The sequence below is a fragment of the Rheinheimera lutimaris genome (genome assembly GCF_013283795.1).
GTDB lineage: Bacteria > Pseudomonadota > Gammaproteobacteria > Enterobacterales > Alteromonadaceae > Alishewanella > Alishewanella lutimaris.
This window is the reverse complement of record NZ_JABSOD010000007.1, coordinates 115343-173013: the sequence shown is the minus strand read 5'-3', so window position 1 is coordinate 173013 and position 57671 is coordinate 115343. Positions and strand designations below refer to the sequence as shown.

The 57671-nt window shown below is 49.1% G+C and carries 53 protein-coding genes and 13 tRNA genes (2 of these 66 running past the window's edge); 26 read left to right on the top strand and 40 right to left on the bottom strand.

What is annotated here, in order from left to right:
- On the bottom strand, positions 1-39 hold the 5' portion of the coding sequence (locus HRH59_RS09410; RefSeq protein WP_173501009.1) for a hypothetical protein. Its footprint begins 153 nt before the window's first position; only the first 39 of its 192 coding nucleotides appear in the window; it begins with the start codon at positions 37-39; its stop codon lies beyond the left edge, outside the window.
- Positions 40-316: 277 nt separating this feature from the next.
- Between HRH59_RS09410 and HRH59_RS09405 the strand changes: the two genes are divergently transcribed.
- Positions 317-1003: a 2OG-Fe(II) oxygenase gene (locus tag HRH59_RS09405; protein ID WP_173501008.1), complete on the top strand. Its 687-nt coding sequence runs from the start codon at positions 317-319 to the stop codon at positions 1001-1003.
- A 73-nt stretch (positions 1004-1076) separates the two neighbouring features.
- On the opposite strand, the gene HRH59_RS09400 is transcribed toward HRH59_RS09405, so the two are convergent.
- From HRH59_RS09400 to HRH59_RS09265, 28 genes are all read right to left on the bottom strand, one after another.
- Complete coding sequence (locus HRH59_RS09400) at positions 1077-1319, bottom strand: hypothetical protein (protein ID WP_173501007.1); 243 nt, start codon at positions 1317-1319, stop codon at positions 1077-1079.
- Between the two features lie 488 nt (positions 1320-1807).
- Positions 1808-1897 (bottom strand) — tRNA-Ser (locus HRH59_RS09395).
- 115 nt (positions 1898-2012) lie between these two features.
- Positions 2013-3071 carry a quinolinate synthase NadA gene (gene nadA, locus HRH59_RS09390; RefSeq protein ID WP_173501006.1) on the bottom strand — a complete coding sequence of 353 codons (1059 nt, stop codon included), beginning with the start codon at positions 3069-3071 and terminating at the stop codon, positions 2013-2015.
- 233 nt (positions 3072-3304) lie between these two features.
- Positions 3305-3380 (bottom strand) — tRNA-Lys (locus tag HRH59_RS09385).
- A gap of 21 nt (positions 3381-3401) precedes the next feature.
- Positions 3402-3477: transfer RNA gene (locus HRH59_RS09380), tRNA-Lys, on the bottom strand.
- Between the two features lie 17 nt (positions 3478-3494).
- A tRNA-Lys gene (locus tag HRH59_RS09375) sits at positions 3495-3570 on the bottom strand.
- A gap of 17 nt (positions 3571-3587) precedes the next feature.
- Positions 3588-3663, bottom strand: a tRNA-Lys gene (locus tag HRH59_RS09370).
- A 17-nt stretch (positions 3664-3680) separates the two neighbouring features.
- Positions 3681-3756, bottom strand: a tRNA-Lys gene (locus HRH59_RS09365).
- Between the two features lie 17 nt (positions 3757-3773).
- Positions 3774-3849, bottom strand: a tRNA-Lys gene (locus HRH59_RS09360).
- 17 nt (positions 3850-3866) lie between these two features.
- Positions 3867-3942, bottom strand: a tRNA-Lys gene (locus HRH59_RS09355).
- 17 nt (positions 3943-3959) lie between these two features.
- Positions 3960-4035 (bottom strand) — tRNA-Lys (locus tag HRH59_RS09350).
- Between the two features lie 17 nt (positions 4036-4052).
- A tRNA-Lys gene (locus HRH59_RS09345) sits at positions 4053-4128 on the bottom strand.
- A gap of 17 nt (positions 4129-4145) precedes the next feature.
- Positions 4146-4221 (bottom strand) — tRNA-Lys (locus HRH59_RS09340).
- Between the two features lie 27 nt (positions 4222-4248).
- Positions 4249-4324: transfer RNA gene (locus tag HRH59_RS09335), tRNA-Lys, on the bottom strand.
- Positions 4325-4345: 21 nt separating this feature from the next.
- Positions 4346-4421 (bottom strand) — tRNA-Lys (locus tag HRH59_RS09330).
- A gap of 146 nt (positions 4422-4567) precedes the next feature.
- Positions 4568-5353, bottom strand: coding sequence for a tol-pal system protein YbgF (gene ybgF / locus HRH59_RS09325; protein WP_173501005.1), 786 nt, complete (start codon positions 5351-5353; stop codon positions 4568-4570).
- Positions 5354-5380: 27 nt separating this feature from the next.
- Entirely contained in the window at positions 5381-5908 is a 528-nt protein-coding gene (gene pal, locus HRH59_RS09320; RefSeq protein ID WP_173501004.1) for a peptidoglycan-associated lipoprotein Pal, read from the bottom strand.
- A gap of 42 nt (positions 5909-5950) precedes the next feature.
- Positions 5951-7297 carry a Tol-Pal system beta propeller repeat protein TolB gene (tolB, locus tag HRH59_RS09315; protein WP_173501003.1) on the bottom strand — a complete coding sequence of 449 codons (1347 nt, stop codon included), beginning with the start codon at positions 7295-7297 and terminating at the stop codon, positions 5951-5953.
- A gap of 2 nt (positions 7298-7299) precedes the next feature.
- Entirely contained in the window at positions 7300-8217 is a 918-nt protein-coding gene (gene tolA, locus HRH59_RS09310; protein WP_173501002.1) for a cell envelope integrity protein TolA, read from the bottom strand.
- 1 nt (position 8218) lies between these two features.
- Positions 8219-8650 carry a protein TolR gene (gene tolR / locus HRH59_RS09305; protein WP_173501001.1) on the bottom strand — a complete coding sequence of 144 codons (432 nt, stop codon included), beginning with the start codon at positions 8648-8650 and terminating at the stop codon, positions 8219-8221.
- Positions 8650-9339 (bottom strand): protein TolQ, encoded by a 690-nt coding sequence (tolQ, locus tag HRH59_RS09300; RefSeq protein ID WP_173501000.1) that lies wholly within the window; start codon positions 9337-9339, stop codon positions 8650-8652. The genes tolR and tolQ overlap by 1 nt, the downstream gene beginning before the upstream one ends.
- On the bottom strand, positions 9329-9739 hold the full coding sequence (gene ybgC, locus HRH59_RS09295) for a tol-pal system-associated acyl-CoA thioesterase (protein ID WP_173500999.1): 411 nt from the start codon (positions 9737-9739) through the stop codon (positions 9329-9331). The genes tolQ and ybgC overlap by 11 nt, the downstream gene beginning before the upstream one ends.
- A gap of 717 nt (positions 9740-10456) precedes the next feature.
- Positions 10457-11467 carry a Holliday junction branch migration DNA helicase RuvB gene (ruvB, locus tag HRH59_RS09290; RefSeq protein WP_173500998.1) on the bottom strand — a complete coding sequence of 337 codons (1011 nt, stop codon included), beginning with the start codon at positions 11465-11467 and terminating at the stop codon, positions 10457-10459.
- Positions 11468-11470: 3 nt separating this feature from the next.
- Entirely contained in the window at positions 11471-12091 is a 621-nt protein-coding gene (gene ruvA / locus HRH59_RS09285; RefSeq protein ID WP_173500997.1) for a Holliday junction branch migration protein RuvA, read from the bottom strand.
- A gap of 29 nt (positions 12092-12120) precedes the next feature.
- Positions 12121-12633: a crossover junction endodeoxyribonuclease RuvC gene (ruvC, locus tag HRH59_RS09280; protein WP_178089529.1), complete on the bottom strand. Its 513-nt coding sequence runs from the start codon at positions 12631-12633 to the stop codon at positions 12121-12123.
- A 25-nt stretch (positions 12634-12658) separates the two neighbouring features.
- Positions 12659-13402 carry a YebC/PmpR family DNA-binding transcriptional regulator gene (locus HRH59_RS09275; protein WP_173500995.1) on the bottom strand — a complete coding sequence of 248 codons (744 nt, stop codon included), beginning with the start codon at positions 13400-13402 and terminating at the stop codon, positions 12659-12661.
- A gap of 61 nt (positions 13403-13463) precedes the next feature.
- A complete protein-coding gene (gene aspS / locus HRH59_RS09270; RefSeq protein WP_173500994.1) occupies positions 13464-15242 on the bottom strand; it encodes an aspartate--tRNA ligase in 1779 nt (592 codons plus the stop codon).
- 83 nt (positions 15243-15325) lie between these two features.
- Positions 15326-18139 (bottom strand): transporter substrate-binding domain-containing protein, encoded by a 2814-nt coding sequence (locus HRH59_RS09265; protein ID WP_173500993.1) that lies wholly within the window; start codon positions 18137-18139, stop codon positions 15326-15328.
- A gap of 66 nt (positions 18140-18205) precedes the next feature.
- Between HRH59_RS09265 and HRH59_RS09260 the strand changes: the two genes are divergently transcribed.
- The 8 genes from HRH59_RS09260 to HRH59_RS09225 all read left to right on the top strand — a co-directional run bounded on the left by HRH59_RS09260 (position 18206) and on the right by HRH59_RS09225 (position 24663).
- Positions 18206-19042 carry a DUF72 domain-containing protein gene (locus tag HRH59_RS09260; RefSeq protein ID WP_173500992.1) on the top strand — a complete coding sequence of 279 codons (837 nt, stop codon included), beginning with the start codon at positions 18206-18208 and terminating at the stop codon, positions 19040-19042.
- A 59-nt stretch (positions 19043-19101) separates the two neighbouring features.
- On the top strand, positions 19102-19827 hold the full coding sequence (gene cmoA, locus HRH59_RS09255) for a carboxy-S-adenosyl-L-methionine synthase CmoA (RefSeq protein WP_173500991.1): 726 nt from the start codon (positions 19102-19104) through the stop codon (positions 19825-19827).
- 24 nt (positions 19828-19851) lie between these two features.
- Positions 19852-20817, top strand: a complete 966-nt coding sequence (gene cmoB, locus HRH59_RS09250; RefSeq protein WP_173500990.1) for a tRNA 5-methoxyuridine(34)/uridine 5-oxyacetic acid(34) synthase CmoB — start codon at positions 19852-19854, stop codon at positions 20815-20817.
- A 23-nt stretch (positions 20818-20840) separates the two neighbouring features.
- On the top strand, positions 20841-21737 hold the full coding sequence (locus HRH59_RS09245) for a LysR family transcriptional regulator (protein ID WP_173500989.1): 897 nt from the start codon (positions 20841-20843) through the stop codon (positions 21735-21737).
- Between the two features lie 7 nt (positions 21738-21744).
- A complete protein-coding gene (locus HRH59_RS09240) occupies positions 21745-22152 on the top strand; it encodes a hypothetical protein (protein WP_173500988.1) in 408 nt (135 codons plus the stop codon).
- A gap of 78 nt (positions 22153-22230) precedes the next feature.
- Entirely contained in the window at positions 22231-23274 is a 1044-nt protein-coding gene (gene purM / locus HRH59_RS09235; protein ID WP_173500987.1) for a phosphoribosylformylglycinamidine cyclo-ligase, read from the top strand.
- An 8-nt stretch (positions 23275-23282) separates the two neighbouring features.
- Complete coding sequence (purN, locus tag HRH59_RS09230) at positions 23283-23930, top strand: phosphoribosylglycinamide formyltransferase (protein ID WP_173500986.1); 648 nt, start codon at positions 23283-23285, stop codon at positions 23928-23930.
- Complete coding sequence (locus tag HRH59_RS09225; RefSeq protein ID WP_173500985.1) at positions 23914-24663, top strand: DUF3108 domain-containing protein; 750 nt, start codon at positions 23914-23916, stop codon at positions 24661-24663. Before purN ends, HRH59_RS09225 begins: the two co-directional genes overlap by 17 nt.
- Here the strand turns inward: HRH59_RS09225 and HRH59_RS09220 are convergent.
- Positions 24642-24809 carry a class II glutamine amidotransferase gene (locus tag HRH59_RS09220; RefSeq protein ID WP_218573486.1) on the bottom strand — a complete coding sequence of 56 codons (168 nt, stop codon included), beginning with the start codon at positions 24807-24809 and terminating at the stop codon, positions 24642-24644. The two genes, HRH59_RS09225 and HRH59_RS09220, sit on opposite strands and share 22 nt — an antisense overlap.
- Positions 24810-25020: 211 nt before the next feature.
- Between HRH59_RS09220 and fadE the strand changes: the two genes are divergently transcribed.
- Positions 25021-27498 carry an acyl-CoA dehydrogenase FadE gene (gene fadE / locus HRH59_RS09215; protein WP_173500984.1) on the top strand — a complete coding sequence of 826 codons (2478 nt, stop codon included), beginning with the start codon at positions 25021-25023 and terminating at the stop codon, positions 27496-27498.
- Between the two features lie 78 nt (positions 27499-27576).
- Here fadE and HRH59_RS09210 read toward each other — a convergent pair whose 3' ends face one another.
- Positions 27577-30153 (bottom strand): ExeM/NucH family extracellular endonuclease, encoded by a 2577-nt coding sequence (locus tag HRH59_RS09210; protein ID WP_173500983.1) that lies wholly within the window; start codon positions 30151-30153, stop codon positions 27577-27579.
- A gap of 248 nt (positions 30154-30401) precedes the next feature.
- Between HRH59_RS09210 and ppnP the strand changes: the two genes are divergently transcribed.
- The 3 genes from ppnP to HRH59_RS09195 all read left to right on the top strand — a co-directional run bounded on the left by ppnP (position 30402) and on the right by HRH59_RS09195 (position 34491).
- On the top strand, positions 30402-30683 hold the full coding sequence (gene ppnP, locus HRH59_RS09205) for a pyrimidine/purine nucleoside phosphorylase (RefSeq protein WP_173500982.1): 282 nt from the start codon (positions 30402-30404) through the stop codon (positions 30681-30683).
- Between the two features lie 21 nt (positions 30684-30704).
- Complete coding sequence (locus HRH59_RS09200) at positions 30705-32507, top strand: ABCB family ABC transporter ATP-binding protein/permease (RefSeq protein WP_218573485.1); 1803 nt, start codon at positions 30705-30707, stop codon at positions 32505-32507.
- A gap of 145 nt (positions 32508-32652) precedes the next feature.
- Positions 32653-34491 (top strand): M2 family metallopeptidase, encoded by a 1839-nt coding sequence (locus HRH59_RS09195; protein WP_173500981.1) that lies wholly within the window; start codon positions 32653-32655, stop codon positions 34489-34491.
- Between the two features lie 128 nt (positions 34492-34619).
- On the opposite strand, the gene HRH59_RS09190 is transcribed toward HRH59_RS09195, so the two are convergent.
- Both HRH59_RS09190 and HRH59_RS09185 read right to left on the bottom strand, forming a co-directional pair.
- The gene (locus HRH59_RS09190) at positions 34620-35024 is read right to left on the bottom strand and encodes a hypothetical protein (protein WP_173500980.1); all 405 of its coding nucleotides are present in this window, start codon (positions 35022-35024) and stop codon (positions 34620-34622) included.
- 91 nt (positions 35025-35115) lie between these two features.
- A complete protein-coding gene (locus HRH59_RS09185) occupies positions 35116-35754 on the bottom strand; it encodes a hypothetical protein (protein WP_173500979.1) in 639 nt (212 codons plus the stop codon).
- A 472-nt stretch (positions 35755-36226) separates the two neighbouring features.
- Between HRH59_RS09185 and HRH59_RS09180 the strand changes: the two genes are divergently transcribed.
- Positions 36227-36496: a lipase family protein gene (locus HRH59_RS09180; protein ID WP_173500978.1), complete on the top strand. Its 270-nt coding sequence runs from the start codon at positions 36227-36229 to the stop codon at positions 36494-36496.
- A gap of 44 nt (positions 36497-36540) precedes the next feature.
- Here the strand turns inward: HRH59_RS09180 and yjjG are convergent, their stop codons facing one another.
- The 4 genes from yjjG to HRH59_RS09160 form a co-directional block, all read right to left on the bottom strand.
- Complete coding sequence (yjjG, locus tag HRH59_RS09175) at positions 36541-37215, bottom strand: pyrimidine 5'-nucleotidase (RefSeq protein WP_173500977.1); 675 nt, start codon at positions 37213-37215, stop codon at positions 36541-36543.
- Positions 37216-37463: 248 nt separating this feature from the next.
- A complete protein-coding gene (locus tag HRH59_RS09170; protein ID WP_173500976.1) occupies positions 37464-38372 on the bottom strand; it encodes a Gfo/Idh/MocA family protein in 909 nt (302 codons plus the stop codon).
- A 64-nt stretch (positions 38373-38436) separates the two neighbouring features.
- Positions 38437-39336, bottom strand: a complete 900-nt coding sequence (locus HRH59_RS09165; RefSeq protein WP_173500975.1) for a dienelactone hydrolase family protein — start codon at positions 39334-39336, stop codon at positions 38437-38439.
- Positions 39337-39432: 96 nt separating this feature from the next.
- The gene (locus HRH59_RS09160) at positions 39433-40305 is read right to left on the bottom strand and encodes an MBL fold metallo-hydrolase (protein ID WP_173500974.1); all 873 of its coding nucleotides are present in this window, start codon (positions 40303-40305) and stop codon (positions 39433-39435) included.
- A 115-nt stretch (positions 40306-40420) separates the two neighbouring features.
- Between HRH59_RS09160 and HRH59_RS09155 the strand changes: the two genes are divergently transcribed.
- From HRH59_RS09155 to HRH59_RS09120, 8 genes are all read left to right on the top strand, one after another.
- Positions 40421-41170 carry a sulfite exporter TauE/SafE family protein gene (locus tag HRH59_RS09155; protein WP_173500973.1) on the top strand — a complete coding sequence of 250 codons (750 nt, stop codon included), beginning with the start codon at positions 40421-40423 and terminating at the stop codon, positions 41168-41170.
- 22 nt (positions 41171-41192) lie between these two features.
- Positions 41193-41594 (top strand): rhodanese-like domain-containing protein, encoded by a 402-nt coding sequence (locus tag HRH59_RS09150; protein ID WP_173500972.1) that lies wholly within the window; start codon positions 41193-41195, stop codon positions 41592-41594.
- A 30-nt stretch (positions 41595-41624) separates the two neighbouring features.
- Positions 41625-42029, top strand: a complete 405-nt coding sequence (locus HRH59_RS09145; protein WP_173500971.1) for a YeeE/YedE family protein — start codon at positions 41625-41627, stop codon at positions 42027-42029.
- Between the two features lie 10 nt (positions 42030-42039).
- On the top strand, positions 42040-42447 hold the full coding sequence (locus HRH59_RS09140) for a DUF6691 family protein (RefSeq protein ID WP_173500970.1): 408 nt from the start codon (positions 42040-42042) through the stop codon (positions 42445-42447).
- Positions 42448-42554: 107 nt separating this feature from the next.
- On the top strand, positions 42555-43772 hold the full coding sequence (locus tag HRH59_RS09135; protein ID WP_173500969.1) for a methyl-accepting chemotaxis protein: 1218 nt from the start codon (positions 42555-42557) through the stop codon (positions 43770-43772).
- 265 nt (positions 43773-44037) lie between these two features.
- On the top strand, positions 44038-45114 hold the full coding sequence (locus HRH59_RS09130; protein WP_173500968.1) for an efflux RND transporter periplasmic adaptor subunit: 1077 nt from the start codon (positions 44038-44040) through the stop codon (positions 45112-45114).
- The gene (locus HRH59_RS09125) at positions 45111-48230 is read left to right on the top strand and encodes an efflux RND transporter permease subunit (RefSeq protein ID WP_173500967.1); all 3120 of its coding nucleotides are present in this window, start codon (positions 45111-45113) and stop codon (positions 48228-48230) included. Before HRH59_RS09130 ends, HRH59_RS09125 begins: the two co-directional genes overlap by 4 nt.
- Positions 48223-49020 carry a gluzincin family metallopeptidase gene (locus HRH59_RS09120; protein ID WP_173500966.1) on the top strand — a complete coding sequence of 266 codons (798 nt, stop codon included), beginning with the start codon at positions 48223-48225 and terminating at the stop codon, positions 49018-49020. Before HRH59_RS09125 ends, HRH59_RS09120 begins: the two co-directional genes overlap by 8 nt.
- A 209-nt stretch (positions 49021-49229) precedes the next feature.
- Here the strand turns inward: HRH59_RS09120 and HRH59_RS09115 are convergent, their stop codons facing one another.
- From HRH59_RS09115 to HRH59_RS09105, 3 genes are read right to left on the bottom strand one after another with little or no spacing between them, the layout of a single operon-like run.
- On the bottom strand, positions 49230-50342 hold the full coding sequence (locus HRH59_RS09115; RefSeq protein WP_173500965.1) for an HDOD domain-containing protein: 1113 nt from the start codon (positions 50340-50342) through the stop codon (positions 49230-49232).
- On the bottom strand, positions 50335-52332 hold the full coding sequence (locus tag HRH59_RS09110) for an EAL domain-containing protein (protein ID WP_173500964.1): 1998 nt from the start codon (positions 52330-52332) through the stop codon (positions 50335-50337). Before HRH59_RS09110 ends, HRH59_RS09115 begins: the two co-directional genes overlap by 8 nt.
- An 8-nt stretch (positions 52333-52340) precedes the next feature.
- The gene (locus HRH59_RS09105; RefSeq protein WP_173500963.1) at positions 52341-52919 is read right to left on the bottom strand and encodes a response regulator; all 579 of its coding nucleotides are present in this window, start codon (positions 52917-52919) and stop codon (positions 52341-52343) included.
- A 92-nt stretch (positions 52920-53011) separates the two neighbouring features.
- On the opposite strand from HRH59_RS09105, the gene HRH59_RS09100 reads away from it, so the two are divergent.
- From HRH59_RS09100 to HRH59_RS09085, 4 genes are all read left to right on the top strand, one after another.
- The gene (locus HRH59_RS09100) at positions 53012-54346 is read left to right on the top strand and encodes an HD domain-containing phosphohydrolase (RefSeq protein ID WP_173500962.1); all 1335 of its coding nucleotides are present in this window, start codon (positions 53012-53014) and stop codon (positions 54344-54346) included.
- Positions 54347-54349: 3 nt separating this feature from the next.
- Positions 54350-55540, top strand: a complete 1191-nt coding sequence (locus HRH59_RS09095; RefSeq protein ID WP_173500961.1) for an FIST signal transduction protein — start codon at positions 54350-54352, stop codon at positions 55538-55540.
- On the top strand, positions 55527-56912 hold the full coding sequence (locus HRH59_RS09090) for a sensor histidine kinase (RefSeq protein WP_173500960.1): 1386 nt from the start codon (positions 55527-55529) through the stop codon (positions 56910-56912). The genes HRH59_RS09095 and HRH59_RS09090 overlap by 14 nt, the downstream gene beginning before the upstream one ends.
- A gap of 586 nt (positions 56913-57498) precedes the next feature.
- A protein-coding gene (locus HRH59_RS09085; RefSeq protein ID WP_173500959.1) for an ATP-binding protein crosses the window boundary here: on the top strand, positions 57499-57671 show its 5' portion. The gene runs 2266 nt beyond the window's last position; 173 of the gene's 2439 nt are visible here — the first part of the coding sequence; its start codon is at positions 57499-57501; its stop codon lies beyond the right edge, outside the window.

The following is a 57671-nucleotide window of genomic DNA, read 5'->3' as shown; positions in this document are numbered from 1 at the left end:
ACGTTGCTGTTGTATATGGCTTTGTTTAACGGCACTCATAACGAACTCCTGCATTAAAAACGGCAGCGGGTCAGCACTCACTTACAGTACGAAAACCGCGAATACAGGCTAAGCATAAGACAGGCAAACTGAGCAGTAGCTGAACCTTGCGCTATTTATCAGCGCAATCAGTTAAAAAGATTTTGCGGTGTACACCGGCAGAAAATCAGCTGCAGCGGACGAGTATCTACCACAATGCACAGGCATAAATCCTTTGTAAAATAACGTATAATCAGAACTTTAATTCGCCAGCTAACCTTATAAGTGAGTCGTTTTAATGTGGCTGAACAACGAGCAGATCACCGACTCTGCGATACGCACCTATCGAAAGGCGTTATTGCGCTGCGGCCCTAGTCATGTCGTTATTGATAATTTATTTGCTCACACCAAACTTGATGCTGTCTGTGATATTTTGCAGCAAGACAAGGGCTGGCAAACCCAGCAGCATACCTACTCAGCTTTGTATGTCGACGACATTAAGTGGCAAAAAACCCGGAAAAAGCAGCGCTTCGTGCAGCGCGATGTGTGGCAACGCCCTGCGTCGGGCGCTGGCGGCAATATTGCGGCGGAGTTTTTGGCATTTTTGCGCGGCGAAGAATTTATGTCTCTGTTATCGCGTATCTTTAAAGTGTCGTTAACCGATATCAACGTGGCCAACCCCGATATTAACAGCAATTATTTTCGCCTCGGTGCTGCTGACTTTGTGAATCAACATGCGGATGACTCGCCGGGAAGAGAGGTATGTATGCTGTTGTATTTAAATAAAGACTGGCAAGCCAACTACGGTGGCGAATTAGTATTTACCGGTACAGCAAACAACGCTGTTAGCATCGCGCCATTGTATAACCGCTGCGTACTGTTTGATCCCTCGTCCCCCGGCTCTGAACATTGGGTAAAAGCCGTAACAACTGAACATACACAGCAGTATCGCTATAACGTCACCAGTTGGTATTGGTCAGAGTAACGACAAAGGCCCACGCTTTTGGCGTGGGCCTTTGTTATCAGCAATATCCGAGCAGCACACGGCTATTCAAATCTCATCTTTTGCCTTGCTGCTTTTCCAAATCAGATCGCATATCAATTTGCCGGCACTTTGTATTCACCTTGGTCTTGCCAACATTCTGTGGCTCATCCGAACTGAAAATTGTTGTGTCATAACTATGCTCGACACCGCCAGGGCAATCAATCTCACTCATCATATCTTGTTCAAAGCCGGTAACTTGCTGCTGTGAGGCACAACCGCCGAGCAAAACTAAAAAGCTACATACCATCAATCTCATCTTGCGTTCCCTTTATGATAACAATTGCGTTAATCACGCAAATTACAAACAGGCAAACACGAAGATAACCTGATACACGCAAAAATGTCACGTAATTATCTTTCTGTAACTTAGAGCCGCTATAAAACTGCAGGTATCGGGCAATTAAAAAAGCTCACTTTATTGCCGGGAGAGGGATTCACTCGCGCCATCCATGGCGCTGGCCCTGCGGGTGGCAAAGCCATGCAAAACGGCTATCCTGCCGTTTTGTCGAACCGAAGGGTTCTCATCAAATCCTCTGTCTCGACGCATAAATGACAAAGGCCCACGCTTTTAGCCGAGAGAGGGATTATTCCGGGCTTCCTGCCCTCCACCCCTTCGGGGCCGCACTAAAGTGCGTTCCAACTTGTTCCTGACAAGTTGGTCGAACTCAGGGTTCGAACCAAGACCTCGCTCACCGCGTTAAAATAAAAAACCCGAGCTTTTGGCTCGGGTTTTTTATTTTAATCTGGCGGAGAGAGAGGGATTCGAACCCTCGTTAGGGGTTAACCTAAACACACTTTCCAGGCGTGCGCCTTCAGCCACTCAGCCATCTCTCCGGAACTTGCGTTGCAAGCGCGGCTATACTAGGGAAATTCCTGCCGTGCTGCAACTGTTATATGTGATTGCGCTTTGCTTCCGCCTGATTTTTATACATATCAGGCGAAAAGCACATTAAGCGTTGCCTTTTACCTGCATTTTCAGCTCTTTTGCAAAGTTCAGCATGCGGTTAAGTGGTACTAAGGCTTTTTCACGCTGGGCGGCATCGACGAAGATCTCATGGCCGTTAGTGTCTGTCAGCGCCGCCTCAATCGCTTTTAAGCCGTTCATTGCCATCCAGGGGCAATGGGCGCAGCTGCGGCATGTTGCGCCGTTACCGCCGGTTGGAGCTTCAATAAAGGTCTTATCCGGCATCTGCTGCTGCATCTTATAAAAAATGCCCTTGTCAGTTGCCACAATAAAGGTGTTATTAGGCAGCGTTTGGCTGGCTTTAATCAGTTGACTGGTAGAGCCTACTGCGTCGGCTAACTGTACTACACTGTCCGGTGATTCAGGATGCACCAGCACGGCGGCGTCCGGATACTGTTTTTTCAGCTCAACCAAAGCATTGGCTTTAAACTCGTCATGCACGATACAGGCGGCATTCCACAGCAGCATGTCGGCACCGGTTTGCTTTTGTACCCAAGCACCCAGGTGCTTATCCGGGCCCCAGAGAATTTTTTTACCCTGGCTGTCCAGGTAATCTACTACATCCAGCGCGATAGATGAGGTAACCACCCAGTCGGCGCGGGCTTTTACCGCAGCAGAGGTATTGGCATATACCACCACAACCCTATCAGGGTGCGCATCACAAAAGGCTGAGAACGGCTCGGCCGGGCAGCCTAAATCTAATGAGCAGGTCGCTTCCAGCGTAGGCATTAATACGGTTTTGTTTGGCGTAAGAATTTTGGCGGTTTCGCCCATAAACTTTACCCCGGCAACGATCAACGTTTTTGCCGGATGCTCATTACCAAAACGGGCCATTTCCAATGAGTCTGATACGCAGCCGCCGGTTTCTTCGGCCAGCGCTTGTATTTCAGGATCAGTATAGTAATGCGCCACCAGCACAGCGTCTTTTTGCTGTAACAGCGTTTTGATACGGTGTTTGTAGGCTTGCTTTTCGTCACTGCTTAACGGCAATGGTTTTTTCGGAAAGGCAAAGTCTTGCTCTGTGAAATACAACGTCTGTTCCATAGGGCTTACCTGCTGGCATTAAAGGGCGGTTATTATAGCGCTGACGGTGATGAAAATACAGTATGGCGGCANTTTGTAGGCTTGCTTTTCGTCACTGCTTAACGGCAATGGTTTTTTCGGAAAGGCAAAGTCTTGCTCTGTGAAATACAACGTCTGTTCCATAGGGCTTACCTGCTGGCATTAAAGGGCGGTTATTATAGCGCTGACGGTGATGAAAATACAGTATGGCGGCATGGTGGGTCGTGCTGGATTCGAACCAGCGACCAATTGATTAAAAGTCAACTGCTCTACCAACTGAGCTAACGACCCATGCAGGGGTAAAGAAAGAATTGGTGGGTCGTGCTGGATTCGAACCAGCGACCAATTGATTAAAAGTCAACAGCTCTACCAACTGAGCTAACGACCCAAACAGGGTTAGCGAAGTGGTGGGTCGTGCTGGATTCGAACCAGCGACCAATTGATTAAAAGTCAACAGCTCTACCAACTGAGCTAACGACCCAAACAGGGTTAGCGAAGTGGTGGGTCGTGCTGGATTCGAACCAGCGACCAATTGATTAAAAGTCAACAGCTCTACCAACTGAGCTAACGACCCAAACAGGGTTAGCGAAGTGGTGGGTCGTGCTGGATTCGAACCAGCGACCAATTGATTAAAAGTCAACAGCTCTACCAACTGAGCTAACGACCCAAACAGGGTTAGCGAAGTGGTGGGTCGTGCTGGATTCGAACCAGCGACCAATTGATTAAAAGTCAACTGCTCTACCAACTGAGCTAACGACCCAAACAGGGTTATCGAAGTGGTGGGTCGTGCTGGATTCGAACCAGCGACCAATTGATTAAAAGTCAACGGCTCTACCAACTGAGCTACCGACCCAAACAGGGTTATCGAAGTGGTGGGTCGTGCTGGATACGAACCTGCGACCAATTGATTAAAATTCCACTGCTCTAACCACCGAGCTAACGACCCAATCAGGGTTATCGAAGTGGTGGGTCGTGCTGGATACGAACCTGCGACCAATTGATTAAAATTCCACTGCTCTAACCACCGAGCTAACGACCCAATCAGGGTTATCGAAGTGGTGGGTCGTGCTGGATTCGAACCAGCGACCAATGGATTAAAAGTCAACTGCTCTACCAACTGAGCTAACGACCCATTTCGATATCAATGTTTAGCGCGGTTTGGTGGGTCGTGCTGGATTCGAACCAGCGACCAATTGATTAAAAGTCAACGGCTCTACCAACTGAGCTAACGTCCCATGCAGGGGTTAAGTATGAATTGGTGGGTCGTGCTGGTTTCGAACCAGCGACCAAATGATTAAAAGTCAACTGCTCTACCAACTGAGCTAACGACCCTAACCGCGGACGCATATCTTACTGATTTACGGCTTTTGTGCAACCAAAAAGTGGTAAAAAACGGCCGCATGTGGTCTGACTGCTCAAAATGCCAGCGTTATTCAGCCTGAACAGGGATAAAAAAACCCGGCAATAGCCGGGTAGGATTATTTCAGCGCGTTAATTCTGTCTTGCGCCAACTTAGCTGAGGTCGCAGTAGAATGCTTATCAACTAACTGACGATAAAACCGCAGTGCTGCGTCTTTGTTGTTCTCGCGCTCGGCAACCTGGCCTAATTTCAGCAAGGCGTCGGCAACTTTATTGGACTGAGGAAAATTATTCACTACCCGCTCGAAATGCGTCTTAGCTTTGGCCAGCTCGTTGTTGTTAAACAACAACTGCCCCAGCCAGTAATGGGCATTAGGCGTATAGCCCGAGCTTGGGTAACTGCGGATAAAATTCTCGAACTCCGGTATTGCTGCATCATAGCGCCGATCTTTCAACACCATATTGACCGCTTTGTCGTACGCATCGTTTTCTGATAAATCAGAAGAATACGTCACCGTTGAGCCGCTGTCTGGTTGTACAACAGGCACAGTAGCCGGTGCAGCTTGTATTGCACTTACCCGACGGTCAATTTCCTGATACAAGTCACGCTGACGTTGCAGAATTTCATCCAGTTGGTACGTGTGGGTTTCAGTAACCCCACGCAACTCGCTGACTTCGTCCAACAACATCTGTAACTGCTGAGCCATCCGAAGCTGTGCTTCTGAGCGGGCTTCAACAATACGTTCCAGCGCCGCCAAACGTTGCTCTATTGAGCCGGTTGGCTGGCCTTGTACTACAGCATTAACCGGCCGGCTACGATTAATATCGGTCACCGGTGCCGGGTTAGCCATAACACCGGTGTTAACCAGTGCTAAGGCCGCTAACAAAGTGTATTTAACTGTCATGCGTATCTATATAGTAATGAGTCAGGATTAGTAGACTAACACCGCACGACGGTTTTTAGCAAAGCCTGCTTCAGAGCGTGACATATCAACCGGCTTTTCTTCACCGTAACTTACGGTAGAAATTTGACCGGCAGACACACCCAGGTTTTGTAAATACTGTACTACGGCCTGAGCACGACGCTCACCCAGCGCAATGTTGTATTCCGGTGTGCCGCGCTCATCTGAGTGGCCTTCAACGGTAACGCGAACGCTTGGGTTAGCAGTTAAAAATGCACCGTGGGCTTGCAGTGTTTCTACAAACTCAGGGCGAACTGTCGCTTTGTCGAAATCGAAGTAAATGGTGTTTTCCTGACGCAGTGCATCCAGTTTCTGACGCATTTGTTCTGCAGGGCTAACAACTTGCTCAACAGTTTCAACTTGTACAGTTTCTACCGGTTGAGTTGTTTGGCTGGTGTCTGCAGCAGACTGGCCGGTAGAAGACGTTGAGCTACAAGCAGCCATGGTCAGCACTGGTAATGCGATCAGTAAACCTTTTAACACTTTATTTAATTTCATGATGTTGTCCTTAGTATTTAAATGTAATAACTCTTTTGCTTTTTATAAAAAAGGCGACCAGGCCGGCGACTTTACTTGTCCTTCCACCGCCGGCAGCCGTGCTTTAAAACGACCATCCATAGAAACCAGTGCTAACACCTGTGCAGAACCATGCAGGGTGCTGTATATGATCATCGAACCGTTTGGCGCCACACTGGGTGACTCATCCAAATTGGTTTTGGTCAGTACTTGCAAAAAGCGGGTCTGACGATCCATTTTTGCAATGTGGTACTGGCCGCGGGTCCGGTTTACCATGACCACCGAACTGCCGTCCGGAGTGTAGGAACCTGCCAAATTCATTTCACCTTCAAAGGTTAAACGTCTGGTCGTACCCGTTAACAAATTTACGCTATAAAGTTGTGGATTGCCACCGCGTTCCGAACTAAATAACAGCTCTTTGCCGTCAGGAGACCACGAAGGCTCTGTATCTATCGCTCTGTGGTTGGTAACCCTTGTTAAAGCTTTAGTTGCAATATCCATAGTATAAATTTCAGTATTGCCGTCTTTAGATAACACCATGGCCATACGTTTACCATCCGGCGACCATACCGGCGCACCGTTAATACCCGGGGTACTACTTAACATAGTGCGACGACCGGTGTAGATATCCTGAATATAAATTTGCGATTGGCGCTTTTCAAAAGTGACATAAGCCAGTTTAGTGCCGTCCGGCGACCAGTTTGGCGACATCAACGGCTCTTTCGAGCGCAGCAATACCTGTTCATTGGCGCCGTCATAATCGGCTACCACCAGTTGAAACGGGAACTCTGCCTGGCGATTCACCAACACATATGCAATTTTGGTTAAAAAGGCGCCGCGCTCACCGGTTAGCTTTTCGTACACTATATCGCTGATGCGATGCGCGTACTGGCGGAATTGGCTGCCGTTAATGGTGGTTTCACGACTATCCAGTATATGTTCGGTGCTACCGGTCAGCCGGCCGGCATTCAATGACTGGCGATCAGCAGCATTACCGCCTTTTAATACATCAATTAACTCGAAGCTTACCGTGTAGCGATCAATACCTACTTCGGTGATCTGGCCGATAACAATAGCCTCTACACCCTCGCGTGACCAGGCAGCGTAATCAATTTGTGCTGCACTTTGTGGCCGCTGTGGCATCTTAATGCTGGCCAGCGGGCTGAATTTACCACTGCGCATTAAATCGGCAGCAATAATTTCGTCCAGGCGTTGGTTAGGTAAAGTGGCGCCTTTAAACGTAAACGGCAGGATGGCAATCGGCCTGGCCGAGTCAATACCTTCAGTAATGACAATTTCCAATGATGCTTTTGCCTGCGCACTTAGCATCATTACGGTAACCAACACAGCATTTCGAATAAATTTATACATAATTAAAGTTCTGGACTCACCGTTAAGTTAATATCTTTCAATTGGTTATACACATCCGGATCTTGCGACACCGGCAGAGTTCCGGCGCGGTTCACCGCTCGTACTGTGGCATCACATACGGCTTTATCACCGTTAATTACACTAACGCTGGTAACAAAGCCGCTACTGGCCAGCCGCACATTAATGCGGCAAGACTTGCCACGCATACCTTCATCCACCAACAAATTGCGTTGAATGGCATCTCTGATTAACGCCGTATAGCGCTGTACTTCCGTCGCAGCTTGCCGCGCTCTGGCCGCTGAGCGTGCCTGCGCCTCTTTGGCCATTTGCTCTTGCATGGCTCGCTCCTGCTCGGCTTTTTGTTTAGCCTCAGCAGCCTGACGCGCTCGTTCTGCGGCAGCTTTTTCAGCCGCTTCCTGTTCGGCTTTACGCTTTTGCTCTGCCGCTTTGGCGGCATCTTCTGCTTTTTTGCGTTCCTGCTCTTTTACTATTCTTGCTTGCTCAGCTTCGCGCGCTTTAGCATTTTCCTGCTCCTGAAGCTTTTTCGCCTCAGCTGCGGCTGCTTTGGCCTGCTTAGCCTCTGCATCAGCTTTACGCTTCTCTTCTGCCACCCGCTTTAACCGTGCTTCTTCTGCTGCGCGGTTATTCTCGGCCTGCTGTGCACGGCGCTCTAAATCGCGGATGCGCTTTTCTTCTGCAGCTTTAGCATCAGCCCGTTCTTTTTGCATTTGCTGCACACGGGCGTTCAGCTGTTGCTGATCAATAGCCACTGCCTGAACCGGTGCTTCGCCCTCTGATTCCAGCGTAACCGATACCATCTCCGGCTTACTGGAGAAATCGGCACTAAACACCAGCGCAACAACGATAGCCAAATGTAAACCCAGCGATTTTGCCAGTGGCGGATCAATCGCAACAGCCATACTAATTTGTATCCACGTTATCGGTCATTAAGCCAACAGCCGGCGCACCTGCTGCCTTTAATACATTAATTAACCTTATCACGGCATCGTAACTCACTTTACGATCACCTTTTACAATCACCTGGGTGCCGGGTTCAATCGTCAACCAACCGGCAACTTCAACACTTAACTCTGCCGCCGTAAAGGGGCCTTGCTGCTTGCCGTCTTTTTCAAAATAATACAGGCCATCCTGATCTACCGTTGCTACCAACGGCGTTTTACCGTCCTGCATTTGTTTAATTGGCTCCGCAGCCGATTTGGGCAACTCAACTTTTACGCCCTGCGTAATCAGCGGCGTTGTCACCATAAAAATCACCAACAGTACCAACATTACATCGATGTAGGGCACAACATTTATTTCAGCCTTTAAACGACGCTTTTTTCTCACGTACATCAGGCTGCCTCTCCGCCGTTAGATACTGCCTGGCGATGCAGAATATTGGCAAACTCTTCAACAAAGTTAGCGTAACTGCTTTCAAGCATTTCTACCTGATGCGAAAACTTGTTATAGGCAATAACGGCCGGAATAGCCGCAAACAAACCAATCGCCGTAGCAATAAGCGCTTCTGCAATGCCCGGGGCCACCATAGACAATGTGGCTTGCTCTACTGCGCCCAAGGCAATAAATGAATTCATAATGCCCCACACAGTGCCGAATAAGCCGATATAAGGGCTGATAGAGCCTACGGTGGCTAAAAACGGCAGATGCATTTCCAGCCGCTCAACTTCACGTGATAAGCCCACCCGCATCGCGCGTTGTGTGCCTTCCATTACCGCAGCCGGTTGGCGGCTATTAGTTTTATGCAAGCGGGCAAACTCTTTAAAGCCAGCTTTAAACAAGGCTTCCAGACCATTATTTGCTGCTCGGGCGCTGACTTCATTGTACAACTTGGCTAAATCAACACCGGACCAAAAGCGATCTTCAAATTTCTTCGCATCTACTACAGCTTCACTTAACGCTTTGCGCCGGCGAAATATCATGGTCCAGGACATTACCGACATAGCCAGTAATATAAGCATAACCAACTGCACCACAAAACTGGCTTCAATTAACAAGCCTAAAATAGAAATTTCACCTGCCACGCGTTAATACCTCTGTCACTTCTGCCGGAATAGCCCGGGCTTTCATCTGCTGTAGTGAAATACAGGCGACTTTAATCTCAGCTGAACAAACGAGCTGTTCAGCGCTATTGTAAATTTTTTGCTCAAAAACCATACTAGCTTGCTTTAAGGTACTGATTTGACTATGTACCGTCAATAATTCATTAAATTTAGCCGGCTTTTTATTGTCCATTAAAACTTGAGCAACAACAAACGCGATGTTTTTTGACAATAATAAATCCTGCTCAATACCCAGGGCGCGCAACCATTCGGTGCGCGCTCGCTCAAAAAATTTCAAATAATTTGCGTAATAAACTATTCCGCCGGCATCGGTATCTTCGTAGTACACGCGCACCGGGAATATAAAGACTGTATCAGACATGCGTTTCGCTTTAATTGGTGTGTATGATAAGTAAGCTGACTAACGAACTCAATTGCCTTAGCGCAATAAAGACAACTATATTTTTCTTTGCCGGCTACTTGTATTTTTTTATTGTTTCTGTTGACTGAACTTTGCCGTAAAAGTTCCGCTAGCGGCGCTTTTGCGACCAATAACCATTATGGCAAGGTCAACGCATTTAAGATTATCTATAGTAATAAAAAAGTAATCTCACCTATAATGCATATCGTAACTTAACCCTGCATGAACACTGGCATTTCACGTATTCACGTTACAGCATTGCTGATAGTTTGTACAATACCACAGCGATATCGCATTAGTTTTACTTATGCTTAAGTTGTAATTTTTCTCGTTTGAAGTAATTACTCAGTATCTCTATCATACGCAGGTGTTCTGAGCTAGCGCAAAAGTGCGGTAAGAGGGTTACCAAACTTTAGTGAAGATCATCTGGTAATAAGATTTGTGTGTTTTGCCAAATTTTGTTGCTGTTTCAACATGTTCCCTGGATTTTTTGAAGCACTCCTTCAACTTGTGCCCGCTCCCTGAGCGGGCTTTTTTTTTATTCGCGTCCTATTTGGCACTACAGCGTTGTTGGCTGCGCTCTCTCCCCCCAATCGCATAGACAACTATGCTCATGGGGCGTCAATCACTTGCCGCCTAGCTGTATTACCAACTAGTTGGCGAATACTTTAAGTTAACTTAGTCTGTTTGTGGTAAGTCAAAGCCAAAATGCTGATATGCCCTGGGCGAAGCGATACGGCCACGTGGTGTGCGTTGAATAAAGCCCTGCTGAATTAAAAACGGTTCTATTACATCTTCGATGGTATCTTTTTCTTCGCCGATGGCTGCGGCTAAATTATCCAGGCCGACCGGGCCGCCCATAAACTTTTCAATAATGGCAAGAATAAGCTTACGGTCCATATAGTCGAAGCCCTCGGCATCGACATCAACCATCAGCAGCGCTTGAGACGCAATATCTACCGTTACCTCACCATTTGCCTTTACCTGAGCATAATCGCGCACACGGCGCAGTAAACGGTTGGCAATACGCGGTGTACCACGCGAACGCCGGGCAATTTCAGCCGCACCGGCTTCGTCCAGCACTAAATTTAAAAAGTGTGCCGAGCGCAGAATAATTTGGGTAAGCTCACTGACTTTATAAAACTCTAAGCGTTGCACTATACCAAAGCGATCGCGCAGCGGTGAGGTTAAGGCTCCGGCACGGGTAGTCGCCCCCACCAGGGTAAACGGCGGTAAGTCCAGTTTGATTGAACGTGCGGCCGGGCCCTCGCCTATCATAATGTCCAGCTGGTAATCTTCCATTGCCGGGTAGAGAATTTCCTCTACCACCGGGCTTAAACGGTGAATTTCATCAATAAACAATACGTCGTTTGGCTCAAGGTTGGTTAACAGCGCAGCTAAGTCACCGGCTTTTTCCAGTACCGGGCCAGACGTGGTTTTAATATTGACGCCCATTTCATTAGCGACAATCATCGCCAGCGTGGTTTTACCTAAACCTGGCGGGCCAAATATCAACAGATGATCCAGCGGATCGCCACGGCCACGTGCCGCTTCGATAAAAATCGCCATTTGCTGACAGACATGCTCTTGCCCGGTGTAATCGGCGAGGGTTTTCGGCCTTATCGCGCGGTCAATTACCTCGTCTTCACGGGTGGCACTGGTTTGAATTAAACGATCGGCTTCTATCATGGTTTACATCATGCTCCGCAGCGCGGCTTTAATCAGTTGCTCGCTGCTCATTCCGCTTTGCTTGACCTTTTGCACGGCCTTATCGGCTTGTAACTGGCTGTAACCCAGTGACACCAGCGCACTAGCAGCATCTTGTTCGGCGCTTTGTTCCGGGCTGAAAATGGCCTCGTCATCCTGCAGTACCAAACCATCGGTTACCGGGGTGTTCGGCGCTATGCCCCAGTCTTTTAACCGGTCACGCATTTCTACTACTAAACGCTCAGCGGTCTTTTTACCCACGCCTGGTAGCTTAACCAGGGTACTGACATCATCTAACTGCACACAACGCACGAATTGCTGCGCTGTCATGCCAGATAAAATAGTTAGCGCCAGCTTTGGACCCACGCCATTAGCTTTAATCAGTTGGCGAAACAGCGCACGCTCGGCCTGGTTAACAAAACCATACAATAGCTGAGCATCTTCACGTACAACAAAATGGGTGTAAATAGTGGCTTCAATACCGGTCGCGGGCAGCTGGTAAAAGCTGGTCAGCGGCAACTGCACTTCGTAGCCGACACCAGCCACTTCGATTAATAAATCCGGTGCCTGCTTTTCCAGCAAAATACCGCGTAAACGTCCAATCATAGGGTCTGCTTATAGAATTAAGGTGGTAATCAACGCAGGCGGCCACGCACCGTTTTGCGCGCCTGGCCGGCCAGACTGATTAAACTTTGTTGAGTATGCCCATGACACAGCGCCACTGCAAGCGCGTCGGCAGCGTCAGCCTGCGGATTAGCCGGCAACTTTAGTAAGCTACGCACCATGTGCTGCACCTGCGCTTTATCGGCAGCGCCCGTGCCCACTACCGACTGTTTTACCTGACGTGCTGAGTACTCATATACCTCAAGCCCGGCATGTTTGGCAGCTACAATGGCAGCACCGCGCGCCTGGCCCAGCTTTAATGCTGAGTCAGCATTGCGGGCCATAAACACCTGCTCAATAGCAAAAATGGTCGGTTGGGTTTGGCTGATAATTTCGCTGACGCCGTTGAAAATATCCAGCAAGCGCTCGGGCAGCAAATCAGTAGTGGTAAGGCGGATACAGCCGCTGGCGACATACTCGAATTTCATGCCAACCTGACGCACCACGCCATAACCGGTTAAACGACTGCCAGGGTCAATGCCCATAATAATATTCACGTGAGTTGCATGCTTAGCCGTGCTCAGCCATCAGCTCGTCACTGATCTCAGCATTGTGATACACGTTTTGTACGTCGTCGGAGTCTTCCAGCTGATCGAGCATTTTAAAAAAGGCACTGACATGGTCAGCATCGACTTCAGCGCGGGTTGAAGGCACTAAGGTGACTTCGCTGTTATCCGCTGCAAAGCCAGCTGCCAGCAGCACATCTTTAACATCGTTAAACTGCTCAGGTGCGGTAAATACTTCAAAGCTGCCATCATCATGCGCCACAACATCATCAGCACCGGCATCCAATGCCGCTTCCATCAACGCATCTTCATTAACGCCAGGGGCAAAAATCAGCACCCCACGCCGGGTAAATAAGTAAGCCACAGAGCCATTGGTGCCCAGGCTGCCGCCGGCTTTGGTAAATGCATGGCGCACATCGGCCACGGTGCGTTTATGGTTGTCAGTCATGGTTTCAACAATAACCGCTACCCCGTTCGGGCCATAACCTTCGTAGACTAACTCTTCGTAGTTTTCGCCTTCGCTGGCCCCTGCACCGCGTTTTATCGCGCGGTCAATGGTGTCGCGGGTCATATTTTCTGACAAGGCTTTGTCTACCGCCAGGCGCAAACGCGGATTAACACTAACATCAGGATTTAATCGGGCCGCTACGGTTAGCTCGCGGATAATTTTAGTGAAGATTTTATTTTTTTTCGCATCCTGACGGGCTTTGCGATGCTTCATGTTCGCCCATTTACTATGGCCGGCCATCAGTTACTCCTTAGTTGTGGCAGCTACATTGCTGCCACAGTATTGCAGGTAAAATTACAGCTTATTGCGCTTTAGGTATAACGGCAATGCCAAGCTCGGCCAGCTGTGCCGGGTTAGCAGCACCCGGCGCGTCGGTTAACGGGCACGCGGCAGTAGCGGTTTTCGGAAACGCCATCACATCACGGATAGACGTAGCGCCGGTCATCAGCATTACCAGACGGTCCAGGCCAAAGGCTAACCCGGCATGCGGTGGTGTGCCATACTTTAACGCTTCGAGTAAGAAGCCAAACTTTTCAGCGGCTTCTTCATCACTAATACCTAACAAAGTAAATACCTTAGCCTGCACTTCAGCGCTGTGAATACGTACCGAACCACCACCTAACTCGGTGCCGTTTAACACCATATCGTAAGCATTAGACAGCAGTTTACCCAGTTCCAGTTCGCTATTGGCGGTATTTAAAAAGGCTGCGGTATCCAACGGTGAGGTAAAGGGGTGATGCACAGCGGAGAAACTGCCGTCGTCATTCTCTTCAAACATCGGAAAGTCCACTACCCACAGCGGCTTCCAGCCAGGCTGGGTAATGCCTAAGTCTTCACCCAGTTTTAAGCGCAGCGCACCCATGGCTTCGCACACTACTTTGTAGCTGTCAGCGCCGAAGAAAATTAAATCGCCGTTGGCAGCACCAGTGCGCTGAATGATAGTGGCAATAATGTCCGGCGTTAAAAATTTCGCTACCGGTGATTGCACGCCCTCAGCTCCTGCAGCGGTATCATTCACTTTCATCCACGCCAGGCCTTTGGCACCGTAAATGCCGACGAAGCTGGTGTAGTTGTCGATATCTTTACGCGATATTTTTTCTGCAGCGCCCGGCACTTTTAACGCCACTACGCGGCCTTTGGCATCATTAGCCGGGCCGGAGAACACTTTAAACTCAACATCTTTTAATACGTCGGCGACGTCAACAAATTGCATCGGGTTGCGTAAATCCGGTTTGTCGGAGCCGTACAGACGCATCGCTTCCCAATACTGCATGCGCGGCATGGTGCCTAAATCAACATCCAGCAACTGATTAAACATCTCTACCACCATCTGCTCGGTCACTTGCATGACCTGCTCGGCGCTCATAAAGGAGGTTTCAATATCTATCTGGGTAAATTCCGGCTGACGGTCAGCACGTAAATCTTCATCGCGGAAACATTTTACAATTTGATAGTAGCGGTCCAAGCCCGACATCATCAGCAGTTGTTTAAACAGCTGCGGTGATTGCGGCAGGGCGAAAAATTCGCCTTTGTGGGTTCGGCTTGGTACTAAGTAGTCACGTGCGCCTTCCGGTGTGGCTTTAGTCAGAATCGGTGTTTCTACCTCCATAAAGCCATTGCTGTCCATAAAGTTACGCACAAAGCTGGTCACCTTGGCACGAAACTTCAATCGTTCAGTCATCATTGGCCGGCGTAAATCAAGATAGCGGTATTTTAAGCGCTGCTCTTCACTGTTGTTCTGGTTTGAGTCCAACGGCAGCGGGGCTGCTTTATTGAGGATAATCAGTTCACTGGCGTACACCTCTACCGCACCGGTCGCCATATCTTTATTGATTTGCGAATCCGGCCGTGCCCGAATCTGGCCTTTGATCTGGATACAAAATTCATTGCGCAGTGTATAGGCAACATCAAACAAGTCTTTTAAATCCGGGTCGCACACTACCTGCACCATACCTTCACGGTCACGCAAGTCTAAAAAAATTAACCCACCCAGATCGCGACGACGGTTAACCCAGCCGCATAAAGACACTTGTTGCCCAACATGTTGTGCGGTTAATAAACCACAATAATGGCTACGCATTAAACCTTCCTTCTACCTTGCTAATCAGCGGCACTAAAATGACGGCTAATTATATAGAAATGACGCCTAATGTCACTGCCCGCTTACGAAAACACCGCTCTGGAAAAACAGTACTGGTTTTTGCCCTGCTGTTTAATCCGGTACATCAGGCTATCGGCCACTTTCAGCAGTTTAGCGCTGTCGGTGCCATCATCCGGATAGATGGCAATACCAATACTGGCGCCTACCTGTACCTCGCCGACAGACAAACTAACCGGCTGTGCAAATTGGTGCAATATTTTGCCGGCCACAATGGCCGCGTCCTCACGGCTTAGCAACCCTGTTAACAGAATGACGAATTCATCACCACCAAACCTGGCTACGGTATCACTTTTACGCACTGTTGCACTGAGTTGCTGCGCCAGTTTCAGCAGTAACTCGTCGCCGGCATCATGGCCGTGTGCATCATTAACTTCCTTGAAACCGTCTAAATCAATAAACAATAACGCCATAATTTCGTTGTGTCTGGCATGTTGCAACAGAGCTTGCTCAATACGCTCTTTAATTAAACCGCGATTCGGCAGTTTAGTCAGGTCGTCATGTGTGGCCATAAAGCGCATTTTTTGTTCAGCCTGGCGGCGCAATGTGACTTCGCGTCGCAACGACAAATTCCAAATCACAAAAAACGTCAGCAAGGCCAGCACCGCGCCACCGATTTGCCACAGCATTCTGACAAACTGCTCATTATTGATGCCTTGAGTAACCTGAAAATCAAACCACTTTTGATAAAGCTGCTTGCGCTCTGTCTGGCCAATACTACGTAACCCCTTGTTCAGTATCGTGACTAAAGGAGCATAATCTTCGCGCACAGCAATCAAAGAAGCATAATGTGGCAAGTCATCAACAACTTGTGCTTTGAGTCCAAGCATAACGGTTTGTTTTAGTGTTTCGCTTACGGCTTCAACCGAGTCGAGCGCAAAGTCAACTTCCTGACGTTGCAACAGTACCAGCGCTTGCTCCAGATCCTTCACTGCCACTACAGTTATTTGGGGGTGCAACTGCGGCAGCCGCCGCGCCAACTCGTAGTCTTGATAAATAGCCACTTTGCTACCATATAAATCTGCGGTTCGGGTAACAGCCTGACGTGAGCTATCACTGATCACAGCCAACTGTGTCGGCCAAAACTCATCGCTAAAACGGGCGAAGCTGCGACGATCATCACGATCGGAAACATTAGCAATCAGATCTATCTGCTGTCGTTTCAGTTGCAACAACATAGTGTCGAAATCATCGAATAACACAAACTCGAACCGGGCATCTAACCGTTTAGCAAGCAAGTTAAACATATCGACGGTAACACCAGCTGCCGCGCCATATTTATCGGTAAACTCCATCGGCGGCCAGTTGCGTAACATCCCCAGCCTTAATACTTTATGCTGCTGTAACCAGTTTTGCTCTGCGTCTGTTAACGGTACCTGATGAAGAAACCGCGTAAAATAGTAGTGTGATTCATCGGTTAACCAGCGCTGCTCTGTTTTCACCAACGCATCTAACGGCAACTTGACAAAACCACGACGTATTTTTTCAGCCAGTTCTGTTTGCTTTTCGTGTACCAGGCTGTACATCGGTGATACCACCCTGGAATCACTAAATGAGGCAAAGATATCGGTTAGGTTAAGCTGCTGTAAACGCTGAGGTATAATAGCGGATGCGCCAAAAAAACCTGCAAGTTCACCATTCTGAACACCTTGCAGCATTTCAGTTAACTGCCGATAGCGGGCAAAACTAAGTTGCGGATAGCGTTGCTTCAGCGTTGCAGCGTAAGGCGCATTGGCAAAAATGCCTACTTTCCCACCATTTAAATCACTGATGTTAATATAGTTATTTTTCTTGAGATAAAACAATTCAGATGGAAAATTATATAGATGATGCGCCGGTACTATACCAGCAGGTAAATTTTGGTTATCCGGAAAAGCAACCAGTATATCAATCCGACCTTTGGCAAGATTTTGTAAACTGCTAAAAGAAGAATCAGGTACAAAAGCAATGTTTACGCCGCTAACCTTAGCCCATTGCCGCCACAAGTCGACAAACAAACCTTGTGCTTCACCTTGTTGCGTGACGTGCATATAAGGCGGATTATCTATTGCCACACCAAGCAATAGCGTATTTTCATCAGCATCGACACCCAGCCAGCGACGCTCCAGCTTATCAAGATAATCCCGCTCAATACTCTGTGTCAGTAGTTTTAGCTGCTGCGTCAAATCAGCATTGTCATTAACGGCATAATTTAGATCAATTTTGCGCAGTGGTATCTTGCGATATAGCGGAAATTGCTGTTGCAACTCATCATAACGGCTGTAACGCGGCGGCAATCTGTCCAAACCGCTGATGACCTTAATGTCGCCCGCAAGGGCTGCGTCATACATCGCGGTCACATTGGGGTAGTACTTTAATACTGCATCGGGCACTAATGCGGCTACGGTATCGACATGGCTGGATTTATCCACCACTCCGATAGCATAGGCTTTTAGTTCCGACAACGCGTTCACAGGCGGTATATCGCGCTGAATAAACACATTGCTGTAGACATCAATACCGGTGTCACCAAGGTGGTAGCGCTGCTCACGCCCGGCGGTATAAGCAATGCCGCCATGTAAGTGCACTGCATTACTTTGCAACAAAGCGATGGTTTGCGGCCAGTTGCCGCTGACAAACTGCAGTTGCACGCCGCCACGCCGGCCTACCTCTTGCCAATAGTCTATTACCAGCCCGGCAAGTTGGCCTTGCTCATCTGTATACATGTACGGATAGGTGTCATCACTTACCGCAACCCGCAGTGGGTCCGGCAGTGCTGCACTGGCGCCAGCAAGTGAAAAACACAGATAAATCAGGCTAATAATAGTTCTGGCTGTCATTATGTTAAGCTTTGCGAAAGAGTGTATTTAGTTTTACGCTGCCACTGAAGCAAGGTCAAGTTAGCAATGTTATATCTTGGTTGCCCGGTATGGGCCAATACAAAATGGAAAAGCTCACTGTTTTCTGCCGACGCAAAAAGTGCTGAGTATCTGGCGCAGTACAGCCGTTTTTTTAACACCGCAGAGGGTAATACTACTTTTTATGCCGATCCGTCGGATGACACTTTAATACGCTGGCAGCAGGACACACCTGATCAGTTCCGTTTTGTGCTGAAAGTACCGCAGCGTATCAGTCATCATGGCAGCGCAGACAGCACACTGCAGTTGCAGGACTGGCTTAACCGTATGGCGCTGCTTGGCGACAAATTAGCCCTGATACATCTGCAATTACCTGCCCGCACCGGTCCGGCAGAGCTGGCACATATCGCCATGTTAGTTGAACAAATTAGCCAACAGTATCGCTGTGCATTGGAAGTGCGTCATCCGGCGTTTTTTGACAAAGGCCAACACGAAACTCAACTACATAAAATGCTGCAACACTATGGCGCAGAACGGGTGGTTATTGACAGCAGGGCCTTATTTTCTGTGCCTGCTACTACTCAGGCATTGACAGATGCCCAGGCAAAAAAGCCCCGCGTACCGGTGCATGCGATAAGTTTTAGCCAAACCCCGATGTTACGCTTTATCGGTACCGATGATATGACGCTAAACCGGCAGTTTTATCAGCCGTGGTTAACCAAAGTGCAGCAATGGCTGGACGACGGCAAAAGTCCGTTTTGTTTTTTTCATACTCCGGATAATCATCTGGCGCCGCAGTTATGCCGCCAGTTTGCACAGGATTTAGCCTACCCTCACAGCTGTCTGGAACCCTGGCCCAGCGAGCAGCAATTCAGCTTGCTGTAGTTTTACGACATTTAAGGTAAAATAGCGCCACTTACACTGTTTCCTACCGACAAGTTTTTATGCAAAAAGATGCTATTTTCGCCGAGCCGCTGGCTCATATTCAGGATTTTCGCTTTGACGACCAGGTCGCCGACGTATTTCCCGACATGATCCAACGCTCGGTTCCGGGTTATCAAACCATTATTCACACCATAGGTAAGCTTACCGGCCGTTATCAGCAAGCTGACAGCCACTACTACGACCTGGGATGCTCGCTGGGTGCGGCAACGTTGGCAATGCGGCGCAATATCACCGCCGCCAACAGTCAGATTATTGCTGTAGATAACAGCAGTGCTATGGTGGAGCGTTGTGAGCGGCACTTACAGGCATTTCGCTCAGAGGTGCCGGTTGAGGTGAAGCTGGCAGATATCAGACAGCAAACTATTGAGAATGCCGCCATCGTAGTGATTAACTTTACTCTGCAGTTTTTACCAAAAGAAGACCGTAATACCCTGATTAACCGCGTCTATCAGGGCTTAAAACCGGGTGGTGTGTTGATCCTGTCGGAAAAGTTTATCAACCACGACCCCATTACCAACGACTTATTGGTAGAGTTACACCACGACTTTAAACGTGCCAATGGCTATAGCGAGCTGGAAATCAGCCAAAAGCGCAGTGCACTGGAAAACGTGATGAAGCCGGATACCCTGAGCGAGCATCAGCAGCGGTTGCAACAAGCCGGCTTTACCAGCCAAACCCTGTGGTTTCAGTGTTTTAATTTCTGCTCCATGGTCGCAATCAAATAAAGCCACTCTTAAATAAGGTTAGCTATGCTCGATTTCACGCCCTTTTATGCCCAACTGGCAAACAACAAACTGCATAACTGGTTAGAAACCTTGCCGGCGCAACTGGCCGCCTGGAGCAAAGAGGCGCTGCATGGCGACTTTAAGCAATGGCAAAAAACCATTAGCAATTTGCCGGTAACAACGCCGACAGTTATTGAATTAAAACATGCCGTGCAGTTTGGTACCGCCGACGATATCAGCAGCGGCGAAGCACAGCAGATCCGTTACTTACTGCAGCAGTTAAAACCCTGGCGTAAAGGCCCGTTTAATATTCATGGTATTGCTATTGATACCGAATGGCGCTCTGACTTTAAATGGCAGCGGGTACTGCCGCATATCGCCCCGCTGACAAACCGTACTGTGCTGGATGTGGGCTGTGGCAGTGGTTATCACCTGTGGCGTATGCGCGGTGAAGGCGCAGAATTTGTCGTCGGCATTGATCCGTCGCAGCTGTTTTATGCGCAGTTTCAGGCGATTAAACATTTTAACCCCGACCCTGCGGTAAACCTGATCCCCATCGGCATTGACGAGATGCCGGCACTGAAACAGTTCGATACGGTATTTTCAATGGGCGTATTGTACCACCGCCGTTCACCGCTGGATTTTCTGCACCAGCTGAAAAACCAGCTGCGCCCGGGTGGCGAGCTCGTGCTGGAAACCTTAGTGGTTGAAGGCGACGAAAACACGGTATTGGTGCCAGGGGAGCGCTACGCCAAAATGCGCAATGTCTGGTTTATTCCCAGCGTAGCGGCGTTAACGCATTGGTTACAGCGGTTAGGCTTTAGCAATGTAAGGCTGGCAGATTTAAACTGCACCAGCCTGGATGAGCAGCGCAAAACCGACTGGATGGAAAATGAAAGTTTGATTGATTTTCTCGATGCAACTGATCATAGTAAAACCATAGAAGGCTATCCGGCACCGCTTCGGGCAGTGATCGTCGCCAACATTTAATGCCACAGGAGTGAGCGCCAGTTATGCCCTACCGTCCCCGTTCAACTCTGGAGCAATGGCGCATTTTACAAGCGGTGGTTGATGCCGGTGGCTATGCGCAGGCGGCAGAGCTGCTGAACAAAAGCCAGTCGTCGCTGAACCATGCCGTAGCGAAACTGCAAACGCAACTCGGTGTTGAACTATTAGAAGTGCGCGGTCGCAAGGCCTATCTGACTGAGGCCGGTGAAGTGATGCTACGCCGCTCCCGGCTACTGACACAGCAAGTGGAAGATTTAGAGTTGCTGGCTGCCAATATTGACCAGGGCTGGGAGCCGGAAATCCGTATTGCAGTGGAGCTTGCCTACCCGCGACGCTTTTTAAATGAGGCCCTCGCGGCCTTTTACCCACTTAGCCGCGGCAGCCGTATTCAGCTTATCGATTGCGTTATTACCGGCACGGCAGAAGTGATCCTGCAAAAGCGGGCCGACCTGGTCATTGCCGCCTCGTCGGTTATTCCCAAAGGCTACCTCGGTGAACATTTATGCAGCACCCGCTTTATTCCGGTTACCGGGAGTAACAATCAGTTAGCCACAGCCAACCAAATTGACCAAAATGAATTAAGCCAACACTTACAGCTGGTGATCCGCGATACGGCACAAAAACCGCAGGAAAATGCCGGTTGGCTGCGGGCAGAACAGCGTTGGACGGTAGATAACTTTTTTGAAGCAATAGAAATTTTACAACTCGGGCTGGGTTTTTGCTGGCTGCCGGATTTTATGGTGACAGACTATATTGCCCGTGGCACTCTGGTACAACTTAGCCTGAACCAAAGCAGTGCACGCATGGCAAACTTATCTCTGGTGGCCCCGAAAGAAGAAACTCTGGGTCCCGGCAGCAAACAATTACGCCAGCTGATTCTGGCAGCTCATCAAAAATCCTGAGGCAATTATGCAACAACAAGAATTGAACAATTTAATGCAGTCCGCAGCCGCCGACGCAGTAGATTACGCAAAAGAAGAGCACAACTTAACACTTGATCACAGCATAGACAGCTTGCAACAAATTGATGTTCTGCTGGCAGAACTCAACAGCAGAGAACAAAAACAGCGCCATTCAGCCGAAGTGGTATTTACCTTATGTAATATCATCGGCGCTTATATCGGCGAGCTGTTTATCGCCAATGTTGGCGGCCACTGGCAGCATGATCAAACAGACAGCGAAGCGCCTTTTGTTTACATACGGCTGAATGACAAAGAATTTCCATTTGCATCAGTGTGTTATCACAAGTTTACCAAGGACAACAGCATCAGTTTATATGACTATGTAAAGCAAGCGATGGCAAATGCTATGCAGTAAGGCTTTTGTCGGCGGCGTTAAGCAGGTAAAATGCCGCCAATTTTTAGCCTTTCCACTTTCAGTCATTCGAGGATTGCCGTGAGCGAGCAGAAAACATCGTTAAGCTACAAAGACGCCGGAGTTGATATTGACGCAGGTAATGCGTTGGTTGAACGGATTAAAGGCGCCGTCAAACGCACACGCCGCCCTGAAGTTATGGGTGGATTAGGTGGTTTTGGCGCCCTGTGCCAAATTCCGGCCGGCTACAAAGAGCCGGTGCTGGTATCAGGCACTGACGGTGTAGGCACCAAGTTGCGCCTGGCAATGGATTTAAAACGCCACGACGGTGTCGGCATTGACCTGGTGGCCATGTGCGTTAACGACTTGGTAGTTCAAGGTGCTGAGCCGCTGTTTTTCCTGGATTATTACGCGACCGGCAAATTAGATGTCGATACCGCTTCTGCAGTGGTTAACGGTATTGCCGAAGGTTGCTATCAGTCCGGTTGTGCTCTGGTGGGTGGTGAAACCGCTGAAATGCCGGGCATGTACCATGGTGAAGATTACGACATCGCCGGCTTTTGTGTCGGTGTAGTAGAAAAAGCCGATATTATCGATGGCACTAAGGTACAACCGGGTGATCAATTAATCGCCATGGCCTCTTCCGGCCCGCATTCCAACGGTTTCTCATTAATCCGTAAGGTATTAGAAGTTAGCGGCCAAAGCCCGGATACATTGCTGGAAGGCAAATCACTGGCTGATCATCTGCTGGAGCCTACCCGCATTTATGTGAAAAACCTGCTTAACCTGTTTAAGCAAACCCCGGTACATGCGCTGTGCCATATTACCGGCGGCGGCTTCTGGGAAAATATTCCGCGCGTGTTACCGGAAAATACCAAAGCTGTTATTGACGGCAAGAGCTGGCAGTGGCCGGCCATTTTCAACTGGTTGCAACAACAGGGCAATATCAGCCGCCACGAAATGTACCGCACCTTTAACTGCGGCGTAGGCATGCTGGTAGTGGTACCACAGGACAAACTGCAACAGGCCATCAGTATACTGCGTGATGCCGGCGAAACAGTATGGCACTTGGGTGAAATTCAATCTGCAGCTGCAGGTGATGAGCTGGTTATTATTAACGAATAAGGCAACCGATGAAATCTATCGTCGTACTGATTTCCGGCAGCGGCTCTAATCTGCAGGCCATTATTGATGCCTGCAGCAGCGGTTTTATTCCAGGCAAAGTCAGTGCCGTTATTGCCAATAAAGCCAACGCCTATGGCTTGGTGCGCGCTAATGAGGCGGGCATCAGCACTCAGGTACTCAGCCATAAAAATTATGCCAGCCGCGAGAAATACGATATTGCACTGATGGATGCCATAGACCAGCACCAACCGGATCTGGTGGTGCTGGCCGGTTTTATGCGTATTTTAACTCCGGCCTTTGTGCAGCACTTCAGTGGCCGCTTGTTAAATGTGCATCCTTCCTTGCTACCAAAATATCAGGGGCTGGATACGCATCAGCGCGCCATTGATGCCGGCGACACTGAGCATGGTTGCAGCGTGCATTTTGTTAACGAGCAACTCGATGGCGGGCCGGTTATTTTGCAAGCCAAGGTGCCACTGTTTAACGATGATGACGCCGCCAGCCTGGCAGAGCGGGTACATGAACAAGAACACCGTATTTATCCGTTAGTGGTACGTTGGTTTTGCCAAAACCGTTTACAACAGCAGGCAGATCAGGCATGGTTGGATGGCAATGTATTAGCAGCCAACGGTTATGCCAATGATGATGAAGACTAACCGGCGCCTGTGGGCGCCTTTTATTGTATTAGCAACACTTTTTTGCTCAGCAGCCCGTGCTGAGATCCCACCATTAAGCAGTTTTAATGCTGACTATGTTGTGTATCGTGCCGGTAAAAAGCATGGTGAAGCCAACCGCTATTTAAAAGTAACTGAACAAGGTTATCAACTTGGCTACAGCAGCGATATCAGCTGGATGATTTTTTCCGATAAACGGCAGGAAGTCTCTGACTTTATTGTCAATAACGGCAAAATCCAGCCTCTGCGTTACGTACTTAACCGCAGCGGTAGCGGGCCAAACCGTTACTACGAGCTGAATCTCAACCCCGATACCAAAGTGCTGACAGAGGGCAAAAGCCGTAAACCCAAGGCGGTAGAGTGGCAGGATGACTGGCAAGATCAAATCAGTTATCAGCTACAACTGGCGCTGGATCTGAAAGCCGGCAAAACAGAATTCAGTTACAACGTACTGAACCGTAACGGTAACAGTAAGTTGTACCACTACAAAGTAGTAGCCGAAGAAAAGCTGCCCCTGCCTTATGGCAATATCAACACGCTGCGTATTGCGCGGATTGAAGCAAACAGCGACAAACAAATTTATGCCTGGGTAGCACCGGAGCTGGACTACCTGCTGGTACGTTTATGGCGCGGTGAAGATAATGTCGAACAATTTGATGTACAGCTACACAAATTAGATCTGACACCGCAGGTTCAGGCCAACGGCTCACCATAACGGAACAACTGGCTGTCGCCGGGCTGCATGTTGTGCCACTGCTCATTGTTGGTCAGTGGCTCAGTAGCAATAATGGTTACCACGTCGTTGGGTGTGGTTTGAGTGGTAAAATCAATATCCACATCCACGTTTGATAAACCCGCCACACCCAAAGGTGCTCCACGCTCTTTTGAACCTTTAAAACTGCTTCTGACAGGCGAAAATGAGCCAAACAGCTATGCTTAAGCGTATAAGCCTGCGAGTTGCAACTTAAGTTGACAATCACTTTGTATAACAACGCCGTTCAGGGCTTGCAACTTTAACCAAAGCGTTCTACTCTAGCCAGATAGTGGTCAGACCTCTTATCAGGAGCAAAAGATGGAAGTGTTTATTCTCTGCGCGGTGCTTATCGCCGCAATCGGTATCCTGGCATACAACCGTGCCAGCTTAACTATGTTTACCGCCGCGATAGCGGTAATTCTGGCTACAGGTACTGCCTTTGACGCCGTAGGTACAATAGCCTGGGTAGTGTTTTTACTGCTGGCGTTGCCATTAAATATCGCTGTAATACGTCAGCAATACCTTACCAAGCCGTTGTTGAAACTATACCGCAAAATAATGCCGGAAATGTCTACCACGGAAAAAGAAGCTATTGACGCCGGCACGACCTGGTGGGAAGCCGACTTATTCCGCGGCAACCCGGATTGGCACAAGATGCATAACTTCCCGGTGCCCCGTTTAAGCGCGGAAGAGCAGGCGTTTTTGGATGGTCCGGTAGAAGAATTACTGGCGATGGTCGATGATTGGCACACCACGCATGAGCGTGCCGATTTAGCGCCGGAAGTGTACCAGTACCTGAAAGACAAAGGCTTCTTCGCCATGATCATCAAAAAAGAATATGGTGGTCTGGAGTTCTCTGCGTTCGCTCAATCTTGCGTGCTGCAAAAATTAACCAGTAAAAGCATGGTGTTATCCAGTGTTGTCGGGGTACCTAACTCGTTAGGCCCGGGCGAGCTGTTGCAGCATTATGGTACTGATGAACAGAAAAAACATTATTTACCCCGTCTGGCCAAAGGCCTTGAAGTACCTTGTTTCGCGCTGACCAGCCCGGAAGCCGGCTCTGACGCAGGTGCCATTCCGGATACCGGTATTATTTGTAAAGGCCAGTGGGAAGGCAAAGAAGTTATCGGTATGCGCCTGACCTGGAACAAGCGTTATATTACGCTGGCGCCTATTGCCACCGTGCTGGGCTTAGCCTTTAAACTGTACGACCCGGAAAAGCTGATTGGTGATGACGAAGAGCTGGGTATTACCTGTGCACTTATTCCGGTTAGCACGCCTGGCGTAAAAATCGGCCGTCGTCACTTCCCGTTGAATGTGCCGTTTCAAAACGGCCCTACCCAGGGTGATAACATCTTTGTACCGCTGGATTACATTATCGGTGGCGCCAAAATGGCCGGCCAGGGCTGGCGTATGCTGGTAGAGTGTTTATCCGTAGGCCGCGCTATTACGCTGCCGTCAAACAGCACCGGTGGTATTAAAGCAGTAGCCTTAGCTACCGGCGCCTATGCCCGTATCCGTCGTCAGTTCAGGTTACCTATTGGTAAAATGGAAGGCGTTGAAGAAGCGATGGCGCGCATTGGTGGTTATGCCTATATGGCTGATGCATCTACCAGCATGTCAGTAGGTTCAATTGATTTGGGCGAGAAACCATCGGTTATCTCGGCCATTACCAAATACCATATGACCGAACGCATGCGTCAGGCGATTATTGATGCCATGGATATACACGGTGGTAAGGGTATTTGTATGGGCCCGAATAACTACCTGGCCCGTGGCTATCAGGGCGCTCCGGTTGCTATTACGGTAGAAGGCGCCAATATTTTAACACGTAATATGATCATTTACGGCCAGGGCGCTATCCGCTGTCATCCATATGTACTGGCAGAGTTACAGGCTGCGCAGTTAGATGATCAGGGCGCAGCAGTAACAGCCTTTGATAAAGCCTTGTTTGGCCATATCGGTTTTGCTATCAGCAACTTCTTCCGCACTTTCTGGTTATCGTTAACCGGTGGAGCCTTCAGCAGTGCGCCATACAGCGATGCTACAGCGAAGTACTACAAGCAGATGAACCGTTTCAGCGCCGCTATGGCACTGATGTCAGACGTGGCAATGGGTACCCTGGGTGGCGATTTAAAACGCCGTGAGCGCATTTCCGCCAGGTTGGGTGATATTTTAAGTATGCTGTACCTGACCTCAGCCGTGTTAAAACGCTACAACGACGAAGGCCGTAAAATTGATGACTTGCCGCTGGTGCAATGGGCCTGTGAAGACAACCTGGCTAAAGCCCAGTTAGCGCTGAACGAGTTATTTGATAACTTCCCTAACCGCGTAGTGGGTGTGGCATTGAAACGTGTGGTGTTCCCGTGGGGCCGTACACTGCGCAAAGCGTCTGACGTTATCGAGCACAAAGTTGCCCGTATTATGCAAACGCCGGGCGAAGCACGCTCGCGCTTGGGCAGCCATATGTACTTAACCAATGAGCCGCAAAACCAACTTGGTTTAATGGAGCAGGCGTTACTGGATGTACTGGCAGCAGAGCCGGTGTTTGACAAGGTCACGCACGCGGCCGGTAAGCGGTTGCCGTTCTTCCGCTTAAACGAAGTGGCAGACTTAGGATTAGAGCTGAAAGTAATTAGCGAAGCCGAAGCCGAAATACTGCGCACCGCAGAAAAAGGCCGCTTGTTCGCTATCAACGTTGATGACTTTGAGCCGGCTTATTTGGCCGCTGACAAAACCCTGACCCAACAAGGTCCCGGTGCAGTAGCGACAGATAAAAAAGTTAAAGCAGCATAACGCGGTATCCTGCTTATAATGCAAAAAAACGCCGGCTGACGCCGGCGTTTTTATTTGCTACACAGTAATCATCAACGCTTAGTCAAAATTTACCACTAAATCTGCCGAGCAACTGGCTGTCGCCTGCTGACAAATTTTGTAAGTGACGCTTATCGCATCAGAGCGGAAGTTATCATTCACCCGGCCAGAGCGGTTTAACCCGCGCACTGCTTCGTTGTCACGGTACAGGGTTAAATCTGTGGCACTGCCATCCCAACGCAGTTGCACCAAGCTTTGACCTGAGCGCGAACGCACAGTACGCAGCAGCTCCAAGGTTACATCCAGCGGTGGTATAACGGCCGGCAAACTGAACGACACCACTACCGGATCGTGATCTGACGAGCGGTACGCATCAGCAGCATAGTAATCCAATTGCTGCTGGGGCGATTTAAACTCGACATTGTAATCCAGCGCTATCGGCTCATCGGCGTTAATATTCCACTTGGTCGCATCTGCCAGATATTGCAACGCCATATCATTTAACAGCGCATGATCCAATGCACCGGATTGACCGGAGAACACATAACCATGGCCCGGCACTTTACCCAATGCTTCAAACACATTGATATAACCGGCTTGCGCCAGCGCCATTATCGGATCTTCCTTGGCATAGGCGTTCAAATCGCCCATTACCACGGCCGGGGTATCAGCGAAATGCTCAGCAGCGAACAAACCTATCGCCTGCGCAGCGCGGGTGCGGCTGATATTACAGTTACCCTGGCCATCACCGGTATCACCGTCTTCTGCACCACACCCTGAGCCTTTAGATTTTAAGTGATTTACCATTACGGCAAATTCGGCATCGTTATCCAGCAAACGGAAACGTTGCGCCAGCATCGGCCGGTTACGGTTGTCATCAAACAATGCCACGCCCTGCTCATCCACTGCAGAATTGCCGGAGTCTAATATCAACAAGGGTGCAACCGGCATAACCAGATCGGCGCGATAAATTAAGCCTACAGCAATTTCATCTGTGCCCACCGGGCCGCCGGCATTAATATACTGCCAGCTGTCATTACCGGATACAGTGCGCAGGCCCGTTACCAAGTCGGCAATGGCAGAAGTGTCAGCGTAGCCGTCGTTTTCAATTTCCATCAGGCCAATTACGGCAGCATCCAGCGCAACCATGGCAGAGAGGATTTTTGCCCGCTGGCGCTCAAATTCCAACGCACTGTGGGCACCGCGGGCGGTCGGGAAGCCGCCACCCAGACCATCGCCGTTAAAGTAGTTCAGTACATTAAAGCTGGCCAGCTTAACATTGCCATCAGAGCCTAATTCCGGTGCGGCAGTGCGCGGGTTACTATGCACAAAATTAACGCTTTGCGTTGGCATAATGCGGTATTCATTAAAACCGTAGTGCACAGTGCCGGTTAAGTTAAGCACGGTGTCACCGCTGCGCACCACATTAGCCGCAGATAAACCACCGGTAGGATAAGGCACAGTTTCAGGGTTTTGCACGCTGCTGGCATCATCTAACACAATTTTATTCAGCGCATGCTCTGCCGCCAACGCTATAGCCTCAGGCCCCGGGCTTACTACCTGGGTTGGCGTGTAACGCCGGCCATTGGCTAACGTCAGTTCACCAAAGCGGCCCAGCGTAAAGGTGTCGTTTACCGTCAACGGCTGAGCAAAACTTACCAACATACCTTCAACCGCCTCAAGCTGAGCCAGGCTGCTTACCGGCAGCGCAAAAGGCGTTGGCGCCGGTAATTCACTGCTGCCACAATCAAGGCTGGCAGCGACATTGGTCAGTTGCGTATGGCCGTTAAATTCGGCTACCGTTGCCAGTAAACGCACGCGCTGGCCAGCCGTTATCGCAATATCAGTGCTATTAACATAAACAAACACGCCCTCTGAGGTTGCCGGATCGTTATCTTGCTCTGCCAGCGGCGCCTGAATAGTGTAGCCACGTAAACCCGGTAAGGTTTGCGTGACAATCGCCTCCACCTGCACCACCTGGCCAACTAACGGACTGACAAAGTCTGCGCCCTGAATAGCAAAAATCGGCGTTGCCGCTGCACCACAGGCTAATATCGGGTCCGGATCCGGATCTCCGGGGTCACCGCCTTCGCCGTTAAACAGGCCAATGTCACTAAAGTCATCCTGCGCAAAACCCAGCCATTGCTCTGCAGGCTCAAAGCTATCTTCGGGGTTTGCATCATAACTTACGGCTGATCGGCGCAGAGTATCGTTAGCGGTGGTAATACTACCGCTGCCCCAGGCTGAGCCCGGGTCAAAGCCTAACTGGCCAATCGAATCCAGTACTACGCCGTTTTTGCTCAGCGTAATCGTATCGTCACCGTTCCACAGGCTTTGTGTTACCTGTAAGTCGGTCAGTGCCAGTAGCTCTGCTACTGAGTCATTGTCGGCAATAACAAAGGTTGCTCCTGCACCAATATTACCGCTGAGATTAATCGTAGTGCCAACAGTGGTACTGCCGTTGAAGTAGACCTGAACGCTGTAGCCATCCAGCGCAATCGCATTGTCAGTTGGGTTGTACAGCTCCAGCGCTTTATTATTGCCGGACCCTTCCACATATTCGGAAATAAACAGTTCGGCAGAAACTGCCGGCGCCAATAACATGGCCATAGTTGCTGATAATGTCCTGATTTTCATTCTTGTGCTCCCTGGTTGTTTTATTAAGGACAACCGAATATAAAACGCTTTTATGGCATATTCATTAACTTTGGTTAATTTATGACACTTATTTTATTACATCTTGGCGTCAACATTTTTTACACCCGCAACCTGGCGCCGCGCAGATTAAATAATTAGCCGTAAAGCCATCTGAATTTAAGCCCGCCACTTCCATCTGCAGCGCGGATCAGGTTTACTGTGGCAGAGCTTTTATAACGGAGAGTAAGATGTTTAAAGTAAACCAGTATTTTGACGGTAAAGTGGCCTCTATTGCCTTTGCCGGTGAGCAGTTGCCGGCCACGGTTGGTGTAATGGCACCGGGTGAGTATGAATTCGGTACCAGCCAACACGAAGTGATGACAGTAGTCAGCGGCGCCCTGACGGTATTGCTGCCGGGCGCGAACGGTTGGCAAACCTACAGTCGTGGCCAGCAATTTGAAGTACCGGCCAACAGCAAATTTCAGTTGCAGGTAGCAGTAGATACCGCGTACCTTTGCACCTATGCCTGATGTCGTAACAAGGACACCTTCATGCGCGGTATGCGCTCTGCAGCAAAACAACCTGAAGCGGTAAAACGGCCGCAAGCTACTAACCTTAAGCAAACGCTGGCCATGTTATGGCCCTATTTGTGGCAGTTTAAATACCGCGTAATGCTGGCGCTGCTGGCATTGATCGCCGCTAAAGCCGCGGTACTGCTGATGCCGTTAGCACTGAAATACATTGTCGACGCGCTGGACAGCGGCCAACACAGCCTATTGCTGGTGCCGGTGGCACTGCTACTGCTGTATGGTGGCCTGCGCTTTGCCGGGGTATTTTTTGGTGAAGTGCGTGACGCCCTGTTTGGCCGGGTTACAGAGCATGCCATGCGCCAGCTCGGCCTGAAAGTGTTTAAGCACCTGCACAGTTTGGAATTGTCTTTCCATCTGGACCGGCAAACCGGCGGCATCAGCCGCGATATAGAGCGCGGCACCAATGGGTTAAGTTTCCTAATGCGCTTTTTAATGTTTAATATCGCGCCTACCCTGTTTGAAATTCTGGCCGTCGCCGTCATTTTTGCCGCGCTGTTCTCGCCGCTGTATTCGCTGGTTACCGTGCTGGCCGTCAGTATTTATATCTTCTTCACCGTGGTGATTACCGAGTGGCGTAACAAATACACCCGCGAAGCCAACCAGGCCGATAACACTACCAACAGCCGCGCCATTGACAGCCTGCTGAACTATGAAACGGTAAAATACTTTAATAACGAGCAGTATGAAGCACAAACCTATGACAGCTTTTTAGCCAAATGGGAGCAAGCGCGGTTAAAAAACCGCTTAAGTCTGCTGGCATTAAACTCGGGCCAGGCGCTGATTATAGCTGCCGCTATTACCGCACTAATGTGGCTGGCCGCAGATGAAGTGGTCAATAAACAGCTGACACTGGGTGATCTGGTGATGGTAAATGCTTATATGATCCAGTTGTTTCTACCGCTGAATTTTTTAGGTTTTGTTTACCGCGAAATTCGCCGCGCGCTAACCGACCTGGAAAATATGCTTGGCTTGCTTAAACGTGCACCGCAGATTGTCGATACGCCCGATGCCAAGCCGCTGGCTCTGGCTAAGGGTGCTATTGAATTTAACCGGGTTGAATTTGGTTATCAGAGTCAGCGGCCTATTTTGCAGCAGCTGAGTTTTAGCGTGCCCGCCGGCAGCAAGGTGGCGATAGTTGGTGCCAGCGGTGCCGGTAAAAGCACTATCGCCCGCTTGCTGTATCGCTTTTACAGCATCGGCGGCGGTAGTATCTGCATTGATGGCCAGGATATCAGCACGCTCACGCTGGACAGCCTGCGCCGCGCCATTGCCATAGTGCCGCAAGACACTGTGCTGTTTAACAACAGCATTCGCGATAATATCCGTTATGGCCGCCCCGATGCCGGCGAGGCCGAAGTTGACCAGGCCATTGAACTTGCCCATCTGCGTAGCTTTATCGACAGCCTGCCACAGGGTGATGCCACTGTAGTGGGTGAGCGTGGCTTAAAAGTGTCCGGCGGCGAAAAGCAGCGCATTGCCATCGCCCGCGCTATTTTAAAAAAATCGCCGATCCTGCTGTTTGATGAAGCCACCTCAGCGCTGGACTCCAGCTCTGAGCAAGCCATCTTACAAGCGATGCGTGAAGTGGCACGTAATCACACCAGCCTGGTAATTGCGCACCGGCTATCTACCATTACCGATGCTGACAATATTATTGTGCTAAAACACGGCCGGCTGGCCGAGCAAGGCACCCATGACGTGCTGTTAGCCGCTAATGGTGAATACGCCCGCATGTGGCAGCTACAACAAAAGCAGCAGCGTTAACAAGCCGCAGCAGCTGTAACCGACACAACGCCACTCTGTAGTACAGTAGGCTGGCGTTTACCGCGAGTGCCTGTTTATACTGGTGCAGTTAATCCACGGCCATCTTTTTATAACAAAACACAAACAACAATGAAAAAGGTACCCTATGATCACATTTAAACTCTCTGCCACCGCGTTACTGGTGGGTTCTGCTTTACTGCTGGGCGGCTGCAGCCCACAGCAACAAGCCGACGCACCACAGCAGGCGGAACAAAAACAACTTACCGAAGCCGATGCACAGGCGTTTCTGGCTGAAACTGAAACCAAGCTGGTACAGCTGTACAAAGAGTCCAACCGCGCCGAGTGGATTTACTCAAACTTTATTACCGAAGATACCGCGTCACTGGCCGCTGATGTCAATGAGAAGCTGACCGTTGAAATGGTGCAGTTGGCCACAGCCGCGGCAAAATTTGACCAGGTGGCGTTATCAAATGACAGCCGGCGCAAGCTGGATAAACTCAAGCTGGCACTAACCTTACCCGCACCACAAGATGCAGCCAAAACCGCCGAAATGGCAAAAATTGTTGCTGATTTGGGCGGCATCTACGGTAAAGGAAAATACTGCAAAGCCGACGGTAAGTGTTTGTCGCTGGGTGAGATGTCAGCCATTATGGCCAGTAGCCGCGACTATGACGAACAGCTGGAAATGTGGCAGGGCTGGCGTGAGATCAGCAAGCCGATGCGACCGCTTTACACCCGCCTAATTGAGCTGACCAATGAAGGTGCCAAAGAGCTGGGCTATGCCGATACCGGCGCGATGTGGCGCTCTAAGTACGATATGCCGGCCGATGATTTTGCCAAAGAGCTGGACCGCGTCTGGGATCAAGTAAAGCCATTGTATGAATCACTGCACTGCCATGTACGCAGCAAATTATCTGAGCAATACGGTGCCGACAAAGTGCCGCTGGACAAACCGATTCCGGCACATCTGCTGGGCAATATGTGGGCGCAAAGCTGGGGTAATGTATACGACTTAGTCGCACCGAAAGACGCCGATCCGGGATATGACGTTACCGAGCTTTTAGCTAAACATAACTACGACGAAATTAAAATGGTGCGTGGCGCCGAAGCGTTTTTCAGCTCGCTGGGTTTTGCCCCGCTGCCGGACACTTTCTACCAGCGCTCACTGTTTACCAAGCCTGCCGATCGCGACGTGGAATGCCATGCTTCCGCCTGGGATTTAGATGCCAAAGACGATCTGCGCATTAAAATGTGTATTCAGCGCACCGGTGAAGAGTTCTCGGTTATTCACCACGAATTGGGCCACAACTATTACCAGCGCGCCTATAAAGATCAGCCGGTGTATTATCAGGAAAGTGCTAACGACGGCTTCCACGAAGCTATCGGCGACACCATTGCCCTGTCGGTCACGCCGGATTACTTAAAACAAATTGGTTTACTGGATAAGGTACCGGACGAGAGCAAAGACATTGGCCTGTTGCTGAAAATGGCGATGGACAAAATTGCCTTTGTGCCCTTTGGCTTGTTAGTCGATCAATGGCGCTGGCAGGTGTTTAACGGCCATATCACGCCGGAGCAATACAACCAAAGCTGGTGGCAACTGCGCGAGAAATACCAGGGCGTAGCTGCTCCAATAGAGCGCTCAGAAGCTGATTTTGATCCGGGTGCCAAATACCATGTGCCGGGCAATGTACCCTACACCCGTTATTTCTTAGCGCATATTTTGCAGTTCCAGTTCCACAAGGCATTGTGTGATATCGCCGGTAACGAAGGTGCGGTGCATCGCTGCTCGATATACAACAGCAAAGAGGCCGGCGCCAAGCTAAACCAGATGCTGGAAATGGGCTCCAGCCAAAGCTGGCAGCAAGCGCTTGAAGTAGTAACCGGCAAGCCGGAAATGGACGCCACCGCAATACTGGATTACTTCGCCCCGCTACAAGCTTATTTAGACGAGCAAAACAAAGGTATGCAGTGCGGCTGGTAACAGCTAGCTGTTAAAAGACAAAGCCCGCTTTTGCGGGCTTTGTCTTTGCAGACCGACATACTTATTTCGACTGTAGCTAACGCCCCTGTTCTGGCGCCAACATACTTTTGTCGCTGAGAAACGGTTTGTTAGGCCGATCTAGGCCCAGCTTTGCTAAAAATAACCTGCCAAAAGAAACCATTCTGAAACGCAAAGAGTGGCAAACCAAAGGAAATTGGATCGCCTTTCCACATGGACCAAACAGTAAAAAACACGATGGGCGAAACAAGAATCGGTAACGCAATACCCCGCCAGGTAATGTCAAGCCATGATTTACCTGCATTGAAGAGATCCCAAAGGTAATTGGCTACCATTCCCATCACCATGCAGGTCATCAGAAAGATTCCGAAAATCACTTTCGGCCATCCCGATAGCGGGTTCGGTAACGGACTTGCGCTAATCTCACTGATATACAGTATGTACAATCCAGTCGACAAAAAAGCGATTAACAGCATTACTGCACTTACAATTTGAAACATAGATCGAATGGTCATGAGATATCCTATTCAAAAGTACAAATTGCACCAGTACGGCTAGATTGAGGCCTGCATCGGACGGCATTTAACGCCCAAAGAAGCGGCGCTGTTAAGCGTCCGCCTTGCTTTGTTTGTTAGTTTCATTCTCCTCTGATGAGACAGCGTCTTCTATTTCAGACTCCTCGATAGCCTCAAGTTCTAAATAACTTACCGAATCTTCAACTTGCTCCCTTTCCATGGACCTTTGCGCTCTGGCTTCATCTCTATAAAAAGTCTCACTACCTGAATGAATGCCTGAGCCAAGCGGAGCATACCAATTTGCTTTTCCAGCTAGTTTTGTGCCATCGCCATCCACTTGTAGCAAATAATTAACTACACCCAATCTACTTCGGTCGGTGTGTTTTAGTTGCAAGCTAACAAACCGTTCTGAAATTTCCCCTTTAACATCAAAGGTTCTTATGTCGTCAATTTCAAGGTTCTGGCGGGTAGATTCCGGAAAATTATCTTTTGCTAACAAAACAGTTGCCTTGCCTGTTAGTTTTTCACAAGCCTGATTTATTTCTATTAGCACTTTCTGAGCTCTAGAAATTGAGTGCCAGCTTCCCTCGATTTTTAATCCTCTATACATAACCTGGCGATACCAAGGTAGAAAGCTGGAGAAGAAAATACTTTTAATTATTAATAAGACAGTTGCTGTTATTAAACCTGTAACTATGCCAACGACTATATTAAAAGTTACCGATTGCAAATTAGTACTCCTATCGAAACTAACATTTTATTCTTGTGCATGCTCGTTTTGTCAATTCCTATAGAGGAAACAATCCCAGGTAATCCACTGAAAAATAACCATAATTATTCAACTTCTATTTTCACAATTTGGAAAAACAAGCATGCGTTATATTTCGGGAGCTTTGCATTATATTTCTGCGCCCTTCGCGTTAAGTACCTAATCTATAGCATGTAAATAAAACCGGCAACCAGCTTATATGCAGTGTTAACGGGATATCTGACCGATAATATATAAAAACCCAAATATAACTGTATGTATTAACAGTTTTTGACATTGCTGGCGCACTGTTATGAAACTTCGCTATTACAAGTTTATGTATTGCAATTAACGACTTGATGCTTGTTTGGCAAAACACCTCAGCACTAAAGTGCTATGGTGCCTTTTTCACCAACTGCTTAGCTTGTGTGGTAACCCAACAGGAGCTAATACCATGTATAACTATAAAAATTATCTACTTACCGCCCTTGTTACCCTTTTTGCCAGTTGCAGCCTGATGCTGCAGGCGGCTTGTGTTGATGCTGTGGTGCTGGTGCACGGCAATACCGCCACACCGGCGAGCTGGAATAACACTTATAACTACTTACTGACCAAAGGCTACAGCAGCAGTATCTGGGGTGAAAATGCCAGCTATAACTACCTGCCGGGGCATTTTGGTTTGCAAACTGACACTGCAGCGCAGCAGTATCAGCTGATTAAATAATGTTCTGCATCAACCTGGCCGGTTTGCTTTTGCAGTGCCCCCTGCTAGCCCAACAACCACTGCTGCAATTGCTCAAGCGAGCTGACTTCATGGTGCGGTGTTATACCCTGTGGCCGCGCAGCGCCGTGACGGTTTAACCAGCAGGTGTCGATACCGGCATTAATGCCACCCTGAATATCCGCATGCGGGTTATCGCCCACCATTAATATGTGCTGTTTAGGTGGATGGCCCATTAAGGAAAACGCATGGTTAAAAATGTCGATATGCGGTTTAGCAACGCCAACCTGCTCTGAGATCACTAAGGTGTCAAATACATCAGCAAAACCGGTGCGCTGCAGTCGTATTTGCTGCAGTTCGGTAAAACCATTGGTAATAATGCCCAGCTTGGCCCGCCCCTTCAGCGCATTAATCAGCTCTGTGGCGCCTGGCAGCGGCGTGCAAATATCGGCCATCGCCTGCATAAAGGCGCTGTTTAACGCGCCGGCAGTTTGGCCGAGCTTTTCTGCCCAGGGCGTAAAACGGTTGACCTGTAATTGCAGTGCACTGATGTCGCCCAGCTGATACTGTTGCCATAACGGCAGATTAATGGATTGATAATACTCATATTCGTCTGCGCTAAACTGATACTGCTGACGGGAGAACATCAACTGCAGCCCGGCGAAGGCATCAAAATGAAATAAGGTTTCGTCGGCATCAAATAAAATCCACGGGTAACGCACTACAGCCTCCAACGCTAAATATCAGCCGCTAGTTTACCAGCTTGTGGCTTAACTACCCATGCCGGCAACGCAACAAGGTGTTACGCCGATATAAAACCTTACATTTTGTTGCTGGGTTGCCTGGTTTAACAGCGCTATTATTGCGCTGCATCAAAACCGGTGCGCCGGCTGTTATATAGCATATAGTCTGCGTGTTACCCTTGATGGTATTCGGCCGATCAGAACCCCAACCTTCTGATCGGTCTTTTTTATTGTTGCAGTTGTTGCACCACAAACTCACACAGCTGATGGCTGCTAAGCAGGGTTTTATTTTGCGCGCTGTTAGTGCCGCCTTTTGCCAGTTGTTGAATAAATGCCTGCAGCATTGAAACAAAACCGCGTTTGTATAGGGTGTCGTGCCAGTCGTTTACCGCCAGCTGCTGTTGCCGGTTATCCGCCGTTAGCTGGCCCTGCACCAGATTATCTACCTGCCAGTGCTGATTAACGGCAAAATACTCCAGCCGCTCAAAATTGCCACCCGCCAGGCGGTTCATTGACGCCGACACCATGGTATTGCCCGCATGCCAGCTTACCTGTACACAGCCTAATTGGCCGTCGGTAAAGTGACCATGCACCGTAGGGGTGAAATTACCGCGATTATGTAATGAGGTAGCAAAGTGGGCAAAATCCAGCAGATGAATAAAATCGTCATAGACAAAGGTGCGGGTATCGGCCGGCAGGTTGTGCCGGTTTTTCTGATACTGCAGCTGTATCGGCGTAACCGCCAATGCCGGCTGATATAACGGCACATAGCGGCGGTTAAAACCAACAAACAACAACAGATTTTTACGCTCGGCCAGTGCCAGTAATTGTTCACACTCGGCCAGTTGGTAACTGAGTGGTTTATCAATAAATACCGCTATACCGGCGTTAAGCAAGGCCGTTGCGATACTGAAATGGCTGTCGGTACTGCTGTGGATCATCACCGCATCCGGCCGGGCGGCAATCAACTGTGTAAGCTCAGTATAGCCCTCCTTAATACGGTACTGCTGCATCAACTGTTGCAACAGTGGCGCTTGCCGGGTGCACAGCAGCGGCGTTATACCCGGCATAGCCGCCATTAAGGGTAAGTAGGCTTTTTGCGCTATGTCGCCAAGCCCTAACAACGCTATTCTCATGCGGTAACCTTGTCTGAATTGCTTGCAGGCAGGTTACGCTAAAACATTAGTAACAAACAAGTTGTTAGCCCAGATGTTGGCGGAAAAACGCCAGCGTGCGCTGCCAGGCCAGTTCGGCCATCTCTTTGTTATAGCGCGCTGTCGAATCATTATGAAAACCATGGTGCGATGCCGGATACATTTCAATTTTGTAATCCAGTTTGTGCTGCTTAAACAGCGCTTCTGCCGCTGGCCACATGGCGTTTACCCGCTCGTCCAGTTCGCCCAGTTGCACCAACAGCGGCGCTTTAATATTACCGATACTGTCTGCCGGTGGTGGTGAGCCATAAAACGGCACGCCGGCATCGACGATATCAGGCAGCTCTGCCGCTAATCGGCCGGTCATGGCGCCACCAAAACAAAAGCCCACTACCCCCAACTTGCCACTGCTGCCTTCAAGCTGTTTCAGCCACTGTGCGGCGGCCTTTAAATCTGCGACTATTTTTGCCGGCTCGAGGCTGCGCTGCATATCGCGCCCATCATCATCGTTCCCCGGGTAGCCACCCAATGGCCACAGGGCATCGGGGGCAAAAGCAATAAAACCGGCTTTAGCTAAGCGGCGTGCGACATCTTCAATATAAGGGTTTAAGCCGCGGTTTTCGTGGATCACCAGCACCGCAGGCAAGGCAGCTGAGGCATTTTTGGGCTTTACCAGATAACCGCGGCCTTCACCGTGGCCTTGCGGTGATGCAAACTTTTGGTAGCTGGCAATAATATCAGCGTCATTAAACGACACCTGCTGTGCCAAGGCATAGTTGGGCAACATGCTGTTGATAAAGGTGGTGGCAAGCACCGCGTTTACCGCCAGGCCGGCCATAGCGGCAAAAAAATCGCGCCGGCTAAGCATGCCATGGGCGTATTTGTCGTACAGCTTATAAGCCTGAGCGGATATCTGAGTTGAGGGCTGTTGTGCTTTGTTTGTCATCCGTACGCTTCCCGTTGCTTAATTGTTCAGCAGGTGTACGGTTTATAGTGCAAAAACGATCGGCTGTCAGTGTCAGCCGATCGTTTCAAGCTAAACTCAGCGCTGTTTTAACGGGATTTTGATATAACTTACGCCATTGTGTTCAACTTTTGGTAGCTGACCACCACGGATATTCACCTGCACCGCCGGATAAATCAACCGTGGTACCGCCAGGGTTTTATCGCGCGCTTCACGTTTTTGCACAAACTCCTGCTCCGGCGTGCCGGCCTTTACATGAATATTCTGCGCCTTTTGCTCGGCTACGCTGGTTTGGTATTTCAGCTCACGCCCGCCCGGCTGATAGTCATGGCACATATAAATTTTTGTCTCATCCGGCAGCTGATAAATGCGCTGCACAGAACGATACAAAATATGCGCATCACCGCCCGGGAAATCGCAGCGCGCTGTGCCGGCGTCCGGCATAAACAGCGAGTCACCGACAAACAAATTGCCGGCAATCAAATAACTTACACTGTCGTTGGTATGGCCCGGGGTGTTAAGCACCTGCGCGGTTAAACTGCCGATATTGAAGCACTCGTTATCCGCAAACAACTTATGAAAATAATCGCCCTTCGCCAGCAGCTCATCATCGCCCAGATTAAACACCAGCTTAAAAGTGTGCTGCACTTTTTTAATGCCCTCGCCTATGGCCACCGGTGCGCCGGTTTTACGGTGCAGATAATCTGCCGCCGATAAATGATCAGCATGAGCGTGGGTTTCTAAAATCCACTGTACGCTAAGCTTATTGGCCGCAATGTACGCCAACATCTTATCTGCATCCAGGGTGGTCACCTCGCCGGCAGCAGCGTCGTAATTGAGCACCGGGTCAATAATAGCCGCGCTGGCACTGCCGGTATCAACCACCACATAACTGAAAGTTGAGCTGTCGGGGTCGAAAAACATTTCAATATGCAGCTTGTCAGCGCTCATACACACCTCGTAAATTAGAATATGCTAAATTTTGATTGCAGCTTAACCAAAATCACTCTAGAATGCAATTCGTGTTATAAGCATATTCCATTATGTTATATAAGGTAAAGTCATTATGTTAGCTTTGCTCGGTGCCCTGGTGATTGGCTTAAGTTTAGGCTTGTTTGGCTCTGGCGGCTCTATTCTTACTGTACCGGTATTGTTGTACCTGTTGCACATGCCGCCGCAGTTGGCGATAGCGTCGTCGCTGTTAATTGTCGCTGGCATCAGCTTATTCGGCTCAGTACGTAATGGTTTGCAACGGCTGATCAGCTGGCGCCATGTGTTGTGGTTTGGTATCCCCGGCATGGCCGGCACCTACGGTGGTGCCTGGCTGGGTACCCTGGTAGATGCCCGCTGGCAATTGCTGGTGTTTGCCCTGCTGATGCTGGTGGCTGCGGTGATGATGTGGCGCAGCAAGGTTGGCGAACTTGGCAATGGCAAAGCGTTTAAACCGGTAAAAATTGTTATCGACGGCCTGGCAGTTGGGGCCATAACCGGCTTTGTTGGCGTCGGCGGTGGCTTTTTAATCGTGCCGGCGCTGGTGCTGCTGGGCGGTTTAAGTATGCCGGTTGGGGTGGCAACCAGCCTGGTTATTATTGCGATGAAATCCTTTGTCGGTTTTGGCAAATACTATTGGGTGATGGCGGCAGACGGTGCGGTATTTGACTGGAGCACCATTGGCCTGATGATTATCGCCGGTATTGCCGGTAGCTATGTTGGCGCAGCCGTGGGCAAGCGCTTACCCAAACAGCAACTGCAGCGCGGCTTTGCCATCTTCTTAGTGATCATGGCTGCCGTCGTTATTTATCAATCTGTCCTTTAATGTCAGTTAACAGGAGCATCCAATGAAAACTTCACAACAACTTATCGCCGAAGCAAAAGCGGCCATTAAGGAAGTTACTATTAATGATCTTCACGCCGCTTTGAGCAGCGATGCAGAAACAGTATTGGTCGATGTGCGCGAGCCGGCCGAATTTGCGCAGCAGCATATTGTCGGCGCAGTAAATTATCCACGCGGCGTGCTGGAGATGAACATTCATAATCATCCGAAAGTGGCAGCCAGCGGCTGTGCCCCGGATATGGCACTGGCGCAACTGGCTCAAAGCCCGCTGTATCTGATTTGCCGCTCAGGCGCCCGCTCGGCGCTGGCGGCAGAGTCATTGCAGCGCATGGGCTTTACTGATGTGTATTCAGTAGCAGGTGGCATGCAAGCCTGGCTGGATGCCGGCTTAGCGGTTAAGCAGTAATCAGCGGTTCAACACAGTAAGGAGCACAACATGGACAACTTTACCCCGTATACGGCCTTAATTGGCGGCGGCATGATAGGCTTGGGCGCAGTGATATTATTTGTGTTTTCCGGCCGTATTGCCGGTATTTCCGGTATCGCCGGCTCAGCGCTGTTCTCCGGCGATGGCCGCAGCTGGCGCCTGGCATTTTTAGCCGGTGTTATCGCCGGGCCCTTACTGATAGCCACCCTGCTGGCTGATTTCAGTTACAGCACGCCAGAGCTTAGCTGGCAGGTTATCGTTGCCGGTTTACTGGTGGGTGTTGGCACAGGCTGGGGCAGCGGCTGCACCTCCGGCCATGGTATTTGCGGTATCAGCCGTTTATCACCGCGTTCCATCACCGCCACTGTGCTGTTTATGTTTAGCGGCATGCTGGTTGCCACCCTGCTGCGTTAAGGAGACTGCCATGCCAATTATTATTGCTTTCGTTGCCGGGTTACTGATGTCAGCCGGTATTGCTTACTCACAGATGATCGACCCAAACAAAGTATTGGGCTTTTTAACGCTGAACGCCAACTGGGATCCCAGTTTAGTGCTGGTTATGGCCGCAGCTTTGGCGGTGTACAGCACAGGTTATTGGCTATTCGGCAAAAAAGACAAACCGCTATTTGCGGCGCAGTTTAGTTTGCCAGGCAAAAAAGATTTAGATAAACCGCTGGTTATCGGCTCACTAATATTCGGTGCCGGCTGGGGCCTGGTCGGCTATTGCCCTGGCCCGGCGCTTGCCGCCATCAGCTCCGGTAGCAGTGGCACTCTGGCGTTTATTGCTGCCATGGTTGCCGGCTGGTTTATCAGTCGTAAGCTGGCTATCTGACGCGGCTTTGTTGCAGATCAAAGCGCGTGACGCCGGCAGGGTCGCGAGCGTAAAATTGCTATGTTATGCTGCTTTGCTGGTATATAACGTGGCAGGAATTGCGACTTATGAACGGTTTCACCTCCCTTTATCTGTTTATTGAACGCACATTTTTCGGCAGTTTAAGCCGGAAAATTGTGGGTAATATCAGCTTTTTAGCGGTATTTTTCTTTTTCGCGCTTTACCTTGCTTACCCCGACAGCGGTGCAAATGCCCGCTGGTGGGCTCTGCTGATACTGGGTACCGGCGCATTTGTCTTTACCATTGGCTATATGCACTATTTAATCGTACGGCCGGTAAAAGCGCTGGTGTCAGCTTTACACGATACCAACCGCAAAGGCACTGATTTAAACCACCGCCTGCCGGCTTTTACCTTTGATGAGTTTCGTACCCTGTCGGAAGAATATAACCAGTTTGTCAGCCAGTTGGGGGTGTTGCTGGGTGATATTCACCAACAGGCCGGCGAAACACATTTAGTTAACGAGCAGGTGTCAGGCGCGGTAAAAAGCACCCGCAGCCATTTGCAGGATACCGAACAGCGTAGCGGGCAAATTCGCCGCGACAGTGACCAGGTATTGCAAAATCTGGCTGATATAGTGCAGCACGGCGATGAGGTAAATCAGGTATCCGGCGTGGCGGTAGACAAAGCCAAAGTTGCCAGTAGCCAAATGCAGCAATTAAGCGGCCAGTTATCCGGCATTGTAAAATTGCTCGACAGCTTTGGCAGCACCATAAACGGCCTGCATAAAAACTCCGAAAACGTACGGCAAATTCTGGTGATGGTAGAAACCTTTTCCGACCAAACTAACCTGCTGGCATTAAATGCTGCCATTGAAGCCGCCCGCGCCGGCGACGCCGGCCGCGGTTTTGCCGTAGTGGCGGATGAGGTGCGCACCCTGGCAGCCAAAGTAAATGATGCCACCAAACAAATTTCCGGCTTTTTAAATGAAATGGAGCATTTGGTAAGCGAAACCCGCACCGAGTCACAAAGCCTGAACCAGCAGGCGCGGCAGGCACAGCAGCAAATTGCCGATACCGGCGATGAGTTCAGCCAGTTGCAACAGGAGCTGCAACTGGCAAAAAACGGTATTCAAAATATAAATACCACGGTGCTGCAACTGGAACAGCGTTACCAACATACCCATCAACATTTAAGCGCAATTGAACAGGTAACCAGCGACGCCTACAGCCAGATGGCATCAATTGATCAGGCAGCTAAAGATTTGTTGAGCGGCACCGCCCGCACCCAGCAGCAACTGGGGCGGTTTGCCCGCAGCGAGTCGTAATCTTCGCAGCACAGATATTGTTTCGCAGAACGAGAATCGAATTGCCCTAAGCTAACCGTTGCAGGCCAGGATGGCCGAATCGAGCCCCCAGGGATGGGTTCACGGCGTGTTGGCGTGGGCAAGTCGGTTCGACGAAATAACTCCTGAGAATGTTCAGCGAGCCATATTTGCTTACAGTTGCATCCTTGCTGACATTCATGCCTGTAGGTATATTTCACACTACGCTTAACCCCGCTCTGCCGCTTTTTGCCGCCAAGGACATTTTATGTTTAAGAAAATTGCTGTCTCGCCTGTGATTATTGCCATGATATTAAGCCTGATGCTGGTGTTTTGGCTGTTCAGCGGTGACAACTACAGCGCTAAAGATGAAGCGCCGGCAGCGCAACAGGTACCCGAAGCACAGTTGGCACAGGTAGAAACCCGCTGGTCTGAAGCTGCGCCTTATCAATTAACGCAAATTGCCCAGGGTCAGGTATTGCCCTGGCGCAGTGTCAGCATAAAATCGCAACAAAGCGGCACGGTTAAAGCACTGTTAAAGCAACAGGGTGACAGTGTGCAACAAGGCGACAAGCTGCTGCGGTTATCCGATGAAGGCCGCACCGCCAAGCTGGCGCAGGCGCAAGCCAACCTTAAACTGCGTAAAAGCGAACTGGACAGCGCCCGCACTTTGGGTAAAGCGCAGTTTTTATCCACCACCGAACTGACACGGCTGGAAAGTGAGCTGGCGCAAGCTGAAGCCGAGCTGCAAAACGCTATGCTGGCTGTAAGCCAAACAGAGCCCTCAGCGCCTTTTGCCGGCATGGTAGACCGGCGCCATATTGAAGTAGGTGATTTAATACAAACCGGCACCGAGCTGATGCAACTGGTGCAAATTGATCAATTAAAAGTCACTGCACAGGTACCGCAGCAGCATATTGCAGCATTAAAACAAGGCCAAAGCGTAACGTTGCGCTTACTTGATGGCAGAGAACTGAAGGGTGAGCTGAGCTTTATCAGCTATGCTGCTGATACCGCCACCCGCAGTTTTTATATTGAAGTAACAGTCGCCAACCCCGAACTTTGGCGTATTGCCGGCGCCAGCGCCACAGTAGAAGTGCAACTGACGCCGGTATTGGCACATCTTATTTCACCGGCCCTGCTAAGCCTGGACAATAACGGCAACCTGGGTGTCTCCGTGGTCGATGAGCAACAACAAGTGGTGTTTTATCCGGTACAGATTTTAACCGCATATAACAACGGCGCCAGAGTGAGCGGTTTACCGCCACGCAGCCAAATAATTACCCAGGGTGCCGGCTTTGTAAAACCGGGCGACTCAGTAAGGGTAGCCGGAGCTGAACTATGAACAGCATTATTCAGGCGGCGATACAGCGCAGCCGCGCCAGCTTAATGCTGCTGCTGTTTTTGTTTATCGCCGGCATCAGCGCTTATCAGTCGATTCCGAAAGAAGCTAACCCCGATGTCGCCATTCCGATGATGTATGTGTCTATGTCGCTCGATGGTATCAGCCCCGAGGATGGTGAACGTTTGCTGGTGCGGCCGATGGAGCATGAGCTGCGCTCGTTAGAGGGCATTAAAAAGATGACTTCTACCTCCAGCGAAGGCCATGCCTCGGTGATGCTGGAATTTGATGCCGGTTTCGACGCCGACAAGGCGCTGGCTGATGTACGGGTAAAAGTGGATGCCGCCCGCTCTAAGCTGCCCAGCGAAGCTGATGAACCTACAGTAAACGAGATTAACGTAGGGCTATTTCCGGTGTTGTCAGTCGGCTTATCCGGCCCGGTATCAGAAAACCAGCTGGTGTATATCGCCCGGCAGTTACAAGAAAATATTGAAGCGATTCCGGAAGTACTGGAAGTGGATATTGGCGGCGATCGTGAAGACTTACTGGAAATAGTGGTCGACCCGCAAGTGCTGGAAGGCTATGGCCTGGATTACCAACAGCTGTTCAGCCTGGTATCAAACAATAACCGCCTGGTTGCGGCCGGCAGTTTAGATACCGGTGCCGGCCGGATGGCAATGAAGGTACCCGGCGTAATAGAAAATTTAGATGATGTATTGTCGATGCCTATCAAGGTAGACGGCGACACTGTTATTACCTTTGGCGATGTGGCAACCATCAGCCGCAGCTTTATAGATCCGCTCGGTTTCGCCCGTATTAACGGCCAACCGGCTGTAGTGCTGGAAGTGAAAAAACGCAGCGGTGCTAACATTATTTCCACCATCGAACAGACTAAAGCCTTAATTGAGCAGGCAAGTGCACAGTTTCCGGACAGTATGCACATCAATTACATTATGGACCAGTCGAAAGAAGTAAAAAACATGTTGTCAGACTTACTGAACAACGTGTTAACGGCGGTGGTACTGGTACTTATTCTGATTATTGCCACCATGGGCGTGCGCTCAGCATTGCTGGTCGGTATTACTATACCCGGAGCTTTTTTCGCCGGTATTTTAATGATTGCCATGCTTGGCTACACCATGAACATTATCGTACTGTTTGCGCTTATTCTGGTGGCCGGCATGTTGGTAGACGGCGCCATAGTGGTCAGTGAACTGGCTGATCGTAACTTAGCTGAAGGGCAAAAGCCGAAACAAGCCTGGGCCAATGCGGCCGGCCGCATGGCCTGGCCGATAATCGCCTCTACAGCCACCACAGTAGTGGTATTTATGCCATTGCTGTTTTGGCCGGGCGTCGTCGGCCAATTTATGAAATACCTGCCGGCCACGGTTATTCTGTGCTTGCTGGCGTCACTATTTATGGCACTGATTTTCTTGCCGGTAATGGGTGGGCTTAGCAAAGCGCAGCCACCGGCGCACGAAGTAGAGCAAAGCCGTGCCGGTAAGGCTTATCGTGGCCTGCTGGGCCGTTTGTTGCGCCGGCCCGGGTTAACCTTTGCCGGTATGCTTGGCGCCATGGTGCTGATTTTCTTTGGTTATGGCAAATACAACCACGGCCTGGAGTTTTTCCCGTCGGTAGAGCCAGAGTCGGCCCAGGTTTGGGTGCGGGCCCGCGGCGATATGTCGATTTATGAAAAAGATGCCCTGCTGCAAAAAGTCGAACAGCGCTTGTTGGGGTTATCCGAAGTACAAGCACTGTATGCCCGTTCGTTAGCCAGCGCCGGTGGTGAGCTGGCGGCCGATGTGGTCGGCACCTTGCAGTTTCAGTTTATCGACTGGCACGACAGGCGCCGCGCTGCAGCAATTCTGGATGAGATGCGTCAGCTTACTGCGGATATTCCCGGTATCATTCTGGAGTTTCGCCAGCAGGAAGAAGGCCCCTCAGGTGGTAAGCCAATAGAGCTGCAAATCAGCGCCAACGAAGCTGCCGCAACAGAGCAAGCAGTAACGCAAATTATCAGTCAAATGCAAAAAATGGGCGGCTTTGTTGATATTGAAGATGACCGCAGCTTACCCGGCATTGAATGGCGCATCGAGGTAGACCGCGCAGCCGCCGCACGCTTTGGTGCCGACGTGCTTACCGTGGGTAATGCGGTGCAGATGATAAGTAACGGCTTATTACTGGCCAAATTCCGGCCGGAATATGCCAGCGATGAAGTGGATATCCGCGTACGGTTTCCGCAAAGCTGGCGCTCGTTAGATCAACTGGGCCGGTTAACTATTCAAACTGCACGGGGTCAGGTTCCGCTGAGCAACTTTGTTACCTTAGTACCGGCACCCAAAACCAGTGTCATCAAGCGTATTGATGGCAACCGCGCGGTAACGATAAAAAGCGATTTAGCCCCGGGCGCTCAGGTAAGTGAGCGCTTACAGGCGCTACTGGCAAGCGATATTAAACTACCGGACAACGTTAACATAAAAACCGCCGGCGAAAGCGCCGACCAGCAAGAGGCAATGACGTTCCTGATGGGGGCCTTTGCAACCGCTATCTTCCTGATGCTGATGATTTTACTGGTGCAATTTAACAGCTGGTATCAAAGCTTGCTGATCTTATCGGCGATTATTTTCTCCACCGCCGGCGTATTATTAGGCTTGCTGGTTAATGGCCAAAGCTTCGGCATCGTGATGGTAGGCATGGGTATTATTGGCCTGGCCGGTATAGTGGTAAATAACAATATTGTACTGATTGATACCTATAACCAATTACGCGACAGCGGTCTTTCAGCCTTTGAGGCAGCGCTGGAAACCGGTTGCCTGCGCCTGAGGCCGGTGCTGTTAACCTCTGTTACCACGGTACTGGGTTTACTGCCAATGGTGCTGGCCGTAAACGTTAACCTGCTGGAGCCCAGCCTGGGTTTTGGCGCACCATCAACCCAGTGGTGGACACAGTTGTCCAGTGCTATAGCCGGCGGTTTAACCTTCGCTACTGTGTTAACGCTGTTTTTAACCCCCTGCATGCTGGTATTGGGCGAAAAACTGCGACCGCGTAAAGTAAACCAAGATGAAGCAGCAATAAGCAGCAGTGATGATATTGCTTTGCTGCTGAAAAAACGTGCCTAAGTTTATCGCGGTTGTGCTGGTGCTGCTTGGCAGCGCCGGCAATATCAGCATGGCAGCAACGCCACCACATCAGTTGCACTGGCAGCATGAATTCAGCGCGGCAGAGCAGCTGAAACTGGAGCAGTGGCTGGCCTTTAGCAGTCAGGCTACGCTAAATACTCTCGGGCCCTACCCGTTTGAAATGCAGTTATATCTGTACCGTCGCGCCGGCAAAGAGCCGGTGCCCTGGGCCAATACCTGGCGGGAGCACAGCCAGCAAGTGCATTTTTATGTTGCGCCGCAGTTTAGTAAGCAGCAATTTATCGCCGACTGGACCGCTTACCATGAAATAGCCCATCTGGCGCTACCTTACCTTGGGCGTAAAAATGCCTGGTTTGCCGAGGGTTTTGCCAGCTATATGCAATACCGGATCATGCAACAGGCAGGGTTAATTGACAGTGCCACCAAAGAAATCAATGCGAAATTCACGCCGCAGCGTAAACACTATCTGCACCAATTAAGCATGGTCGAGACCGCCGCACAACTGCTTAGCCAGCGCCGCTTTGCCGCGGGCTACTGGGGCGGCGCGCAGTTTTTTGTCGTTGCAGAGCGCTTATTGCTGCAGCAAGGTAAAGCGCCGCTCAATCTACAGATCCAACGCTATCAGCAATGCTGCCGCCTGCAAGACACTAACCTGCAGCAAGTTATCCAGTCATTAGATAGCGTCAGCGACAGCAAAATATTCAGCCAACTGTTACAGCAGTTTAATCAGTTGCCGGCAGCGCAATTTCTGCAGTTGTATCAGTTGTAAATCGCTGTAGCAGAACAACCACTAAACTCCGACCAGTAATACAATTCAGCACCGGCGCATTGTTAACAGAACACTTTACGTTAGTATGTGAGAGTTCTCTACCAAAGGCTGCTTATGCGTGTATTACTGCTTCTGCTGTTGTCTCTGAATTCTCCGGCGGGCGTCGGTAATGAAATACGCCTTGGGTTACTTTAACAAATTGCAGCCGGTCAAATTTCAGCCAATTTTTGCCGGAATGCAGTGTCAGATATCATGTTCAGTACCACGGAGGGCAACGTACCGCCATGTTCTTTGCGTTGACGCGCTAAAAAAAGTAACAAAGCATTATTGCCCTCTGTATAGCTGAAGTCTGGATCTGCACTCCATAACACAGTGTGCCGCAGCGACTCCGTATACCCCCAAAGGGTTAACATAAAAGCAGATACCACCGCCTCAAGTTTTACTGCAGACCAATCTGCATAGACCGCAGAATACTGTTGTTGCCATTGCTCAGTTGCCGTTATCAAGGCTCCAATAGAAGACAGCAATGCTGCAACAAACAACTCCTCCTGAACCTCCTGTTTATAACCCAATCCGCGGCATAGCAATCGCGAATGCATGGCGGTATCAAAGGCGGCATCATTTATCTGACGATGCTTATCGTAATCTAACATTGGCGTTATTGCTTGTTCTAACGCAATTGAGGTAATCACTGCACTGGTAAGTTTTACACCCAAACGCTTAATTGATTCTTCCAGCGAAGCCGTTGAGCGGGTAAACCCCATAAAGGCAGAATTGGCCAACTGCAATATTCTTGCGGTAATTAACGGCTCATGTTGAATAATTTCAACAACATCAGCAGCATCAGAATCCTCATTAAGCAATAGATCACGCACTTTTTTTACTACTGCGGGCAATGGCATCAGCAAAGCACTGTTGCCCAGCATTTCCCGCACATCGGCGGAAACAGGTAAACTATGAGTCAGTTCAACACTTTGGAACAATTGCAATATATCCAGTTCGTTAAACGGTTTACTAAGCGCAAAATGGGCTATTTTACTGGCGCTGCAGACCACTTCTTCTGTAGTGTCGCCGGTTAACAATGCCCTTACAGCCCCTGGATAAGACAGCGCTACCTCAGCAAGTACTTTATCACCATTAATTTGCGGCATAAGGTAGTCGCATATTACCAAATCAAGCTTTGTAGCCGGCGCTATTGCACTGCGCCAGGCATTGGCGTCGACAGCTGTGAAAAACTGCCAATCTGGTCGCAGCCGCCTTGCAAGGCGCACTAAAGCACGCAGCATAAAGTCATCGTCATCAATAAAGAGTACGTTAAACATCGGCACCTCCGTACAACGACACGGCACTTTGAGATTGAGCCGACGATAGCAGAGCAATATAGCCTTGCTCTGATTGTGGCCGGGCAATAAAGTAACCCTGGATAACGTCACAACCCATTTGTTGTACAAGTTGTAACTGGTCCATGGTTTCAACACCTTCAACGACAACTCGTAAATTTAAGTCATGTGCCAGGCGCACAATATTTGCCACCAGGCTTTGTGTCTGCAGATTACTTTCAACGTCAGCAATCAACGAACGGTCTATTTTTAACACATTTAATGGTAATTTGTTGAGATAGGCTAAAGAGGAATAGCCGGTACCAAAATCATCAATAGCTATACTAATACCGAGTTCTGACAACACCTTTAGTTTGTTGACACAATCATCAAAGTTTTCCAGTAAAAAAGTTTCGGTAAGTTCGAACTCCAATTGGGCAGCATTGACACCATGCTGCGTTAAATGGTGCTTGACCCACTCGATGAAATCTGGCTCCATCAGCTGACGACCAGAAATATTCACCGCCATTTTACCAATGTGAATACCCTTTTTATTCCAATTAACTAAAGCTTGAAAAGCTTGTTTTAACACCCAGTAGCCGATTTCAATAATTTGCCCCTGCTGCTCTGCTAATGGAATAAACAACGATGGCGAAACGATGCCGAACTCAGGATGATGCCACCGCACAAGCACCTCGCAACCTGATAATGCTTGTTTATGCAGATCGAACTTGGCCTGAAAATGCAAAAATAACTGATCTTGTTCAATTGCACTATGTAAAGCCTGACTTAAAGACAATTGGTGCTTTTTACGCTCTACCGCCTGGCGGTCATAACGCATGAACATACGTAGTGTACTCTGAGCAACCAGCATATTTCCCAGCAGCAAATTGTTTAATATAGTACGGGGATCATTGCCATCTTCTGGTAGCAAACAATAACTCACAGCAAAATCTATTGCCCCCTTTGCCAGTTGTTGGTGGCCTGTTATCGATGAGAGTATTTCAGTGATATTCTGTAGTACCTGCATCTCACTATCTGGCACAGGTATTACAATTACAAACTGCTCATTGGCCAGAAAAGCCAGCTCTCCTAAAGCAGACGACGACGCTAACAATTGTTCAGCAATAGACTCAAGTGCACGCTCCGCTTCGGTGTAACCAATAACACGACTCCATAGTTCAAAACTACGTATCTTTACTGCAACCAAAGCTAAAGAGCGCGCATTTTGTATATATTTGGGGATTAGCTGCAACAACTGTTGGTAATTTAACATGGCGGGTAAGTCAAACACGTTATTAACTAACACCGGAACCGTTACATAAGACAATTCTATAATGCAGCTGCCCGGGCCAACTAAGCGACAGCTCAGTTCAATTTCAACAAGGCTATCCAGCGTTACAAACACGCTGCGGGTTGCATCAAAAAGCGTGGCGCTAATTTTATCTTTGTCCTCTGCCCGCACCAAACTGGCAAGCAAACACCCCGCTTTGCTTACTTCATCTCCCAGCAATGCACGTGCAGCTGCATTTACCTGTAAAACAATGCCCTCAGACGACAGCTCAAGCAGCGGTTCCGATGCCGCCAGCAACATTTTGCCGGCTTGTCTGTTAAAACGATGTTGTTGGTAATGCTCCAAGGCGGCACCAACTTGCAGCAGCAACTCTTCGTCTTCCCAGGGCTTTTGTAAAAAACGAAATGCAGTGCCTGCATTTAATAATTTTTTTACTGATTCAAAGTCAGAGTAACCACTGATAACCAAACCGACAATGTCAGGAAAATGCGTTTGTATTGTTGCAAGTAATTCAGCACCATCCATCGTTGGCATGCGAAAATCAGTCAGCACTACTTTACAGGGCCATGATTGCAATATTGTCAGCGCATCATCGCCACAGCTTGCTGTTTTGACACTATAGCCGGAACGGGACAATACCCGGCTAATTGCCTTTAAAATGCCAGTTTCGTCGTCAACAACCAGAACCGACTTTTCCATCTTGCCTCCTAACTCAGCAAGTTGTTTACCCTGTTTAGTAAATCTGTATTGTCAAATGGCTTCGCAATTGCGTCATTTGCACCAATCCTAACCGATTCGGCTAAGTCAGCCGGTGCTAAACCTGATAACACCAGAACTTTAAGTGCTGCAAGGTCAGGGCGCTGACGAATAAACTGAATAACCTCAAAACCATCCAGGCCGGGCATTGATAAATCTAAGATGATCAAATCAGGCTTTTCAGCAATAATTTTTACCCCCGCCTGAAAACCATCCTGAGCAGATATAATGTCATGCGGTGTCGATTGCAGCACGCGGCGCACAGCATTGCGCATAGCCACTTCATCATCGATAATTAATACGCGTTTTTTTTCTGAAGCAGCTTGCACTGCACTCTCTTGCAGCAAGATATCAGGCATTGGCATATGCTGCCGGTGCAGAAAACTGATAAAGTCTTCTACCAGCACCCGATAATTCCCTCTACCAGGCAATTTATGTCCTTTAAGTTGCCCATTGGCTATCCAACGGCTCACCGTGCGCTGATGCACATCACAGTACTGCGCAATTTCACTGGGTTTAAGCGTTTTCACCTTATAACTTCCACTACTAAACTTGATTCCTGCTAAGTTATAGCATAGTTTTAAAGACAAGGACAAATAAGACAAATGCGAAAGGTGTTAAAATGACAGCACTATCTGAAGATAAAAGGCCTCTGGTACTTTTTGTTGATGACGAACAAAGCATTCTTAAGTCTTTGCAACGGCTTTTTATCAATACAGAAGTCGATTTGCTGTTGGCTGACGGCGGCATCAAAGCTTTGGAGCTTATGCACACACACCGGGTCAATGTCATCGTTACCGATATGCGCATGCCCAACATGACTGGCGCCGAGTTTCTGGCGCAGGCCGCTAAGCTCCAGCCTGATGCCTATCGCATTTTAATGACAGGATACGCTGATTTAGCCTCCACTGTTTCCGCTATTAACCTTGGAAAAATTCATCGTTATATCCAAAAACCTTGGGACAATCAGGAACTGCTGGCCGCCGTAGACGAAGGTCTCGCCTTATACCGGTTGGTGCGTCAAAACAAAATTCTGACAGCAAAAGTAGCAGCGCAAAATAAGCAATTAAAAGAGATGAATCATTCGCTTGAGGAGATGGTACACCAGCGTACAGCCCAACTAAAAACCACCTTGTCAAAATACAAAGAACTGGCTGCACAACGCGAGAAAGAAGAAGCGGCAACCCTGGAGGTGCTGTACAACATCATCAGCAGCTATCCACCATTGAGTGGTGAATTAGCCAGAAAAATCAGCAGTACCTGTGAAAATGTCGCTAAGGTTCTGCAATTACCAAAAGAGCAAATGATTGCCGTGCGAAAAGCAGGGTTGTTTTGTGAAATTGGTAAAATTGCCTTACCACCTCACATAGCTGCAAGTGTCTATACAAAATTGGACGGAACTGAGCGTCGTCAGTTTTTCGAACATCCGCAACATGCTGAGGAAATTCTGCTCCCTGCTACACATTTATCAGATGTTTCGTTAATTATTGCAAACCAGCTGGAGCGTTTTAATGGTGCTGGTGAACCGGCACAGAAAGTCGGTACAGATATCCCGCTGGGCGCAAGAATTCTCTCCGCGGTACGAGATTTGTGGTTGATAACAGACGGCTTCCAGGATGGCAAAAAAGTTACGCTACGACAAGCGTTTGACAATATAAAGCTTCATCAGGGTAGCAATTACGATCCTGATGTCATCAAAGCTTTGTCAGTATTGCTGCAGAAAAACGAGCTGCATACCATCGAGCATATGCGCAGTGGCCTTGAAGTCACCCAGCTGGCAACCGGCATGAAACTTAAAAGTAATCTGTATAATAAAAAACATATCTTGTTACTGCCTAAAGACCACATCATTACCCGTTCATCACTGGACAGACTGCTGGCTTATCAGTTGAAGCATAAAGAAACTCTGCTTGTAGCGGTAGATATCATCGATATAAATGACTCTGAAGAGGAATAGTTAATGAAAGTGATCCGTCATTATCTTGATGTCACTGACCAAGCTTGTTTCTGTGATCAGTTAGTGGCTTTGGAGCAGCCGGAAACAGCATCTTTGTCTATTGCTTTTGGCAGCACTAAAGCCATCACTGAATTATCAAGCTGTCATTATGCCACCATGGTGTCGGCTGGCTGGGTAGCGACGAGCTCGTGCCGGGATGCCTTTTCTGATCGAGCCACAGAAAGCAATCATCATCTGGCTATATTACAGTTTGTCGACCCAAACGGTGCTTACGGTGTAGCCAGTCGACATAGTAATAGCAAAACCATTGTTGAAGACAGCAAAGCAGCTCTGGAAGAAGCCTTACTGGCAGCAAATAAACCCGGTGAACTGCCGGCGTTTATTTGGTGCAGCCCATCCCCCGGATTGGAAGAAGGCTTACTAACAGGTATTCGCGAGCTTATCGGCAACGATGTACCGGTGTTTGGTGGCAGCAGTGCTGATAATGATATCAGCGGTAACTGGTGTATGTTTGATGGCAAGCAACTAATAAACACCGGTTTTATCATTGCGGTTATGTTTCCATCAGTGCCAATAAGCTATTACTTTAGTTGTGGTTATGAACAAACGACTTTGTCTGCTGTAGTTACCGGTGTCTCTGAACGACAACTTATTACCCTGGATAACCAACCAGCTGCCGATGTTTATAACAACTGGCGGGCGCTAAACCGCCACCCTCCCTTACCGGCAGGCCCGGTTCTGGCTGCCAGCACCTTCTCACCACTTGGCAGAATTGTGCCACAACATGATATCAACATGGCATTGTTGTCACACCCGGCGCGAATAAGAACTGATGGTTCAATTGATCTTTTTTCCCGGGTACATACCGGAGAATGTATAACCTTTATGCAAGGAGATACAGAACTGCTGGTTCAACGTGCTGCAACGGTATCGGACATTGCCCGACAGCAACTGAGTAACTTATACGATAGCAAACCGCAGGCAGCCATTGTTATTTTTTGTGCCGGTTGCATGCTGGCAATCCCTGATGACATAAAAAGAGTGCATCAAGGCATAAGGCAAAAGCTGGAAAACATTCCGTTTATCGGCGGCTACACCTTTGGTGAGCAAGGACGCTTTGCCGATGGTATCAACAGGCATGGCAACTTGATGATCTCTGCAATTATTTTTGGGAGCGTCAATGAGTCAGTCTGAAAAACAGCAAGAACTGTTGCTGCAGTTAAAAGTTGAAAACCAGCAACTGCTTAAATTCAAAAAACTAAACAATCTTATGCGTGATACGTTGGAAACCTTTACCGCCAAAGGCAGGCAGCAGTCGCCATTTACCTCCCTGTTTGCATTGCTGCATCAGGAACTGCAAGCCGATGAGCAACTGATTATTGCACTCAATGATGATGAGACATCCTTTAGCATTTTAGACGCCACAGCCCCCGGGCTGAAAAATTTAGCAGCACCGTTTCTGCATACGCAGAATAAGACTAAATCAGAACAGCATATATTCAGTCAATCGACGGTTTTTTTTGACCTCGCGCTAAGCCCGAAATGGCCGGCAGCGTTTAGAAGCATGCTGCCGAAAGCCAAGTCAGCATTGATCCAACCTATCAGAATTGGGCAGCACCACTATGCCATTGTGTTACTTTCGGATCAGCCGAAGACATTTACCATTGAAGCCAAAATAGTGGTAGCAAGCTACAGCAACTTTATTGCCAGTTTCTTGTCGCTATTTGAAAACCAGCGCCTGGCAGCAGAGCGCGATCAGCTGTTTGCCCAACAAAAACGTATAGAACAAAGCATGGTGCAACAAGACAAGCTGGCAGCTATAGGTCAGTTGGCTGCTGGTGTTGCTCATGAGTTGAACAACCCCCTGGGATTTGTTTACAGCAATCTCAATACACTACAAGTCTATATGCAAACCGTGCAGCGTTTTATTCACAGTGCTTATTCGATAGCACCAGAACTAAAAGATATAGCCGCAGCAACGAACCTGAATTATATATTAGAAGACAGTTTTGAGTTAATCGAAGAAAGCCTTGACGGTGCCAGACGGTCACGGGATATCATTAACAACCTAAGAACCTTCTCACATCCGGACGATACTTCAGCATCAAAAGTAGACCTGTTGGAGCTGCTGGAAAGTACCATTCGTATCGCAAATACCCAAATTAAACGCCACGCAACATTAACGCTAAGCAAAGACATTGATAGCGCGTTAGTGAACGGCAATGCCACCCAACTTAGCCAGGTTCTGCTAAACCTGATCAATAACGCGTATCACGCCATTAAACATAAACAAGGCCTGATAGTGATTTCAGTAACCCAACTCGGCCGCTGGCTAACGTTAAAAATTACCGATAATGGCTGCGGTATAGAAGACAGCGTATTGCCTCACATATTCGAGCCCTTTTTTACGACTAAAGATGTAGGTCTGGGCACAGGGCTGGGTTTATCTATTTCGCGTGCTATTGTTGAGCAGCACAATGGCTGCCTGGCACTGGAACATACCAGCCCCAATGGCAGTGTCTTTGTTGTTAGTTTGCCCGCAGTGGATACCCGTATTGATGATTAACTGGCAAAGCAAACCTGTTAAAACCTTCAGAGTGATATTCTTCGGTTATTGCATATTACTGGGTTACCTGGCAAACCTCTCGGCAGTTGCACTTCCAATTGCGGTGCCGCTTACAGTCGGCAACGTTGCTATTTTTGTCATTCTGGCCAGGCTAGGCCTGGTCTGGGGCATAGTAAGCTTTATAGTTGTGACGCTGCCACTGGCACAATCGCCGGCGATCGTTCTTAGCGCCGTTCAGGTCATGCTATTTTTAATTTATTTAAATTATCCCAAACGCAGTATCTGGCTGTTCAGCCTGACATACATAGCGATTACTGCTGTTATTTGCTATCTGATGCTGCCGGTAGCGATAAGTCATCATCCGCTATTGCTTGGCCTGTTTGCGCTGCTATGCGCTGCTGTTTATGCCTGGTGTATAAAAGCGGCAACATTATTCCTGGCAATGTCTGTTCAAGCAAAACAATTAAGGCAACAATCGCTTCAGAATCAGTTGTCCTACCGCTTTGGCCTTTATGCGGCAATTCCAGCCACCCTATTGATTGCACTGGGATTAAACGGAGCAACCAGTGTTAATCTGGTTAAAAAAATGGCTACGTATCACTTTCAGTCAGATGAGTTAAAATTTGATGTTGAGCTGAAACTGAATGAGTATTTAGCCATTGTGCAAACGATGGCGGCATTACCTGACAGCGTCCTTGATAAAGCAACGTTACAACAGCTGGTGGCACAAAAACCGGAATTTATTTCAGCGCTAACAAC

Coding starts and splice junctions, on each gene's coding strand:
- HRH59_RS09405 (WP_173501008.1), top strand. CDS start 317: ATGTGGCTGAACAACGAGCAGATCACCGACTCTGCGATACGCACCTAT.
- HRH59_RS09400 (WP_173501007.1), bottom strand. CDS start 1,319: ATGAGATTGATGGTATGTAGCTTTTTAGTTTTGCTCGGCGGTTGTGCC.
- nadA (WP_173501006.1), bottom strand. CDS start 3,071: ATGGAACAGACGTTGTATTTCACAGAGCAAGACTTTGCCTTTCCGAAA.
- ybgF (WP_173501005.1), bottom strand. CDS start 5,353: ATGACAGTTAAATACACTTTGTTAGCGGCCTTAGCACTGGTTAACACC.
- pal (WP_173501004.1), bottom strand. CDS start 5,908: ATGAAATTAAATAAAGTGTTAAAAGGTTTACTGATCGCATTACCAGTG.
- tolB (WP_173501003.1), bottom strand. CDS start 7,297: ATGTATAAATTTATTCGAAATGCTGTGTTGGTTACCGTAATGATGCTA.
- tolA (WP_173501002.1), bottom strand. CDS start 8,217: ATGGCTGTTGCGATTGATCCGCCACTGGCAAAATCGCTGGGTTTACAT.
- tolR (WP_173501001.1), bottom strand. CDS start 8,650: ATGTACGTGAGAAAAAAGCGTCGTTTAAAGGCTGAAATAAATGTTGTG.
- ybgC (WP_173500999.1), bottom strand. CDS start 9,739: ATGTCTGATACAGTCTTTATATTCCCGGTGCGCGTGTACTACGAAGAT.
- ruvB (WP_173500998.1), bottom strand. CDS start 11,467: ATGATAGAAGCCGATCGTTTAATTCAAACCAGTGCCACCCGTGAAGAC.
- ruvA (WP_173500997.1), bottom strand. CDS start 12,091: ATGATTGGACGTTTACGCGGTATTTTGCTGGAAAAGCAGGCACCGGAT.
- ruvC (WP_178089529.1), bottom strand. CDS start 12,633: ATGGGCATTGACCCTGGCAGTCGTTTAACCGGTTATGGCGTGGTGCGT.
- HRH59_RS09275 (WP_173500995.1), bottom strand. CDS start 13,402: ATGGCCGGCCATAGTAAATGGGCGAACATGAAGCATCGCAAAGCCCGT.
- aspS (WP_173500994.1), bottom strand. CDS start 15,242: ATGCGTAGCCATTATTGTGGTTTATTAACCGCACAACATGTTGGGCAA.
- HRH59_RS09265 (WP_173500993.1), bottom strand. CDS start 18,139: ATGACAGCCAGAACTATTATTAGCCTGATTTATCTGTGTTTTTCACTT.
- HRH59_RS09260 (WP_173500992.1), top strand. CDS start 18,206: ATGTTATATCTTGGTTGCCCGGTATGGGCCAATACAAAATGGAAAAGC.
- cmoA (WP_173500991.1), top strand. CDS start 19,102: ATGCAAAAAGATGCTATTTTCGCCGAGCCGCTGGCTCATATTCAGGAT.
- cmoB (WP_173500990.1), top strand. CDS start 19,852: ATGCTCGATTTCACGCCCTTTTATGCCCAACTGGCAAACAACAAACTG.
- HRH59_RS09245 (WP_173500989.1), top strand. CDS start 20,841: ATGCCCTACCGTCCCCGTTCAACTCTGGAGCAATGGCGCATTTTACAA.
- HRH59_RS09240 (WP_173500988.1), top strand. CDS start 21,745: ATGCAACAACAAGAATTGAACAATTTAATGCAGTCCGCAGCCGCCGAC.
- purN (WP_173500986.1), top strand. CDS start 23,283: ATGAAATCTATCGTCGTACTGATTTCCGGCAGCGGCTCTAATCTGCAG.
- HRH59_RS09225 (WP_173500985.1), top strand. CDS start 23,914: ATGATGATGAAGACTAACCGGCGCCTGTGGGCGCCTTTTATTGTATTA.
- fadE (WP_173500984.1), top strand. CDS start 25,021: ATGGAAGTGTTTATTCTCTGCGCGGTGCTTATCGCCGCAATCGGTATC.
- HRH59_RS09210 (WP_173500983.1), bottom strand. CDS start 30,153: ATGAAAATCAGGACATTATCAGCAACTATGGCCATGTTATTGGCGCCG.
- ppnP (WP_173500982.1), top strand. CDS start 30,402: ATGTTTAAAGTAAACCAGTATTTTGACGGTAAAGTGGCCTCTATTGCC.
- HRH59_RS09200 (WP_218573485.1), top strand. CDS start 30,705: ATGCGCGGTATGCGCTCTGCAGCAAAACAACCTGAAGCGGTAAAACGG.
- HRH59_RS09195 (WP_173500981.1), top strand. CDS start 32,653: ATGATCACATTTAAACTCTCTGCCACCGCGTTACTGGTGGGTTCTGCT.
- HRH59_RS09190 (WP_173500980.1), bottom strand. CDS start 35,024: ATGACCATTCGATCTATGTTTCAAATTGTAAGTGCAGTAATGCTGTTA.
- HRH59_RS09180 (WP_173500978.1), top strand. CDS start 36,227: ATGTATAACTATAAAAATTATCTACTTACCGCCCTTGTTACCCTTTTT.
- HRH59_RS09170 (WP_173500976.1), bottom strand. CDS start 38,372: ATGAGAATAGCGTTGTTAGGGCTTGGCGACATAGCGCAAAAAGCCTAC.
- HRH59_RS09165 (WP_173500975.1), bottom strand. CDS start 39,336: ATGACAAACAAAGCACAACAGCCCTCAACTCAGATATCCGCTCAGGCT.
- HRH59_RS09160 (WP_173500974.1), bottom strand. CDS start 40,305: ATGAGCGCTGACAAGCTGCATATTGAAATGTTTTTCGACCCCGACAGC.
- HRH59_RS09155 (WP_173500973.1), top strand. CDS start 40,421: ATGTTAGCTTTGCTCGGTGCCCTGGTGATTGGCTTAAGTTTAGGCTTG.
- HRH59_RS09150 (WP_173500972.1), top strand. CDS start 41,193: ATGAAAACTTCACAACAACTTATCGCCGAAGCAAAAGCGGCCATTAAG.
- HRH59_RS09145 (WP_173500971.1), top strand. CDS start 41,625: ATGGACAACTTTACCCCGTATACGGCCTTAATTGGCGGCGGCATGATA.
- HRH59_RS09140 (WP_173500970.1), top strand. CDS start 42,040: ATGCCAATTATTATTGCTTTCGTTGCCGGGTTACTGATGTCAGCCGGT.
- HRH59_RS09135 (WP_173500969.1), top strand. CDS start 42,555: ATGAACGGTTTCACCTCCCTTTATCTGTTTATTGAACGCACATTTTTC.
- HRH59_RS09130 (WP_173500968.1), top strand. CDS start 44,038: ATGTTTAAGAAAATTGCTGTCTCGCCTGTGATTATTGCCATGATATTA.
- HRH59_RS09125 (WP_173500967.1), top strand. CDS start 45,111: ATGAACAGCATTATTCAGGCGGCGATACAGCGCAGCCGCGCCAGCTTA.
- HRH59_RS09115 (WP_173500965.1), bottom strand. CDS start 50,342: ATGTTTAACGTACTCTTTATTGATGACGATGACTTTATGCTGCGTGCT.
- HRH59_RS09110 (WP_173500964.1), bottom strand. CDS start 52,332: ATGGAAAAGTCGGTTCTGGTTGTTGACGACGAAACTGGCATTTTAAAG.
- HRH59_RS09100 (WP_173500962.1), top strand. CDS start 53,012: ATGACAGCACTATCTGAAGATAAAAGGCCTCTGGTACTTTTTGTTGAT.
- HRH59_RS09095 (WP_173500961.1), top strand. CDS start 54,350: ATGAAAGTGATCCGTCATTATCTTGATGTCACTGACCAAGCTTGTTTC.
- HRH59_RS09090 (WP_173500960.1), top strand. CDS start 55,527: ATGAGTCAGTCTGAAAAACAGCAAGAACTGTTGCTGCAGTTAAAAGTT.